We start from the raw sequence: 54,294 nt of genomic DNA on the forward strand, positions 1-54,294 counted from the left end.
CTCAAGATGAGATTTCCCATTGCGTAAGCAAGTAAGATCCCTCAAAGACGATGAGGTAGATAGGTCCGGGGTGGAAGCACGGTGACGTGTGGAGCTGACGGATACTAATCGATCGAGGACTTAACCAGAAAAAAACACTTTCGATGCCGTTATCCAGTTTTGAGGGAACAATCCTCATATTGTGAAGTGACGATAGCGAAGAGGTCACACCCGTTCCCATACCGAACACGGAAGTTAAGCTCTTCAGCGCCGATGGTAGTTGGGGGCTTCCCCCTGCGAGAGTAGGACGTCGCTTCGCAAGAAAGCACCACTGAAAAAGTGGTGCTTTTTTTGCTTAGGATAGCATAAAATTTTGGTTTTTTTTGTAAAATTGTGTTGCTAAAATATTTTAATGTCCTTCCTGGTATATGCAACCGCTCAGCTTAGAGAACTTCCATTTCTCTAAGCTTTTTTTGTTATTAAATCAAATGCTACAAAGACAACTGTTATATGAATTATAAAATTTTTTTGTTATTTGTATTCAATTTTTGATTTTTAGTTTTTAAAATTTAAGCTAAGGAATTGGTAATGTGAATAAATTAACGAAAGCGCAATTCGATGCTTTAAAAAACTATCCCAGATCTTTACAAGATAAGTTTCTATCTATAAATAAACCTTGTATTAAACTGAAATTATTCATTAACCACTTCAAAAATCGGTGGGTTTGGATATTTTCCAAAAAATATGGAATACCCAAAAAATGCGAATGGACCATTAGGGTTGCTTGCACAAATCAGTTTTGCAGAATTTGAGCCTTATGAGGATTTTCGATCTAGTGGTTTGTTGGCTATTTATTATTTATATAGACTTAACAAGTGTTATTTATACGGTGCTAATTTAGAGAATGGTTATAAAATCGGAATAGGGAAAAAATCTTTATTTTTTCCCTTATTCCGTTTTTTTAATTTAATATTGAATTTTGATGAATTAAAATTCAAGGGCTCTTCTCAAATTGTTAATATACGATTGGCTGACAGGCAACTCGACTCCGTTTTTCAGTTGAATAATAAAGTTTGTCGTAATGTCTTTTGTAATATTTTTTATATGATACATATTTAATATATAGGAGCGATGAATTCTTATGAAAAATTCAGGCAGTTTTGTTTCGAGCTCTTTCAGCGTGAAATTTGTTTTAAATTGATCATCATTTGTATAAAACCAAGTCCGCTTTTGAAGGCTTTCGATATAAGTGATTTCTTCAACGGGAACAGGCGTCCACATGTCTTCTTGTTTTCCGGTCAAAAATTTGTAAGGCTCCTTTTTGACTGGTGTATAGGAAGACGGGAAAATAATGATTAATGCCGCATCTTTTTGATCTAAATAAATTGGATAACCCATGACAAAATAAGGTTCCCCAAAGATGGTTGAATCCACAATCACATCTGTTTTGATTCGTGTTTGAATTACACGGGCCGCAACGCTTTCAGGATGAATTTTCCTCTCAATTTTCAGGTTCACATGTTCAAAGCTTGGAGCAAAATAAATATAAGAATCTTCGTACGCCAAGGCAATGGAAGCGTTTTTTGGAATCCAATCTTCTAATATAATTTTGAATTGCTCTAACCCCTTTTTTGAAACAGGAAAACATTTCATCTCCACGTGCATTTCCCCCTTTTTAAAAATTCTGAATCTTGCGCATTCATCCCCCAAAATAATTAGTTCATCCTGAAAATTCTGTATTTCGTCATAAATTTATACATTTTTTCAGCGACTGTTATATATTAGGCTTATAATAAATATACCTGTTATGAAACAGAATGTAAATTACTTTTCTAACAGAGTGTATTGAATTAAAGGGGAAGGTGTGAATGAAATGTTAACGCAACAAGAAAGAAAGGCAAGAGTAGAAGCATTAAAAAAAGATTGGGCTGAAAATCCGCGTTGGAAAGGAATTGAACGCCCATATTCTGCAGAAGATGTAGTGAAATTACAGGGGTCTGTAGTAATTGAGCACACACTAGCAAAACGTGGTGCTGCAAAACTTTGGAAACTGTTGCATGAAGAAGAGTTCATCAATGCATTGGGTGCATTAACTGGTAACCAAGCTGTACAACAAGTAAAAGCCGGTTTGAAAGCTATCTATCTATCAGGCTGGCAAGTAGCAGCCGATGCGAACTTGGCAGGTCAAATGTATCCAGACCAATCATTATATCCGGCAAACTCAGTTCCACATGTTGTAAAACGCATCAATCAAGCATTACAACGTGCTGATCAAATAGAGCATGCAGAAGGCCGCGACGATGATTTTGACTATTTCGCACCAATCGTTGCCGATGCGGAAGCAGGATTTGGTGGACCGCTTAACGTATTCGAATTAGTAAAAGCCATGATCGAAGCAGGAGCTGCAGGTGTTCACTTGGAAGACCAATTGGCTTCTGAGAAAAAATGCGGTCACTTAGGCGGTAAAGTATTGCTTCCAACTCAAAATGCGATTCGTAACCTAATTGCTGCGCGTTTAGCTGCAGACGTGATGGGTGTAGATACAATCTTAATCGCTCGTACTGACGCTGATGCAGCGGACATGGTAACTAGCGATATCGACCCTCGCGACCACGAATTTATTACTGGTGAACGCACTCCTGAAGGATTCTTTAAAACAAGAGCAGGTATTGATCAGGCAATTGCCCGTGGTTTGGCTTATGCACCATATGCTGACCTAATCTGGTGCGAAACATCTAAACCATCATTGGAAGAAGCTCGCAAATTTGCTGAAGGAATCCACTCTAAATTCCCTGGCAAAATGCTAGCTTACAACTGTTCACCATCTTTCAACTGGAAAGCAAATCTTTCAGACAAAGAGATTGCAGAATTCCAGCGTGAAATCGCGAAGATGGGTTATAAATTCCAATTCGTAACATTAGCAGGATTCCATACACTCAACAAATCCATGTTCGAATTGGCTGTTGAATACAAAGATCAAGGTATGGCAGCTTACTCTAAACTGCAACAAGCTGAATTCGACTTGGAGAAAAAAGGTTACACAGCTACAAGACACCAACGTGAAGTTGGTACAGGCTACTTCGATGAAGTATCAATGGTTATTTCTGGCGGTACTTCTTCAACAACTGCGATGGCAGGCTCAACTGAAGCAGAACAGTTCGCGTAATATAAAAGTTTGTCTATGAAAGTGAAATGATAAACAAAATTTGAAAGAAGGGAATCGGGCGATTGCTCCATTCCCTTCTGACCAAAAAATTCCAATTCGAAAATAAAAAGCATGTTATTGCTAAAATAGCAAGAACTTATTAGTTTTTTGCAAATCTAAAGAGCCACTTCACCAATTTGGGAAAATATGCTTACTTCACAAACAATTGTTTAAGCGTTCAATTATCTAGCTATGGAATTTAATGCTGTAAAGTAGACTCTCCAAATCAAATCGAAAAATTAACAGACGTGCAAGTTTTGAATGAATGTTATTCAGAAGTTCCTGAAGGTACCTTTTCCGGGAAGGACTTCGGATGAAAATTTGTCGGGGTAATTCTTCGCTTCATGATTATGTGGTAGGACAGCATAAACTCAGTTTTAATTCAGGCCAGCAACGGAAGACTACTCTAAAAAACAATGAATTCGCCATCCGAAAGGTATTCTAGGAAATGCTCAAACAGTGATGATGGAAATGAATAAAACCAAAAAAGTTTTATAAAACGGTCGTTTCGTAAAAGAGTTGATGAATTCTCATTGAAACTAATCAAAAGATCACAATGAATTCATTAAATCGCTTACGTCTTTACACAAAGGGGATTGTTTAAATAATCTATAGGTTGCCTCCTATATTGATAGTTTTAATGCTAAAGGGGTATGTTAAGGAATATATTAAGCAAATTGGGGATTTAAACCTTACTTGTCTGGGTAAACTCACAAGTAAGGTCTTTTTTTTTAACTAAAATAGTAGAAGGAAAAAAGCGTTTTAACGAGAATTATTCTTCTTAAATATATGAAAAAGGGGAACGAAAAATGCGGAATCAGGATATTCTATTAGTTCCGGGTCCGACTCCGGTAGTGGATGAGATTTATGATGCTTTGTCACAAGAAACAAGAGGGCATACTGATCCACGTTTTGTCGAAGTTTATAGAAATGCATTGCGGCAAACAAGGGAACTATTCCAAACGGATGGAGAAGTATTTGTTGTGGCGGGATCCGGTACGTTGGCAATGGAAATGGCGATAGTTAACACCGTCGGAAAAGATGAGCGTTTATTGGTTTTAAGTCAGGGCTATTTTGGCGACCGATTTGCCAGATTGGCAGAAGCTTACAATTTGCAGGTAGATGTATTGCAGTCAAAATGGGGGGAGCAAATTGATCCCTCATTAGTAGAAAAAGCCCTGAGAGAAAAAACTTATAAAGCTGTCACCATCACCCATGCGGATACATCCACTGGGGTTGTTGCCGATTTAGAAGCCTTGGTCCCGATCATTAAACGTGCAGGTGCACTGGTCATTTTAGACGGCGTTGTCGCGACTGCAGCAATGGATGAAAATATGAGTAAAGCGTATGGACATCCGGATTATAAACTGGATATCGTTCTTACCGGTTCACAAAAAGCCATTGGCATACCGCCGGGCCTTGCCATCGTTGCGTTTAATCAAACGGCGCTGGAGGCCCGAAAACAATTAGGACGTATTCCTGCTTATTATTGTGATATTGAAAATTGGAAGCCGATTATGGAAGACCCGTCAAAATATTTTGCGACTCCTCCAGTCAATTTAATTTATGCCTACAATGAGGCTTTGAAAATTATATTATCCGAAGGAATGGAAAGGAGAGAAAAACGGCATATCGCTTATGGCAAGGGGATGAGAGCAGCAATGCGGTCCTATGGTATGCAGCCATTGGCAAGGGAAGAAGTTGCGGCCCCCACATTAAGCTGCATTTTTTACCCTGAAGGCGTGGAGGATGCGGCTTTTCGAAATGCACTTGCATCCCGCGGAATCATTGTTGCAGGTTCATTAGCGCATCTAGCAGGAAAGGCATTCCGTATCGGCCATATGGGAAATACTACCCCTGAAATGTTGGAAAAAGCTATTCAGGTAATCGGTGAAGTGCTCCAAGAGCTAGGGCATCCTGTAAATATTAAACGGGCAATAGAGGCCTTTAGGCATGAAATGGAACAGGCAGTACTGAAATAGTGGTAATCCGATAGAAGAGAGAGATAAATATCAAATATCAGTTAAATCATCCACAAGTTGGATGATTTTTTATTTTTGCAATTAAAATGTAATGGATCTATGAAAATAGTATACTAACATTAATAGAATATATATTTTAGGTGATTTGGCCGTGGAACAACCGATTGTAATCATTCCAGCCCTAAATCCGTTGCCGACATTCATTGAATATACAAAGAGCTTATTAGAATTGGGCATTCATTCTATCATTATCGTAAATGATGGCAGTGATTCGAAATACCGTTCAATTTTCCGCGAACTATCATCAATGGACCAATGCATTGTGTTAGATCATGTCGAAAATAAAGGGAAAGGAAGAGCTTTAAAAACAGGATTCCGCTACGTTTTAAAACATTTTCCGAAAACCGGTTCCGTATTAACAGTAGGGGCTCATGGGCAGCATACGATTGAGGATGTAAGCCTTGTATTACAAACTTCAAGATTATTTTCCAACGGGATTGTTTTAGGGGTTCGTAATTTCCGTTCAAAAGACTTGTCTTTTAAGGACGCAATTGGCCAACAAGCAGCGTCATTAGTATTTCAACTGCTGTTCCATCGCCGCATTTTGGATGCTCAAACAGGTTTGCGCTCGATTCCAAAAAAGGATTTATCTTGGCTTCTGAATGTCCCAGGTGATTCTTATGACTATGACATTAATATGCTTATAGAAGCCATCAAACGGCAAATACCAATCTATGAAATCCCGATTGGCCAAGCGAAAATAAAAAAGAATTCGATTATTCATTACGATGAAATTATGAACTCCAAAAAAATCATTCACCAAATCCTTCTAAATTTTATGAATTACCACAAAAAAAAATCATGAAACTTTCAACATAAAAAATCGTACATTTTTATTGGATTTGAAGGATGATGTGAGTAATTTTTTTATGAATAAGGAAATAAATGTATTAAATGGTTGTATAGAAGAAGTTGCAAGTGATCATGTGAGTGGTGGTGAAGATAATTTGTTCAAACGCATAACAATCATCGTAATACTCCTGATTTTGTTGAAGCCTGCATATGATTTTTCGAAACCTATTTGGGAAGAAGCGGTTCAAGCAATTAATATAAATAAAGTGATAGAAAAGATTGAAAACATCAATATTGAGGATGTGGACCGAACAGCAACGGAGAAAGTTTTAAATACTGCTTCAACGATATCCGATTTACAAGACACTGTTCAATTGCAGAATCAAGCGCAATCTGCCGAAGAATTGGCGGATGCATTTTATTACCATTTCAGCCAATGGGATACGGATTTTGAAATACAGTATAAGGGGAATACAAACAATATCGAAATCCTCCTTAAACAGGCGGTGGAAGATGCCTCCAATCGCGATCAATATATATTAGGCCACTTGGGCGATCGGAAAATTGATTATGAGTACGATAACAGCCATGCCATTTTCAAAGTAAAACAAGCATATTTAACAAATGCTGAACTGGAACGGTATGTGGATGAACAGGTGGACAGGATCCTGTCCAGAGTGAATGCAAATGCCATGTCCGACTTTGAAAAAGTGAAATTTGTGAATGATTATATTGTAAAAAATACCGTATACAGCACTGACACAAATTTAAGCCCCCATAGCGCGGCGGCCGTTTTAAAAGAACATAAAGGGGTCTGCCAAGGCTATGCGCTTCTTGCTTTAAAAATGCTGAGGGAACTTGGGGTTGAAACATTATATGTAGTGGGCGAGGTGAATACAGGCCCTCACGCTTGGAATTTAGTAAAAGTGGATGGGAATTGGTATCATTTGGATACTACATGGAATGATCCGGTGCCTGACCGGGGGAATATCGTACGATATCAATATTTCCTTGTTGATGATGCGACGATGAAATTGGATCATCATTGGGAGGAAGGGGATTATCCAAAAGCGACAAGCAAAAAATATGATTTTATGGCAAAAATGGATCATGCCTATGAACACGAGGGGCATATTTATTACAGCAATGTCCAGGATTACAACCGATTGTACCGATTGAGTTTATCGACCTGGGAAAATCAGCGGTTAACAAGAAGCAGAGCCCAATATATCGTTGGGGCCGGCGACTGGATCTATTTCAGCAATTATTCAAATGGCGCCTATCTTGCAAGAATCCGGACAAACGGTACGGAAGAATCCATTATTTACCCGGAAAAAGTAAGCAATCTGCAAGTTGAAAATGGTTTTTTAATTTTCGAAACCGATGAAGGATTAAAAAGAATGGCAATTGAAACTTCATAAATTGCAAAAAAGAAAAAGGGGCTTTCCTCTAGCCCCAGTTACTAACGTGCCGACCGACTTGATCGAAATTGAAAAACCATTATTATTGTAATGAAAGGATGGCTCTGTTGGCAATATAGTCAATGGGATTTTGATTGCATAAATGAAAGGAAATACGAGGATATTTTTCCTTTACATAATCTTTGTACAGTTTTAAGATTACTGCATTGCTTTTTAGGACGCCGCCATTCAGGTAAACCGTGAAATCTTCATTAATCTGCCCCACTTTTCGAAGGACGGCATGGGTCATCAAGGCCAGCTCTTTAGCGGCATTGCAAGCAATGTCAATCGCCCGTTCATCACCAAGGGAAATGGCTTTCGGAAGCACTCTGGAAATGTTGGCGATTTGTGCATTTGTGTAATCGGGATGATAGATCCAATCGTTCAATTGTTCAATATTGCTGATTTGCAACATGTCATAAACAAGATCGGTGAGGACGGTAGGTTTTTGAAGGCGGCCGTCTTCAAATCGGAATATCGCATTCAATATTTCCCTCCCGATCCAGTAACCGCTGCCTTCATCTCCAACCCGGTGCCCCCATCCCCCGGAGCGTACAATTTTTCCTTTGCCGTCTGTCGCATAGGCGGCGGAACCGGTGCCAGATATAACAAGGGCACCCGGTTGTTTTCCGGTTAATCCGATTAATGTGGACTGCACATCGTTTTCTACAATGATCCTTCCGATTTGAAACGGGGAATTTTTGCAGCTTCGGTCAACCATCAGTTGGACGATAGAAAGCCCTTTTATTGTGTCGATGCCTGCCATTGCAAATGCGGCAATGTCAATGGCACGGATTCCCGTTTCTTTGTATGCATCTCCCAATAAATCTGTCAAAACCTTTTCGGCTTTCTCCGTGCCGATTGCCTGATAATTGGTGCTTGTTGATGTTTTTTCGAAATATATATTTCCTTTAATATCCCTCAATGACAAAACCGTTTTTGTTGCTCCGCCATCAACCGCTAAAATATATTGAGTCATTTTACCTTCTTCTCCATTCATCCAAGTATTGTTGCAACCGTTTTTCACTTTGAACAATGGCGTCCTTTTTATTTTGAATCCATTTGCAAAGGGTATAGGTTTCTTTTTTAGCTTTTAAGAGTGATTTTTTCATCGTTGCTGGCGCTGGACCGCCAGGCAATTTACGGATATTAACGAAGTGTGCCGGTTTTAAAGATTGATAGAATTCATCTTTGGAAATATTCAATGGTTTATTCAAGAGTTCGATACATTTTTCATTGACAAGCTCCCACGTTAGATCGTCAATGGAATCCTTATGGTTTTTTAACAAGGTGCGTACACATTCAGAGACGATTTTGTGGGATTGACGGAAGGAAATTTTTTCGGTCAGGACGAGCGTGTCGGCAAGTTGTGTGACGTTTGCCAAACTTTTTTCGGCCCGTTCCAATAGTTTTTCTTTATTGACATCCATTGTCACTACCAAACTGCCAAACAATTTATAGATTCCGCGCAATCTATCCATGGCCCTCCAAATATAAGGCTGCATGTCATCCTCTGTATCCACGATATCTCCAAACGGCGTGTTATGAATCATTTGCAGGACTGTGGAAGCATCGCCTACGACAGATGAAAGCAACGAACGGGTATGTTCAATGGAAACCGGATTACGTTTTTGCGGCATTATCGAGCTGATTTGGACATAAGGACTGGCAAGACTAATTGCATTGAATTCTTGTGTGGCCCATTGCAAAAAATCTTGCGCGGTGCGGCCAAGATTCAAAGCGGCCAGTTGCACGACACTTGCCGTTTCCGCAATATAATCGGCACCGGCCACCGCATCCCATGCATTTTCAACGATTCCATCAAAAGCCAGCAATTCCTGCATCCGCTCCCGATTGATATTGAACCCTGTTGTCGTAAGTGCGGCTGCCCCCATGCTGCTCCGATTCACCGTTTGGTAGGCGTGCTGCATGCGTTTGTAATCCCGTGTCAGTTGGTCAATCACAGCTTTTAAATAATGTGCAAAAGTTGTCGGTTGGGCTTGTTGGGTATGGGTATAGCCGATCATGATGGTATTGACGTGCTCCAATGCAAAGGTGATCAGGGAAGTTCTTAAAGTCACCAATTCTTCCATTAAATCAAGCAGTTTTTCCCGGATGGTCATGCGATAAATGGCGATTCCCATATCATTGCGGCTTCTTCCTATATGCAAATTTCCCGCTACATCTCCGGCAATTTCCATCAATTTATATTCGATATGGAAAAATAAATCTTCAAATTGCGGCTGATAATCCTGCTTTTCAAAAAATTCCAAGTCCAGCTGGCTGATTGCAGCGCCGATTTTTTGGGCATCTTCTTTTGAAATCAGTTGTTGTTCTTCAAGCATCTTTAAATGGGCAATATGTATTTGCACCATTGCTTTTAAGAAATGTTTTTTTGCTTCTTCATAGGCAGGCTGCAGCACGATTTTCCGATAACTGTTTGAAGGAAATTGAGTGCCTTCAGCTTCATGGATGCGGCTTTTATATTCTTGGAACATCACGATCATCGCCCCCAGTATCATACTAAAAACAATCTATAAATAAACAATCCTTAAACTTCCGAGCCTTTCGTTTTACGTACAAATTTCAGCTGCTTTTCTGAAAAGATGGTTGGCAGCGCAATTCCCGTTAAAATGAGCACAATGCCGATTACTTGAAGCCAGGAAAAAGGTTCATGGAGTACGATGACAGAAGCAAAAACAGCAACCGGCAGTTCCATTGCGCTTAAGATGGAAGTTAGGCCGCCGCCGACTTTTGGAACAGCTATGGCGAGCAGAAAAATCGGTATAATGGTTCCAAAGAATCCAAGCGCCAATCCAAACTTCCATAGTCCTTCTCTTATTAATATACCGTTCCATACTATTTCTGGTGACAAGAAGATGCTAATCATTATAAGGGCAAAAAAAGATGTAAAAAAGGTTCTTTCAATGGTTGCAATCCCTTCAATGGATTTCGAATTGATTTGCAGAAAAATCGCAAAACTGAAGGCGGAACAAAAGCCAAAAAACCAGCCTTGCCAACGGATGCCCGATAAATCCGCATCAACCAGTCCGCTGGCAAAGATTGTTCCCGCAAAAAGCAGAACCAAGGAAGCCGCTTCAGGGCGGCTTGGCCATCTTTTCCGCAGAAGACAGTCAATCAGCATGCCAATCCATGTAAATTGAAAGAGCAATACGACAGCGAGGGAAGCCGGCAAATAATTTAAAGACTTTCCGTACACAATGCCGGTGGTTCCGGTAAAAATACCGGCAAACAGGAGCGTTATAAAGTCTTTTTTTCTAAACTTGGGGAATCTTCTTTTTTTCATGAAAAGGAGCAGAAAAGAGAGACAGAATCCAATCAAATATTGGCTTGTCACCGCTTCATCGGCAGTGAAGCCGACTTCCATCGCAATTTTAATGATGGTTGACAGGATGCCGTAACTGCCGGCTGCTGTAAGAATCAGTATTGGGTATAGAAAGTTGCTTTTCATGGTGCTACAACCTACTTATTCAAAATTTTTTAATGATAGAATTTCTTCATTGTGCATAGAATTTGCTAAGTTCTTTGAATAAAAGTATAGCAAAATTTTGATGCAAACTGAAAATTTATCGCAGGAAGAAAAATACTGTATGTTACATTAAATGGTAATTGCCGCTGCCCGGCATATGAGGTAATGGGCAGCAGGTTGTTACAATCAGTCTGAATGAATAAAAGATATTAAAAATTATAAAAAGGTTTGTCCCATCCCTTAATTTTTGGACAAACCTTCCTTATTATTTTTGTTATTAAAAAGGGAAACATAAAGTGAGCCATCTTCAAGAACCTGAGCGAAAAAGACATCTTCCACTTTCTTGATTTTTTTCTTTTTAAGCTTATTCAACAGCCATTCTTCGGTTAAATTTAATTCATCAAGATTTTTCTTCACAATCTTTCCGTCAGAAATAACTTCTGTAGGGAAGTAAGTTGGTTGGGAAACGTTTGCGCTCACATCTTTTTTCGTAGCGGGACTATATTGCGATTTTTTCATTATGCTCAGTTCTCCGTTTGTCTCAAATACGGCATATTGGACTTCTTCAAATGAAAAGACGCCTTGTTCCCGCAGAAGCATAGCCAGTTCATCCACATGAAGCCTTGCTTTTTTCAGCCCGTGTTGATTGATTACTCCATCCTGAATTAAAATCGTCGGACGATCATCGACAATCACTCGGATTTTGGTCGATTTGATGGAAATGAAGCTCATAAGAAGGGTGAGGACGGTCCAGCATAAAAGAGCAACGATTCCGTCGAAAAATGGCGTTTTTAGTTGTGTTGTCATTTCACCTGCGATGGATCCGATGGTGATGCCTGTGATGTAATGAAAGAAAGTTAATTGGCTCAATTGTTTTTTCCCGATAATTCTTGCCAGCACTAAAATGACCATGAAGGTAATGACGCTGCGAATAACGATATCCAAAAAGTTTACTTCCCAGAAATTTTCCATGATGCAGAGGCCACTCCTTTCGTCTCTCCCTTTAGCATGAACGAATCATGAACGGCCTATGCAAAAAAATGCAGAAGCGCTAGATGCTTCTGCATGCTTATACTAAATAATGTCTATATTCTTCAGGAATTTTTTCCGGGTTTGCCACAAAGTCCTCTTCAATCTTCAACTCATACATTTTATTGTTGTGCGAGAAACGGAAAATCCCATTGTCGAAGTCCGTGCCGATTTCCTTAAAGAAGATACCCTCGATATAGCGGGATTTAGGGCATGTAAAGACGATTTTATATCTTTCTCCTACGGGGACGATGTATGCACGGACACCTTTTTCATACATGTCGAATTCTTCATCTTCCGATGGAGGGTTAACGGCCACGATGTGAAAATCGACAAAAGGAATTTCTTTTAATAAGACGTTCAGGAGAGAACCTTTTGTAATTTCCTCCCATCGGCTTTGCGCACTTTGCCCAACGATGATTTGGGAAACATTCAATTCCTTTGCGACTTCCGCGATGACTTTTTGAATAGGCCGTTTCTCGTTGTCGCGAATGATAAATTTTTCAACTCCAAGTTCCTTGGCAAGTTCCGTCCATCTTTCAATATAACCTGATTTTTCAGCATCGAAATGGTCCAGAGGTTTTGAATCGACGGTCAGTACATATAATGGACAATTGAGCAAAGTGGCGAGTTTGTGGCCCCTGCGGATAAGCCTCTCTCCGTTCAATCCATAATACACGCAAACCAAAATACTTTCATCCGTTCGTTTTTTTGCATCATTCACCATTTTTTAAAAGCACCTCTTAAATTTTGTATCATAACGGATTTAAGTTTCCGTAATCAAATTCCATGAAATACATAATGCTTTATTATATACTTAAAATTGTAGCTAAGTTTCAACTTTTCTAAGTTTATGCATAACTTTTTCAATCCTGTTATTGACTCTTTATTATGCATCTTCTGTTTGTTTTCGTCAAGTATGTTAATGGTGAAGAGGTGAAGGGAGGAAAGATTTTGTGACATTTGATGTTGCCGTCGTCCTCGTCCCGTTTATTTTTGCTTTGTTGATTTCCATGTTATACAGGTTCATAAGCAAAAAATACATTGGTTGGCTTGTGACGGCTGTTTCACTCGTTTTATTCATTATATTAACAACATATATTCCCCGCATATCAAATGGTGAAATCATTACGTTCACACATGAGTGGATCCCCTCGTTAGGCATCAATTTCACTACCTACCTTGATGGTCTCAGTTTAATGTTCAGCTTACTCATTACCGGAGTGGGAAGTTTAGTTGGTTTGTACTCGATTTTTTATTTATCCAAGAGTGAACAGTTATATCACTTTTATTGCTATCTTTTGCTGTTCATGGGTGCGATGTTAGGGGTCGTTCTTTCTGATAATATATTAGTCTTATACGGTTTTTGGGAGATGACAAGCGTTTCATCTTTCCTGTTAATCGCCTTTTGGCATCATCGGAAAGCTTCCCGGGCAGGGGCCAGGAAATCGATGCTGATTACGGTCGCCGGCGGAATTTCCATGCTTGCTGGTTTTTTAATGCTTTATGAGATGTCAGGTACTTTAAGCATTCGTGAAATCATTGAAAAGGCAGGTTTGATTCGGGAAAGTGCTTTGTTTGTACCGGCACTTGTATTGGTTCTATTAGGGGCTTTCACAAAGTCCGCACAATTTCCGTTTTATATCTGGCTGCCGGATGCGATGGAGGCGCCAACGCCTGTCAGTGCATATCTGCATTCGGCAACAATGGTGAAAGCGGGGATCTATTTAGTGGCAAGGTTTACGCCGGTATTTGGAAATGAAGCAGCCTGGTTCTGGCTGGTAACCGGCGTCGGTTTATTTACATTGTTTTGGGGTTCCTTCAACGCCGTAAAACAAGTGGATTTAAAAGCGATGCTCGCTTTTTCCACTGTAAGCCAGCTGGGGCTCATTATGAGTTTATTGGGAATGGGTTCTGTGGCGATTTATTTGGGCCATTCGTCGGAAACGGTGATTTATACGCAAGCCGCTTTTGCCGCGATTTTTCACTTAATCAATCATTCCACTTTTAAAGGCGCGCTGTTCATGATGGTCGGGATTTTGGACCATGAGTTGGGGACCCGCGACCTCCGAAGACTTGGAGGGCTTATGTATTTCATGCCGTTGACGTTTACAATTGCCCTGATCGGTTGTTTATCGATGGCAGGACTTCCCCCGTTTAACGGATTTTTAAGCAAAGAGATGTTCTTTGCTGCAACGCTGCATATTCAGGATTTGAGCATTTTGTCCCTTGATCATATCGGATTTTTGATTCCTCTTGTTGCATGGATTGCAAGCGTCTTTACATTTGTTTATTGCCTCATCATTGTCGGGAAAACGTTTTTTGGCAAAGTGAAGACGCATCTGTTGGATAAACATCCCCACGAAGCGCCTGTCGGCATGTTGATTTCTCCTTATATTCTTATTATTTTGGTCGTCGGCATTTTCTTTTTCCCAAACCTTTTGGGCCGTTATGTTTTAAACCCTGCAATGGCAAGCATTTTCCCTATGTTTCCATCCGCTGAAGAGCTGGCGCCAACCATTCATGCTTGGCATGGATTTTTTAGCCCGGAACTGTGGATGACGATTTTGGCAGTCGTTGCGGGGATTTTCCTTTACAGTTTGTTAAAGAGCTGGAAAGCGATTTATCGAATTCTTCCATATCATTTATCGCTGAACGCCCTTTTCAATAACGGGATTCTATGGAGTGAATCGCTGTCGGCCCGCTTTACACGAAGATATATGACAGGTAATTTGACAGATTATTTTGTTTATATCTTTGTTGCATTTTTATTGGTTGTCGGGGGCTATTTCCTTTATGGGGATGTATTCTCCTGGAGCCCGGTCAATCCGGAGTCATTGGATGTGTTTGAAGCCATTTTAATGGTCATCATCATGGTTTCCTCCATCGGAATATTGTTTGCGAAATCCCGGATTACGATTGTATTTCTGACCAGTGTATTAGGATATTCCGTCGCCTTTTTCTTTATCGTATTCAGGGCTCCGGATTTGGCGTTGACCCAGCTTGTAGTGGAATCCGTTTCAACCGTGCTCTTTCTGCTTTGTTTTCGCCATTTGCCGGAGATTAAAAGAGGGGTGCAATCAAAATGGAAAGAGGCAAGAAATCTGGTGATATCTCTGGCGATGGGGGCAACGGTGACAATGGCCGGTTTGGCTGCCCTCCATTATGAAAAATTCAAAACGATTTCCGAATACTATAATGATTCCTATCTATTAGCCGGCGGGAAAAATATCGTCAATACCATTTTGGGAGACTTCCGCGCCTTTGATACGATGCTCGAGGTGGTCGTGCTGTTTATTGCCGGATTGGGCGTATACACCCTCATTAAGCTGAAAGCAAAAGGAGGGGGACAAAATGAGAATTAATGATGTCATTTTAAGGACCGTCGTAAAAGTGGTGATTCTGATAATCCTTACTCTCGGCGTCTACTTGTTTTTCTCAGGGCACCATGCGCCGGGGGGAGGATTCATCGGGGGGCTTGTGCTTGCTTCCGGGATCATTCTCTTGTTTGTCACATATGACATCGAAACGATCCAAAGAAAGATGCCATTTGATTTTAAAAAAGTAGCCGCTCTCGGGGTGTTTATTGCTGCAGGGACAGGTCTTGGGGCGATTTATTTTGATCTGCCATTTTTGTCCCATACGGATGGGCATTTCAAGTTTCCTTTTATAGGAGATAAACATTTAACAACGGTGACATTGTTCGAGGCGGGAGTTGCATTAACCGTCATCGGCACTCTCGTTACGATGATTTTAAGCATAAGTGAGGATGAGTAGTGTATGGAACAATTGATGATGGTGTTAATTGGCATACTTGTTTCAGTGGCAACCTATCTAATCCTCTCCCGGAATATGATTCGCGTCATTATAGGAACAGCGGTATTGTCCCATGCGGTCAACTTGCTGATTATGGCGGTAGGAGGGTTAAAAAAGGGGAATGTGCCGTTAATCGGCCATGAAGAAGAACCTTTTACCGACGCTTTGCCGCAAGCCTTGATCTTAACCGCGATTGTGATCAGCTTTGCCACTACAGCTCTTTTGCTTGTATTAGCCTATCGGACATATAAAACAAGCGGGTCGGACGATTTTAAAGAATTGAGAGGAATGCCAGATGAATAACATCATTGTATTGCCGCTGATTATTCCTATTTTTTCGGCAGTTGTTTTAGTATTTTTGAGAAGATTTGCAGCGGTTCAAAGGCTGATCGCTTTTGCGTCAATGCTGGCGGTGAGCATCATTTCCTTCGTTTTGTTGGAGCTTGTACGAAAAGAGGGGATTTTAAAATTAGACTTCGGCGGTTGGAAACCGCCTTATGGAATTTTGTTCGTTGCAGATTCATTTTCGGTGCTTATGGTGCTTGCAGCAAGCATTGTAACATTGTTTTGCTTGCTTTATGCCTTTTCAACAATCGGGGATAGGCATGAATCCATGTTCTTTTATTCTTTTGTTCTATTGATGGTTGCAGGAGTCAATGGCTCCTTCTTGACAGGGGATATTTTTAATCTCTTTGTGTGCTTTGAAGTCATGTTAATGGCATCGTATGTCCTTGTGGCGTTAGGAGGGGAAAAGGTTCAGCTTCGGGAATCTTTAAAATATGTGTTGATCAACGTAGTGGCTTCTTCCGTTTTTCTGATAGCCCTGGCTTATTTATATGGTACTGTGAAAACACTGAATATGGCCCATATTGCAGAGAGGGTTTCCGAAGTTGGGCAGGATCCGATCTTAACATTAGTGTCTCTGGTGCTGCTGATTGTGTTCAGTTTAAAAGCGGGGCTGGTGCTGTTTTTCTGGCTGCCCGGATCTTATGTTGTGCCTCCTGCCGCCGTACAGGCTTTGTTTGCCGCGCTCCTTACAAAGGTTGGTGTATATGCGCTGATCCGCACTTTCACGCTGATGTTTCCGCACCATCCGGAAACAACCCATGCCATCCTCGGATGTTTTGCGGGATTAACGATTGTTTTAGGATGTTTAGGAGCGCTGTCTTCCAGAAATGTTTTGAAGATTGCCGCTTACAACATTGTGATTTCTGTCGGTTTTATTTTAATCGGTTTGGCGGTTAGAACGGAAACCGCCCTTGCAGGATCCGTGTTTTACTTGTTCCATGACATGGTTGCGAAAGCATTGTTGTTCTTGTTGGTAGGCATGATGGTTTATTTGACGGGGGAAAAAAGGATCGATTTTATGAGCGGATTGATCCGGAACTACCCTTTATTCGGATGGCTCTATTTTTTGGCGATGTTGGCCTTGGTCGGAATTCCGCCATTGAGCGGGTTTGTCGGAAAAGTGCTGATTGGAAAAGGGGCAATTGAAGCGGGATCATATGTATTGTTGTTTCTTGGATTTGCATCAAGCCTCGTGGTGCTCTTTTCTTTGCTTAAAATCTTTTTAAGTTCATTCTTTGGGGAAACGATTATTACAAATGAGGACAAAAAGCCCCTTCCGAAGGCTTCAATGGCATCCCTTGTTTCATTGGCGGTGTGCATTGCCGGGATCGGCATGGGAGCGGAACAGCTGCTGGCATATGTGCAAGACGCGGTAAAGACCCTTGCCAATCCGTCGATTTATATCGATGCAATTTTAAGTGATAGCGATAGCGAGGGGGTGTGAAGTTGTTTTTTGCCCAATTTATTTTGAATTTTTTTATCGCGCTTCTATGGCTTCTGTTTAAAGACGAGCCGACTCCGACGCTTGCGACCTTCAATACCGGATTTATTGTCGGAATGGGGATTCTTTATGTAATGCACCGGTTCTTTGGCACGCAATTTTATTTGATCCGGCTGGCGAAAATCATTAAGCTTGTTTTGTTTTTTTTCAGGGAGCTGATTATATCGGGGTTTGTGGTGATGAAACAAGTATTGACCCCCAATTTAAACATAACGCCGGGCATTTTTAAATATAAGACGATTTTGGAAAAAGATTGGGAGGTGACGACTTTATCGCTTTTATTAACATTGACTCCCGGATCAGTCGTAATGGAAGTATCGGAATCGGGCGATGAATTATATATACATGCGATGGATATCGGCCAAAAAGAGGATTTGATCAGGTCGTTGGGCAGATTTGAGACGGTAATATTGGAGGTGTCACGGGATTGATGAAAACCATTTTGCTTATCTCCCTTGCCTTGTTCATGATAGCAATTGCATTGCATTTGGTCCGGGTAATCAAGGGGCCTTCGATGCCTGACCGTGCGATTGCCCTTGATACGATCGGGGTTAATTTAATTTCGTCGATGGCAATTATTTCGCTATTGTTGGAAACGACGGCGTTTTTGGAAGCCATATTGATTCTCGGGATTTTGGCGTTTATCGGGACAATCGCTTTTTCCAAATATATTGAAAGAGGTGTCATTATTGAACGCAAGTCAGATCATTGAGTGGATTTGTGCCATCATTATTTTGTTTGGTTCAATCATCAGTATTATCAGCGCCTTTGGAATGCTCCGTTTCCCTGATGTCTACACCCGGGCTCATGCGGTGGCAAAAAGCGCCACTTTAGCCGTTCTGTCTTGCCTTGTCGGGTCGTTGTTTTATATTTGGATCCATGATGGATATTTCAGCGTCCGATTATTGTTAGGGATTTTATTTGTTTTTACTACCTCTCCGGTATCTACCCATCTTGTGATCCGGGCTGCTTACCGTTCCGGGGTGCCGCTTGCGGAAGGTTCCGGCGAAGATGAGTTGAAGCCCGTTTTGTTCGGCGAGAAAGAACCTGCATCAACCCGTTCGGAACATGCGAAATAATACCTGCTTGCCCTTGATTGTACGGTAATAAAGCCATAAGATAGTGAAGGGATATTTCTGAAAACTACGAATAGAATCGAGCGGAGCGAATTGAAAAAGTTATTCAAACTATTAGCTTGGATTGTTGGGATATGTTTGTTTTTATACGTAAACAATCACTGGATCGTGATTACGGAAAGGACGTATGAAAATAAAAAAATTCCACGACAATTTGACGGGTTTCGGATTACTCAAATATCTGACTTGCATGACGCCTTATTCGGCGAAAACCAGGAAAAGCTGATTGAGAAAGTGCGAAAAACAAACCCGGATGTCATTTTGATCACCGGCGATTTAATAGACAGCAATCGTTATGATTTGGAGCAAAGTTTAATGGCTGTCCGTGGATTTGTGAACATTGCGGATGTATATTATGTCATCGGCAATCATGAAGTAGCGGTGAACCGGGTGGAGGAAATTTATGATGCGCTGGAAGGAATGGGGGTACATATTTTACCGAATGCTGCCGCGATGGTGGAACGTGCCGGAGAAGCAATAGCTATTGCCGGAATTGAAGATCCGCTCAATGGCGTTGATACGCAAACGATGTTAAATAAAGCGTTGTCCGATGTTCCGGAACGGTTATTTACCGTATTGCTCGCTCATCGGCCTGAAAAGTTCGGTATTTACGCAAAAAATGAAATTGACTTGGTATTTTCAGGCCACGCTCATGGCGGCCAAATCCGTCTTCCTTTTGTAGGGGGATTGGTGGCTCCGGGACAGGGATTTTTCCCTGAATATACAGCGGGATTTTATAAAAAAATTGATACGACAATGAATGTCAACAGAGGTTTGGGCAACAGCGGGGCGCCATTTCGGATCTTTAATTTTCCTGAAATTTCGGTTGTGGAGCTGAAGGCTGAATGAATAGATGCCGGTAAGGTGGACGTCTCCGGTTGTGTCGTTTTTTCATGCAACATGGGCATAAATAAAATATATTCGGGAAGAAAGTTAATTAAATTTTTTTCGCATGACGGTTTGATTTAAGGAAAAAGGAGATTGTGCAAATGAATATCGTCAATTTTGAAATGGAAGAATGGATCGATCCGACAGGGATTATTCAAGGAAGACGTTTTGAATTTTTGTTGGACGTGGAAGTGGATGAAGAAGATGAACTATACTCCGAAGCCGGTACGCAAATCCGGATGCTGGTGGGCGATGAAGGGGAAGGTCCGTATATTATCAACTATTTTATTATTGATAAAAAAGACGGGAAGTATATTGAGCTTGCATTAGAAGAGGATGAGGAACAATCGCTTCTGGACTTTTGCAAGGCAAAGTTGGAGCAGGAAGGATGACTGAAGGGCGAGGCTGTCCTCTCCTGTGAAAATAAAAGAAAAAGTTTCAGCAAATGATTTTAAACTATAGTGAAATATCATCCAAAAAACCGAGTTGGATGATATTTTTATTTTTTGGGAAATAACTTAGTCCATTTTTTTTTTTGGGAAATAAAGAGGATTGGTTAATAAACAAGCCAAGGTGCTTTTTCAAGCAAATATTCCATTCCTTTTTGGAAATAATAAGAAGGAGAGGAAAAATGTTTTATTAAAAAAACAATAATAAACTTGTTCCCCATTATGCTTTTCTATCATTTTCAACAAATTAATAATTTCTTCCGTTTGATTAACATATATAGAATAATAGGTTCACAAAATATTCAGATTATTTTAAAATATTAGTATAATAACTGATGTTAAATTTATGGCTAAAGAAAATTTTCTTGAAATTGCGGTAAATGTCTTGTTCAAAAAGGGGATGGGGTTAGTGACAATCTTAAAAGATTTAAAAATTCTGGATTTTTCATTGATGCTTCCGGGAGTCTTTACAACGATGATGTTTGCCGATTTCGGAGCGGATGTCATTCATGTGGAATCCACACGCAGAGTGGATTTAATGCGCATTATGCCGCCTTATGATGAAAATAAGGAATCCTATATTCATCAACATTTGAACCGTTCCAAAAAGTCGATCAAACTGAACTTGAAAACGGAAGAAGCTGTGGAAATCGTCAAAAAGTTGATCCAGGAATACGATATTGTAGTAGAAGGGTTCCGTCCGGGAGTCATGGAACGGTTGGGGTTGGATTATGAATCGCTGAAAAAAGTCAATCCAAGGCTCATCTATTGTTCCATCACGGGATATGGACAAACCGGTCCGTACCGGAACCGCCCCGGGCATGATAACAACTATTTATCCATTGCAGGCATTTTGGATTATTCTCGTCCGAAAGGAAAGAAGCCGGTTTCCATGGGCATTCAGATTGCCGACATCGCCGGAGGGACATTGCATGCGGCAATCGGAATCCTTGCTTGTGCACTGCATCGGGAAAAAACGGGGGAAGGCAAATATATTGATATCTCGATGACTGATGCAGTGTTCACCATGAATGCATTATATGGAACGGCCTATTTGGGCAGCGGCGAATTGCCAAAACCGGAGGAGGAAATATTAAACGGCGGCACGTTTTACGACTACTATGAAACGAAGGATGGACGCTATTTCTCGGTCGGCAGCCTGGAGCCGCATTTCCGCAAACTGTTATGTGAAGCATTGGACATACCTGAATTGATTCAAAGCACTTTCAACGACTCGACATATACGCAAAAGCGTTTTAAAGAGGCGGTCAAAGATGCGTTCTTGACGAAAACCTTTGATGAATGGCTGGAAGTGTTCAATGAAGATTTCGAAGGCTGTGTGGAGCCGGTATTGACTTTTGAAGAAGCCTGCAATCATCCGCAAATCCGGGCAAGAAATATGCTTGTCGAAGTGCCGAAAGAAGATGGTACAACACAAAAACAAATCGGAACGGCGATCAAATTTGAAGGGGTGGAACCAACCTACAGATTCGTCGGGGCCAAAGTCGGCCAACATACGGAGGAAATCCTGAAGTCCCTGGGCTATTCAGATGAAGAGATTGAAACGTTGCAGAAAAAAGGAGTGCTGCAATAATGAACGTCCCAAAAGTAATCGTATTATTACTTTTGGGACGTTTACTTTTGCACAAAACCGGCAGCGAAGTTCCGCAAATCTTCGAAATCGTCCTGCAAAACCAAGTATTTTTTATAGATGCCCATCAATTGTTCAAAAAGTTCAAATTGCTCTGTTGCAAAAAGGGCCTTCAACAGATTGGATACATGTTGAGAGGTCATGCGGGCAACCGGATAAAACGGGCTTTCCATTTGTTGATACTGCCGCAGCCATTTATCGATGGACTGCATGATATGCTGATGGGAATGATCGACGATATAGGCAATATCCCGTTGAATGCCGGCTTCAATTTTCAACAGCAAATCCCGGTCAAAAGCTTTCGCATTCAGGAAATTGTAGATGTTTGTACATGAGGCGATTTCATATTCCTTCATCAATTGCAAAACATCCTGGAACTGTTCCTTTTTCACAAGTGCGTCAATCACAATAAAGAAGATTTGTTCCAAATAGTTTTTATCGTATCGTTTGACTAAAGCTTCAGGTTCCGGCTTTAAATTCGGAAGGATATCCCCGTAATCAATCAATAGTTCGACGGCATGATTGATTAACCTGTCATTCTGGATCAAAAATTTGCCGTGTGTGATGGTTTTGTCCGTATTCTTTTGATTTGCCCCATCCATCGCCAAAATATAGGATAACAGTGTCTGCTCTTTCTCGGTCAGCGCCCACTCCCCTGCCTCCCATGTTTGGAACACTTCCGCAATCAGTTTATCGAGCTTTTTATAATGCCGCTTTCCGCCCATAAAATGAAGGGAAATATTTAACAAGTGAAGTTCTTTGATGAAATGGGAGCGGGGATTTTTATAGTCAATGCTTCTGATGAATGAATTCATGGTTGCAACCAATTGGCTTTTTGTCATATACTTTTGGATAATTTGTTTAAATTGATTCATCAAATCAAGCGGATTTTGAATCGTGTTCAGTGGAGCCTGCATGAAAACCGAAAAAATTTTTTTGGCGTATAGGTAGTGCCAAAAATCCAATTTTTGATTATAGAGGATATGTATAAAATATTTTTTTCCAATTTTATATACATGTATTTCATTCAATTTCGTAATCGATTTTGCATAGTTTGTTTTTTTGCCGAAAACGATTTCGACAAATTGGGGAAAGTCGAAAACGTTTTTCTTTAATGCCTGTTCAAAAACGATCTTTTTCCCTGTTGGAGAAGAGAAGAATGCATCAATGGTTTTTTGGACATTCTGCAAATCAATATTTGATGAACGAAACATTTCTTGGGTAAATAAATCCATTTTCCCCCAATACTGCTTGATTTCCTGGAAAACGGCTTTTGCCGCTTCCGTCTTGTTGAAAAGGATTTGTTGGAGAGGGATGATGCTTCCAAAAATGTTTTCATTCTCTTCAAAGCCGCCGATTTGTTGAATCGCTTGTTCAAAAGGTTTTCCGATTTGTCCTCCCGTTTTTTGGAACAGCAGTTCATCGAATTTGAGCATTCTTCCTTCCCCCCTATATTAAAAATCGGCATTTATAAATTTTTATTCAATAAAATAAAATCCAATTCTAAATTACCCACCGGCCAAAAGAAATGCAAACCCTTCATTTCAGGTTTTTCTTTTTATTTAAAACTCTAGTATAATTCTAATATTAGGTTTTCATCATTAGAAAAAGTATCAGATTAAGCGGGGATGCAACCATGTACTATCTATCGATGATTTTTTTTCAAATCGTTGCGCCGATTCTGGTTCTGCTAGTGATCGGTGCTGTGCTGCAAAAGAAATTCCAGTTCAATTTAAAAGCTTTGTCCCAGCTTGTTACATATTGCTTTATGCCGGCTGCGGTTTTTGTAAATTTATACGAAACTTCGGTTAATATGTCGGTTCTCGCCCAAGTGGCGGCGTTTATCGTTTTATTTATCGGCAGCCAAATGCTGTTCAGCCATTATACGGCGAAATTATTGGGCCTTAACCGTTCGGAATCCGCCGTGTTCAAAAACAGCATCGTCCTGATCAACTCCGGCAACTACGGCATCCCGGTGGCACAAATGGTTTTTGCCCAACAACCGATCGGTGTCGCAATCCAAGTGATTCTCGTTATTTTTCAAAATATGACAACCTACACATATGGCTTGTACAATTTGATTTCCGCGACCAAATCAGGGCTTGAGATTGTAAAAGACTTTTTGAAAATGCCGATTCTCCATGCGCTGATCATCGGGGTGATTTTAAACTTGGCCGATATTGAAATACCCCAGACATTCCGCATTCCGTTGTATCATGTGGCGGACGGGTTTATCGCGGTTGCGTTGATTACGTTGGGTGCGCAGCTTTCACAGCTTGAAATACGCACCATGATCAACAAAACGATTATTACAAGCTGCTTTATGCGTCTTATTGTCGGTCCGGCCATTGCGCTTCTCATCATATATCTTCTCGGCATTGACGGAGTGGTTGCCAAATCCTTATTGATTGCAAGTTCATTTCCCACTTCCCGCAACAGTTCAAGCCTGGCGCTGGAATATGACGTGGAATTCAATACAGCAGCCCAGACGGTTTTATTTTCAACAATCGTAAGTTGCATTACGGTCACCATTGTCATATATTTATCCAACATTCTTTTCGGGTAAATGTTAAATAAAAGTTCAAAAAAACTTCTTCGCTGCTGGAAGTAAAGATTTGTAAACTAATATTATAGCAGACAAAAGGATGTGAGTTGTTGTGCAAGAAAAACAACCTCAAAACCGGTCACTAACCTATTATTTCTTTATATTAATGGCCATCGTTTTATTGAATGCGCTCATTTTGCCCGAAATTCAGGAGAAAAAAGTGGAAGAAGTGGACTACGGGACATTCCTGCAAATGATTGAGGACGGAAAGGTGAAGGAAGTAACGATTGAAGATAATGCCATTACGTTTAAGGACAAAAAGAATGAGGACATCATCTATAAAACCGGCGCCATTGAGGATCCAAAACTCGTCGACCGTTTATATGAGGCAGATGTTCCTTTTACAAAGGTCGTTCCGAATGAATTTTCGCCTTTAATCCGCTTCATTTTAATGTGGATTGTTCCGCTTGTCATTATTTTATTTTTAGGCAGCTTTTTGACCCGGAGTTTCCGGCAGTCCAGATCGGATGTGTTAACGTTCGGCAAAGCGAATGCGAAAATTTATGTGGAATCGGAAACAGGGAAAAGCTTTGATGATGTGGCGGGACAAGATGAAGCGAAGGAAGCGTTGAAGGAAATCGTCGATTTTTTGCATAATCCCGAAAAATACCGCAAAGTGGGAGCCAAACTTCCAAAAGGGGTTTTATTGGTTGGACCGCCGGGAACAGGGAAAACCTTGATTGCCAAGGCGGTGGCCGGAGAAGCGAAAGTGCCGTTCTTTACGATTTCCGGTTCTGAATTCGTTGAAATGTTTGTAGGGATGGGGGCTGCCCGCGTCCGTGATTTGTTCAAGCAGGCCCAGGAAAAGGCGCCTTGTATCGTATTTATCGATGAAATTGATGCCATCGGAAAAAAACGGGGCGTCAATTTAACGCAAGGAAACGATGAGCGGGAACAAACATTGAACCAGCTATTGTATGAAATGGACGGTTTCGATTCCAGCAAAGGGGTAGTAATTCTGGCTGCGACCAACCGTCCGGAAGTTTTGGACCAAGCCCTTCTGCGCCCGGGAAGATTTGACCGGCGCATTCCGCTTGAGCTTCCGGACTTAAAAGGAAGGGAAGCCATTTTAAAAGTCCATTTGAAAAAAGTGGCCGTTGATGAAAATATCGATGTTACTGCCATTGCAAAAGCGACCCCAGGTGCATCGGGGGCCGATTTGGCAAATATCGTTAATGAAGCTGCTTTAAGAGCGGTGAGAATGGGACGCGAGAAAGTGGTTCAAGAGGATTTGGAAGAAGCGGTGGATATCACCATTGCGGGGTATAAACGAAAAAGCAGAATATTATCTCCAAAAGAAAAGAAAATTGTGGCTTACCACGAAATTGGACATGCCATTGTTGCCGCGAAACAAAGCCATTCCTCACCGGTGCAAAAAATCACAATTATCCCGCGCACTTCAGGTGCCCTAGGCTATACAATGCAGGTGGAAGAAGAGGAACGGTATTTATTAACAAAAGAAGAAATATTCAATAAGATTGTGACATTAACGGGTGGAAGAACAGCTGAAGAGATTGTTTTCGACTCCATCACATCCGGCGCTGCCAATGATATCGAACAGGCCACAAAATTGGCAAGAGCGATGGTTACCCGCTTTGGAATGAGCGACAATTTCGGCATGATGGGTCTTGAAACAGTATCCAATGCCTACTTAGGCGGGGAAACGGCCTTAATTTGTTCTGATGAAACCGCGGCAAAAATCGATCAGGAAGTGCAAAACATCATCGAAAGCGCCCATAAAAAGGCGCGCCAAATCCTCACTGAAAATATCAACAAACTGCATGAATTGGCGGAATACTTGCTGGAAAAAGAAACGATCAGCGGCGAAGAATTCATGCGCATTTTGGAAAATGAACCGGCAGAAAAGGAGTAAGTTTAACAATAATGAAAAAGCTGTCTTAAAAGCAGCGGGCTTTTAAGACAGCTTTCTTTATTAAGCCATATTGCTTCTGGCGACGCTCATCATCAGTTTGATGCGGTTGACCTGATTGACTTTGCTGATGCTTGCATCATAATCGATCGCCACAAAGTTGGCGTTTGGATACGATTTTTTTATCGCGTTGAACATGCCTTTTCCAACAATATGGTTTGGCAAGCATCCAAAAGGCTGGACGCAAACAACATTTTGTACACCGGCATCCATCAATTCGGCAATTTCCCCGGAAAGCAGCCAGCCTTTCCCCATTTGGTTGCCGAGGCTCAAAAATTTCGAAGCTTTTTCGGCGATTTCGGATATTTCGAGCGACGCCGAAAAACGGCCGCTTTCCTGCAATGCTTTCCGCACAGGTTTCCGGTAATATTCAATAAACTCTATGGAAATATTCCCTGCAATCGAATCCCATTTTGAGAAGCCGAAGTGTTCCGATTTGTAGTTCCGGTTGTACAGGCCGTATAAGAAGAAGTCGATGAAATCCGGTACAACAGCTTCTCCGCCTTCTTCTTCGATGAGTTTCACCACTTGGTTGTTGGCATATGGATGGAACTTGACTAAAATTTCACCGACCACGCCGACTTTCGGTTTTTTCTCGTCCGTTACACCGATATTATTGAAGTCATCAATGATTTCCTGAATTAGCTTCTTATATTCTTTCATTGTGAAGTTGGAAAGGATATATTTCGATTTTTCCAACCATTTTCGATAGACAGCTTCAGCCGCTCCTTTGACTGTTTCATAAGGACGGACAGCAAGCTTCAGACGAAGCAGCAAATCTCCGAGATTCGCGGCGATGACAAGCTTTTTGGCAAGCGGAAAATTGATGCGGAATCCGGTATGTTTTTTGCCGCTGATGGATTTGGCACTGAGCGAAAGCACCGGCACTTGTCCCATGCCGGCGTTTTTCAGCGCTTTTTGCAGCAGGGCAAAGTAATTGGTTGCGCGGCAGCCACCGCCCGTCTGGGGCATGATGACAGCTGTGCGATTTAAGTCGTAATCGCCTTTTTTCAGATTGTCAATTAATTGGCCGATTGTGACAATGGCCGGGTAACAGGCATCGTTATTGACGTACCGCAACCCCTCTTCTATATCTTTTTCTTCCACTTCCTCCAAAACCTTCAAACGGTATCCGTGTAAATTAAAGGCTTCTTCAAACAATTTAAAGTGGGTTGGCACCATTTGGGGAGCCAATATTGTATATATTTTTTTGGCTTTCTTATCATAGACGGCTTCTTGCTGTTCCCTCCATTCTTTCTTCGCAGCCCCCGTGATATGGTTGTTTTTTCGTTCTTCAATCGCCGCCTTCATTGATCGGAGGCGAATGCGGGCTGCCCCTAAATTCGAAATCTCATCGACTTTAATCCAAGTATAAAGCTGGTTGCCATTTTCCAATATTTCTTGAACGGCATCGGTTGTAATAGCATCAAGCCCGCATCCAAAAGAAGTGATGTGCAAAAGTTCAAGGTTAGGATGTTCCTTTACCACTTCTGCCGCCTCATAAAGACGAGAATGGAAAGTCCATTGATTCACGACTTCATCCCGGGATTTCGAGGGAGCCAAATGGCTGATTGCATCTTCCGTTAAAACGGCCATATCCAGGCGGATAATTTCGTCAGGCAAATCGTGGTTGATGGCGGGATCGATATGATATGGATGTCCTGCCAACACAATGCCGATCTTGCCTTCCTCTTTCAATTGTTTCAGCACCTCTTCTCCCCGGCGCCGCAGCCATTCATTGAATTTAATATCTTCATTGCGCGCTTTTTGCAGTGCGTATTTGATTTCGACTTTTGAAATATTAGGGAAGACTGAACACAATTCTTTGAACAGGGCATCTTCATGTTGGATTGACAAAAATGGGTTCAGGAACGTCACGCCATGTTCCTTGAGAATTTCTTCCATATTGACGCGAATCACTTCCGGGTATGATGCCACAACAGGACAGTTATAATGGTTTTGCTGAGATTCCCGTTCCAATTCTTCATAGACGATGGAAGGATAGAAAATGGTTTTGACGCCTTTTTCAATCAAGCTGATGATATGCCCGTGGCTCAGTTTTGCCGGGTAGCAGACCGATTCGGACGGGATGGTTTCCATCCCTTTTTCAAAAAGTTTTTGGCTTGATTTGCTGGAAAGAACGACTTCAAATCCGAGTTCCGTAAAGAATGTGTGCCAAAAAGGATAGTTTTCAAACAAATTTAAGACGCGCGGAATGCCAATTTTGCCCCGGTAAGCCTTTTCCCCGGAAAGGGATGGGCGGTTAAAGAGCATATCGTATTTTTCCTTTGCCAAGTTCGGCAAAGAGTTTTGCGGTTTCAGCTTGCCTGCGCCCCGTTCACAACGGTTTCCCGTAATGAATGTCCGCTTATCAGGGAAGCGGTTGATGGTGATCGGACAACGGTTTTCGCAAAGGCCGCATCGGCTGTGGGTAATCTTTACTTGGAAGTCGTATAATTTAGTTTTTGGCAGCAACGTTGTCGTGTCTTCTCCGTTCCAATTTCTTTTCGCCGCAAGGGCGCATCCGTACGCTCCCATGAGCCCCGCAAGATCTGGTCGGACGACTTCTTTTCCCGTCATTTTTTCAAAGGCCCGCAAAACGGAATCATTTAAGAAAGTGCCTCCTTGAACAACAATTTTATCTCCCAATTCTTCGACGGATTTCAGTTTGATTACTTTGTATAAGGCGTTTGTAACAATGGAGTAGGCAAGTCCGGCCGAAATATTTTCGATGGATGCCCCTTCTTTTTGGACCTGTTTCACCCGGGAATTCATAAAAACGGTGCAGCGGGAGCCCAAATCGACCGGCGCCTTTGCGGTAAGGGCAAGTTTCGAGAATTCCTGGACGCTTTTGCCCAACGTTTCGGCGAAGCTTTCCAGGAAGGAGCCGCATCCGGCAGAACAAGCTTCATTTAAATGGATGCTGTCAATCACGCCGTTTTTGATTTTGATGCATTTCATGTCCTGGCCGCCGATATCGATGATAAAGTCCACATCAGGCTGAAATTTTTTCGCTGCCTGATAGTGGGCGACGGTTTCTATTAAACCATCATCTACTTGATAGGCGGATTGGATGAGCTTCTCCCCATAGCCTGTGACTGCCGATCGTCGGATTTTCACATCTTTAGGGAGCTGTTCATATAATTTGGATAATCCTTCCCGAACGGTTTCAATGGGGTTTCCTTTATTTTTTTCATAAAAGGTGTATAACACTTCATCCCCTTCGCCGATCAGTACCATTTTGGTTGTCGTTGAACCGGCATCGATGCCCAAAAAAGCGTTTCCTTGATAATCTTTTAATGGGGCTTTAGGTACCTTTGCTTTATCGTGCCGTTGTTTAAATGCAAGAAAGTCTTCTTCCGTTTCAAAGAGGACGCCATTTTTATTGACATTTGAAACGCTTACAACCGGCTCTGAATGGCTAAGAATACGAATGATTTCATTTATGTTAATGAAATTCTCTTGCTGGCATTCCAAAGCCGCACCCAATGCTACATAATAATGACCATTTTCATTATGTAAAACTTGTTCATCTGTCAAGCGGAGGGTTTCGATAAACCGTTTTCGGAGTTCTGTCAAAAATGTCAATGGACCTCCGAGGAAAGCAACATTGCCGCGAATCGGACGGCCATTGGCAAGTCCTGCAATCGTTTGGTTGACGACCGCTTGAAAGACACTGGCCGCAATGTCTTCTTTGCGTGCCCCCTCGTTCAATAACGGCTGCACATCCGTTTTTGCAAAAACACCGCAGCGGGAAGCGATTGGATAAATTTTCTCGGCACCCTTTGCCAATTCATTCAATCCGGCGGCGTCCGTATCCAAAAGGGCGGCAATTTGGTCAATAAACGTGCCGGTTCCTCCTGCACAAGCGGTATTCATCCGCTGTTCAAGGCCGTTCGTCAAATAAATGATTTTGGCATCTTCACCGCCGAGTTCGATAATCACATCAATATTCGGTTGAGTGGCTTTTACCGCTTCTGTACAAGCGACTACCTCCTGAATAAACGGGATGCCGGTTTTTTCGGAGATCCCTAATCCCGAGGAACCGCTGGCGCTCATTTTGCAATTTGCATTCGGAAATTTTTGCGCCACCGTTTGAAGCAATGCCAATGTCGTATTTTTTATATCGGAAAAGTGTCTCTGATAGACTTTATACAAAATTTCCTTTTTCTCGTTCAAGACTACGAGTTTTGCTGTGGTAGATCCAACATCCAATCCTATATGGAGTGCCATGAACATCATCCCTTTAACCAATAGTTTATAATACCGGATATCAAGAGAAATATTGTTGAAGCAAAATATCAATTTGCGTTTCGATGTTTGAAAAGGGGGATCCCGTTACATATTCATAGAGCGGTTCTATAAGTGTCGGCAGCAGAGCGGCCCCGATTAAATGGGACACCATAATGGTCAGTTTCTTTGGATCTTCTTCGCCGGAAGCTTCCCGGATTGCATTTTTAAATTTTTTCATGCCAATGGCGTTGAGAAATTCGAAATATTCTATCTGGCTTTTATAAAAAACCGAATTTTCTTGCATTACCAAATGGATGATGAAAGGGTACTTCCGAAAGATGCGCAAATATTGGAGCAAAAATCCTCTTATTTGTTCTTTCGGTGTCAAAGAAGGATCATCGAAAATGGTAAAAGTGTCTTTTAGAGATGTGATTAATGAATGAATGGCTTCATTGATCAAATTTTCCTTTGAGCCAAAATAGTAGTTGATCAAAGCGACATTGACACCGGTTAATAAAACAAAAACCTGCTTTACTTTTCAAGGTAAAGCAGGTTTTGGAATCAATGATTGGCAGATGATGTTGTAAGCGATTTTAACAGGTTCGTGGAACAGTACAGTTTTTGATTATTTTTTATATGGATTGGACAAATCCATGCCGTCAAGGGATAATCCAAGGGCTTTTGCAACCCCTTCGCCGTAAGCAGGATCTGCCAAATAGCAGTGTAAAATGTGGCGGCGTTTGATGAATTCTTCCACTCCTTCCATCGCGCGGGCCGTGTTTTCAAATAGCCGTTGCTGTTCGTCTGCGCTCATTAAGCGGAACAATTTACCAGGCTGTTCAAAATAATTGTCGTCATCTTCGCGGAAGTCGTAAATATCGGCATCGCCTTCAAGTTTGAGAGGCGGCTCTTTCAATTCAGGATGATGCTGCCATTCCCCATAGCTGTTAGGTTCATAATTCAATGTGCTTCCCAGGTTGCCGTCGAAGCGCATTGCCCCATCGCGGTGGAATGTGCGGAATGGACATTTTGGTGCGTTGATTGGCAACAAGTAATGGTTCACACCTAAACGATAGCGTTGAGCATCGGCATAGGCAAAGATGCGTGCTTGCAGCATGCGGTCTGGAGAATAACCAATGCCAGGCACGATGTTGGATGGCGAGAATGCAGCCTGTTCTACTTCGGCAAAGTAGTTTTCAGGGTTTTTATTCAATTCGATTTCACCGACTTCAATAAGCGGGAAGTCTTTTTTATACCATACTTTTGTTAAATCAAACGGGTTATATGGCATTTCTTTTGCCTGTTCTTCTGTCATCACTTGGATATACATTTTCCATTTTGGATAGTCACCGTTTTCAATGGCGTTATAAAGGTCGCGTTGGTGTGAATCCGGGTCTTTGCCTCTTAATTCGGCCGCCGCTTCGTCAGTCAAGTTTTTAATGCCCTGTTGTGTGATGAAGTGGAATTTCACCCAAACGCGTTCATTATCTTCGTTGATCAAGCTGTACGTATGTGAACCGAAACCGTGCATATGGCGGTAGCTTGCCGGGATGCCGCGGTCAGACATTGTAATAGTGACTTGGTGCAATGATTCAGGAAGCAATGTCCAGAAATCCCAGTTGCTGTTTGGGTTGTGCATATTTGTGCGCGGATCCCGTTTTACCACGTGGTTCAAATCAATAAAATGCAATGGATCGCGGAAGAAGAATACCGGCGTGTTATTGCCGACCAAGTCCCAGTTTCCTTCTTCTGTATAGAATTTAATGGCGAAACCGCGGATATCACGTACGGCATCAGCATATCCGCGCTCACCTGCCACTGTGGAGAAGCGGATGAAGAGCGGAGTTTTCTTTCCAACTTGTGAGAACATTTTTGCTTTCGTGTATTTTGTAATATCATTTGTCACTGTAAACACACCGTGGGCTCCGGAACCTTTGGCATGCATGCGCCGTTCCGGAATCACTTCGCGGTTGAAGTTAGCAAGTTTTTCAATTAGCCATACGTCTTGCAATAAAACCGGACCTCTTTTGCCGGCCGTCATGGAATCATGGTTGCTGATGACTGGAGCACCGTTCGCTTTTGTAAATAAATGTCGATTATTCTTATGGTTTGACATATTGGTTCCTCCTCCTGGCTCATTTCTTTGATTATTACTATACCAAACTTAAATAAAAATTTCTACTAAATTAGAATAATTATTTTTAAGAATTTTTTACAAGTTAAATTCATATTGTTAAATTTTAATATCTTTTGATTAATTATAATAAATTAAAGTTTTGTTTGGTTGTTTCGCATAGTATTTAACTTTTAAAACATGGATTTAATTGAAAATGTAATATTGTAATTGAAAATAAAAAAAGGGTGCCCATCCTTTAGATGAGCACCCTTCATTATCATTTGGAGTCGAGGATGATTTCAATTAAATCATCGCGGTCGATTAAGTAGACATCGTTCGACTCCGCAAGTTTTTGCGCTTGTTTGGTAAAATAACTGTTTGTAACAACCCATGCTTCCGTCGCATTGTACATTTTTAACGCTCCAATGACTTCCTGTACGGCTTTTACCCCGACAGCGCCGGAATATCTTTTTGCCTGTACGGCAATCGTATTTTCCCTGTCCTGCAATATAAGATCGGCGCCATAATCGCCGGAAGTTTTCGTATAGGTGACTTTAAATCCGCGTTTTTTAAAAAGCCTTCCTAAAAACGCCTCAAATTCTTCGCCTGTCATTTCATCGATTTGTTTAATGCCGGCTTTCCGAAGACGGAAATATCCTCTTGTTTTCCACCATATTTTAACGAGGATCCAGAAGAGCAAAAAGCTCCCCATTGAAATGAACACGCCCTTCAAATTTTCCGTATAGTACCAGCCGATGCAGCCGGCGAAGATGAGGGACAACTGAAATAGAAACCGGGTAAATGTCTTCTTCTTTCTTTTTTTCTGTTTTTTTTTGGCCAACAGTCCTAACCCCTTGCTATATTACTCTCTCTATATAGTAACACAAAAAGGGTACATATGTTTGTGTTTTGTTTAAATGTATCGATTCTTCGAACTGATGAAAGAAAAAATAAATAAAATAAGGGATGCAGCGATAAACAAGATATTTGGCAGGGCCCAGCTGCCTGTCGCTTCCTGGATGAAACCGAATAATACGGGGCCGATTGCGGCAATGAGATAACCGAAAGACTGCGCGAACCCGGAAATTTCAGATGCCTCGTAAGCGGTTCTTGTGCGCAAAGTGAAAAACATTAATACAAGGCCAAAGGAAGCCCCGGCGGCAAGGCCCAAGAGAATCATCCATATGAGTGTTCCGCCGGTCCATTGAAATAAAAGGCCGCCGAAACCAATAAGGTAACACAATGTAAAGAAATAGACTATCGGGCGCTGGGATGACAATTTTTCCGCAAGCAGCGGAATGAAAAATGTCATCGGCATTTGCGATAACTGGAAAACGGAAGCCATCCATCCGGCCTGGTCCGAACGCAACCCTTGCGACACCAGAATCTCCGGAATCCAGGCGGTGGAACAATAAAACAACAAAGACTGGGTTCCCATTGCCATTGCAATCGCCCAGGCGAGAGGGGACTTCCACACTTTCACGGCTTTTTGTCCATTTCCGGATTGGTTTTGCGAAACCTTTTCACTGCGCAGAATCGGAATCCATGCCACCATTGTAACGATGACTAAAATTACGGTGCATCCAAGGGCGCCTTGCCAGCCGGAGAGTTCGGCAACAGGCTGGCTGAACGCGAGGGATGCCGCTGCAGAAATGTTCATGGATACAGTATAAATCCCTGTCAACAGGCCGACCCGAGACGGATATTTCGCCTTGAAAAAGCTGGGAAATAATACATTTCCAAAGGAAATGGCAACACCGATTAAAATAGTGCCGATAATTAATAAGGAAATATTGCCTGCGGATCTGATAAATATGCCGATTGTCAAGAGAACCAGCGAGTAAAACAGTGTATGTTCCATGCCAAGCCGACGCGCTATCTTTGGTGCAAAGGGAGAAACGATGGCAAAGGCCAAAAGGGGAATGGTCGTCAAAAAACCTGCCAAAGTATTGGAAATGCCCAAATCATCGCGGATATAAGAAATGATGGTGCCTACACCGGTAATTGGAGTCCTGACAGTCGTTGCAAAAAAAATAATAGCCAAAAAGAATAGAAAGGTCGAAAAAGTCAAAGGGAATTCCCGAGCCATCTTCATCAAGAACCTCCGGCAATTCAAAATAAAAAAATAATGTTATATTAATAAAGTGCCATTCGAAATGGATACAAGTATAATAATACCTCTTAGGTGTAAATTTTGGTAGAAATTTGCTTTTCAAAAACAGGGTACTTTGTCGAAAAGGTAGTTGGTCAAAGGGAGTTTTATTTTTATGAGAAAACAGATCGAGCAACAGAAACAACTAAGACGCGGCTTAAAAAGGCGGCATATTACCATGATCAGTTTAGGGGGAACGATCGGAACGGGATTGTTCCTGGCAAGCGGCGCATCCGTTGCCCAGGCGGGGCCTGGCGGGGCATTGCTTGCCTATGTGCTGATCGGAATGATGGTGTTCTTTCTGATGACGAGTTTAGGAGAAATGGCGGCCTATATGCCTTCTTCCGGTTCATTCAGCACATATGCATCCAATTTCGTAGATCCGGCTTTCGGATTTGCGATGGGATGGAATTATTGGTACAACTGGGCCATCACCATTGCCGCGGAAATTTCGGCGGTCAATTTAATCATGAAATATTGGTTTCCGGATAGCTCCTCCGCTTTTTGGACCGTTCTTTTTATTGCGGTGGTTCTCACTTTTAATATCTTATCGGTTAATGCGTATGGCGAAAGTGAATATTGGTTTGCCATGGTGAAAGTGGCTACCGTCGTCATCTTCATTATCATCTCTTATTTAATGATTTTTGGAATCATTGGCAAGGACCGGATTGGATTTACCAACTTCTTTATCGGGGAAGCACCGTTTAATGGGGGCTTTCTTGCGGCGTTGGGTATCTTTTTGGCAGCAGGATTTTCCTTCCAGGGAACGGAATTGTTAGGGGTTGCAGCAGGGGAAACGGCAGATCCCGGAAAAAATATACCGAAAGCCGTGCGTTCCGTATTTTGGCGCATATTGTTGTTTTACATATTGGCCATCCTTGCAATCGGTTTGCTCATTCCTTATACAGATTCGCGGCTTTTGTCGGAAGATGTGGCGGTATCTCCGTTTACATTGGTGTTTGAACGGTCGGGAATCACGTTTGCCGCTTCTTTGATGAATGCCATCATTTTAACGGCAATGCTTTCCGCAGGGAATTCGGGATTATATGCTTCTTCCCGCATGTTGTGGCAATTGGCTGTGGAAGGGAAAGCGCCAAAAGTTTTTGCAAAAGTCAACAGCAGAGGGGTGCCGATTTATGCTTTGCTCGCCACCCTTGCCGTCGGTTGTTTGGCCTTTCTGTCTTCCTTTTTTGGAGACGGGGTTGTTTATATTTGGCTGCTGAATGCCTCCGGATTGTCCGGTTTTATTGCTTGGGCGGGAATCGCCATCAGCCATTACCGGTTCCGCAAAGCTTATATAAAACAGGGGAGAGATTTGAAAGACTTGCCTTATATATCACCCGTTTATCCGTTCGGTTCCTTGTTTGCGCTGATATTGTGCCTTGTTGTCATTATCGGCCAAAATTATCAGGCGTTTATCGGCGCAATTGATTGGCATGGAATTGCAGTTTCCTACATCGGATTGCCGCTGTTTATCCTCCTATGGTTGGGGTATAAGATAAAACATAAAACGAAACTCATCCCTCTCGAGGAATGCAATTTGGATGCAGGTAAGGAAAAATGATTTTGATTATAACAAACAGGCGTCCCGGCTGATATAATGTGAAAAGACGGCGTTTTGCAGGATTTATTTTCAATGGGACGAAAGATTTGTAAAGGATGAATCACAATGACAGTTTCAGTGGGTTTTTTCAAAAAAATTAGCGATTGGATTAGGGATGGGTACTCCCAGGAAATCATGTACCGTCCGTTCCAGGTGAATGGAAATCCTTATAAATCGAGGGTATTTTTAGTCGGTTTTTATCCGGAAACATTTGCCCATTTTCATTTGGACGATGCGAAAATATACGCGGATTCGCTGGTGGATCAGGAACTGTTTGAACAGTTGAACGGTGTTGAAATCGATGCAGCTTCGAGGGAATATAAAGGAAGTTTGAATTTTTCCCAATGGATGAAGGAGAAATTCGGTGAAAACGTTGTGTTAACGTATGTAAATGCTTTTATGGCAAAAGATGATAAACAATTTAAACAAATGAAAAAAGAAAACCATGTACTTTATCAAACAGGGAAAAGGTTGTTTGAAGAAGTGCTTCATGAATTTGGGCCGGAAATCATCATCATCCAAGGCTCCAAGGCTTTTGATGAATTTCGGGAAATTTATCAGGACCGATTGGTTCACAAAGCCGATGCCTTTCATACCGGAACGGTGCAGGAACTTGAAAAGCTGGGTATTATTGCGGAGTATCCTCTCCGAAATGGAGAAACATGTAAAGTCCTTGCCTGTCGCAATATGTCATACTTTGGAAAAGAAGGGGCTACATTTGGAAAAGTGAAAGAGACTCTTTCCGGACTGTTAAATAGTTTAGAATAAACTGAAAATACGAACAATTCTATTGGAAAATGATTGAATTTGCAGTGATTTCCGAATAATACAGACGTTTTTTATATAAATGTCTTGCATTCGACAAATGGCGTGTTTATAATTATAAACATTCAAAATAATAAATATCACTCATATAATTGCGGGAATATGGCCTGCGAGTTTCTACCGACTTACCGTAAATAAGTCGACTATGAGGGGATTATATAGATTTGTCGGATGCGTTTGCAGCAAGTCTAGGTGCTTTCGATTTGCTCGAAAGGCTTGTTCCTCATAGGAAAGGTCTTTCGGGTTTTTTTATTATAAGGAATAACGAAAGGGAGATTCTTTCATGGATCTGTTAAAAGAAAAAATCGTAAAAGAAGGGAAAGTCCTATCCGATACAGTGCTCAAAGTCGATTCATTTTTGAATCATCAAATCGATCCGCTTTTGATGAAAGAGATAGGAGAAGAATTTGCCAACCGGTTTAAGGATGAAGTGATTACAAAGGTGCTAACGATCGAATCTTCCGGAATCGCTCCTGCAACGATGTTGGGACTGGCGATTGGGGCGAAGGTCGTATTTGCCCGCAAAAAAAAATCTTTGACACTTTCAGGAGATTTATATACTTCAAAAGTCTATTCCTTTACAAAACAGGAAATGAACGAAATTTCTGTTTCCAAAGATTTCTTGTCACCGGACGATAATGTGGTCATTATCGACGATTTTCTGGCGAACGGCGAAGCGGTCAAGGGATTGTTGGATATTGCGGAACAAGCGGGATGCAAAGTGGTCGGAGTCGGCACTGTGATTGAAAAAGGATTCCAGAATGGCGGAAAAATGCTGCGCGAAAAAGGGGTCCGCGTAGAGTCTTTGGCCATTATCAAGTCTTTGAAAAACAATACCATTGAGTTTGCCTAATTTAGGAGGATATCAAAATGACGAACGGAAAAGCGATCACCCTTGGTTTGCAGCATTTATTGGCGATGTATGCTGGGGCTATTTTAGTGCCGTTGACGATTGGAAAAGAGTTGGGATTTAGTGATGAACAAGTTACTTATCTGGTAGCAATCGATATTTTGATGTGCGGTGTTGCCACATTGATCCAGGCGATGAGAGGAAAATTCTTCGGGATTGGATTGCCTGTGGTGCTAGGCTGTACTTTTACCGCGGTATTCCCTATTATTGCCATTGGCAAAAATAATGGAATCGATGCCATCTATGGAGCCATTATAGCTTCCGGACTCATTGTAATCTTAATATCTGGAATATTTGGAAAACTGGTAAAATTTTTTCCACCTGTTGTAACCGGTTCGGTTGTCACAATCATTGCCATTTCGTTAGTTCCGGTGGCAATGAACAATATGGGAGGAGGGCAAGGAGCTCCGGATTTCGCATCTGCCTCCAACATTGCTTTAGCATTAATAACACTGCTGATCATTTTAGTGATTTATCGATTTGCATCCGGCTTTATCCGTTCAATTTCCATTTTATTAGGATTAATATTGGGGACAATTGTTGGTATTTTTATGGGGAAAGTTGATTTTTCCCCTGTGGCCGAAGCAGGTTGGTTCCATATGGTGAAACCTTTTTATTTTGGGACGCCGGCTTTCGATCCGGCTTCCATCATTACGATGACCCTTGTAGCAATGGTTTCGCTGGTGGAATCAAGCGGGGTATATTTTGCTTTGGGAGATATTGAGAAAAAGAAGATCACTTCCGGTGATTTGGCCCGCGGTTACCGTTCGGAAGGGTTGGCTTCCGTCATCGGAGGAATTTTTAATGCATTCCCATATACAACGTTTTCCCAAAACGTCGGGCTCATTAAAATGACAGGAGTTAAAGAACGGAAAGTCATCTTTATTACGGGCGGCATGCTTGTCGCTTTAGGCTTCTTTCCAAAAATTGCGGCACTTACGACAATCATCCCGACAGCTGTATTAGGGGGCGCGATGCTCGCTATGTTTGGGATGGTGTTGACGCAAGGAATCACCATGCTTGCTCCTGAGATTTTGAAATCACCGGAAAATACAATGATTGTCGCCATTTCAGTGGCTCTTGGAGCCGGTGTGGCATTTGTTCCGGATATTTTCAAAGTGTTGCCGGACAGCCTTTCCATTCTAACGTCCAATGGGATTGTGTGCGGGTCTGTGTCAGCGATTGTGTTAAATGTTCTCTTTAATATGATTGGTCCGAAGAAAGAAAAATCCTTGCAAGCAGGCGCGATCAAAGAATAAACATGTCCAGCGCGAAAAAACCGGTCGGGAAAACCCGGCCGGTTTTTGTATATAAAGGGGTATGTTAAGGGATGAAAATGCAACGTTAAGCAAATCAGAGATTTGGATAAATCATTTTTTTCGGGTCGACATACTCGTCGAATTGTTCTTCTGTCAGTAGGCCAAGGGAAAGGGCGGCTTCTTTTAAAGTTATACCTTCCGCATGAGCTTTTTTAGCGATTTTTGCCGCATTTTCATAACCGATATATGGATTCAACGCAGTCACAAGCATCAATGAGTTTTCCAAGTTGCGTTTAAGCACTTCATGATTTGGCTCGATGCCCACTGCGCATTTGTCATTGAAGGATTTCATGGCATCCGCGAGCAGACGGGCGGATTGAAGGAAGTTATAGATGATCACCGGTTTAAATACGTTGAGTTCAAAGTTTCCTTGGCTGGCAGCAAAGGCGATTGTTGCATCATTTCCTATCACTTGTGTAACGACCATTGTCAATGCTTCGGATTGTGTAGGATTTACTTTGCCCGGCATGATGGAGCTTCCCGGTTCGTTTGCAGGGATGGTAATTTCACCGATGCCGCTGCGAGGGCCGCTTGCAAGCCATCTGACGTCGTTAGCGATTTTCATTAAGTCTGCAGCAAGCGCTTTCAATGCACCGTGGGCTGCAACGATTTCATCATGGCTTGTTAATGCATGGAATTTATTCGGTGAAGAAATGAATTTTTTCCCCGTAATGTTGCTGATTTCTTCAGCGACCATTTCGCCGAATTTCGGATGGGCGTTAATGCCGGTGCCGACAGCTGTACCTCCAATGGCCAGGCTTTTCAGATACTCTGTATTTTGTTTGATCATTTCTTCGGACCGCTCAAGCATATAGTACCAGCCGCTGATTTCTTGTCCCAACGTTAAAGGCGTTGCATCTTGCAAGTGCGTGCGGCCGATTTTAATAATGTCCTGGAAAGCTTCGGATTTTTCTTTTAATGTATTTTTCAACAATTGCAGACGGGGCAATAAGTAATCTTCCACGATTTGAACAGCGGCAATGTGCAGCGCAGTCGGGAATGTGTCGTTGGAGCTTTGGCTCATGTTCACATCATCATTTGGATGCACTTTTTCCGTGGATCCTTGCTCTTCCAATAATTGATTGGCACGGTGCGCGATGACTTCATTCACATTCATATTGGATTGGGTACCGCTGCCTGTTTGCCATACGACAAGAGGAAATTGGTCATCCCATTTGCCGTCGAGAATTTCTTCAGCAGCTTTAATGATTGCATCCGCTTTCTCGGGCGATAAATTATTCAACTTTTTATTGGCGATTGCTGCAGATTTTTTTAAAATAGCAAAAGCGCGGATCACTTCCATCGGCATTTTTTCAGTGCCGATTTGGAAATTTTCCTTACTGCGTTGTGTTTGAGCTCCCCATATTTTATCCGCTGGTACACGCACTTCTCCCAATGTGTCTCTTTCAATGCGATACTCCATTTGCCACAACTCCTTTTTCATCTTTTATTAGTATTGTAACTCAAAAATAGCATTTATAATAAAAATTTGGCTGCAACTGGCAGGTTGCAGCCCTAAAAATGAATGTCTATACAATATAGGGGGATATAGACATGTGTATAAAAACTGATTTTGAAAAAATGTATACGAGAATTTTTTGGGGTTCAGCCCGGAATTTTCTATTTACGATAATGATAATCATTATCAATTAAAATGTCAACAGGGAATTTTCAATTTTTAATCTTACCATTCACCCCTTTGCATTTCTTCCGCAATCATTTGCAAATCGTAAGAAGTGATGATGAACATTTCATATTCGTTTTTCTCCATATATTTCTCCGCAAGCCGTTTTAAATATTTGGGAGATCCTTCAAGATCTTCGTCATAAATGAGCAGCAGGGCATCGGTATTTTGAATGATAAATTTATCCTTTTCAATATATTGCCATGGGGCTTCATAAGGCTTTTTAGTGACGCTTGTCACGAAATCCGCGTTGCTGAGGATATATGCGAATTTTTCCTGCTTTTCTGGTTTCCAATTTTTCTCCATATCTAAGAAAGGTGTAATGACGGCAAATTTCAAATGGGGGAATTCCTTTTTGAGATCCATGACCACTTCGGCAGTCCATGTTTCCACCCCGGGCTGCCCGCTGATAATCACCCATTCCAGGCCTTGATCAATGAGATTTCTTAATTCGTTTTCGATGGACTTTTTCAAAATTTGTATGCCCGGATGTTTTTCATTGAAAATTCCCAGTTCATGAGGTTTATATCCTGAAACGTACAGCCTCCGAATCATTTTGCATCCCTCGCTTGTAATACCATACTATAACGAAAGGAAGGGGAGATTCAAAGGAATAATCTATTTTTAAAAGAAAAACAGGGCGATTTTTCGCCCTGTTTTCATGATTTGTCAGAAACATCACTGAAAGATTTCTTTTATCCGCTCCAGTGCCCAATCAATTTGTTCTTTCGTAATGGTTAATGGGGGAGCCAAACGGATCACATATTCATGGGTTTCTTTGCACAACAGCCCTTTTTCCATCAATCGCTCGCAGTACTTTCGGGCCGGTTCTTTCAATTCAATACCAATGAATAGCCCTCTCCCGCGCACTTCTTTAATGGCCGGGGATTTGATTTTCAATAATTGTTCTTTGAAATATTCGCCCAGTTCCAATGAACGTTCCACCAATTTTTCTTCCTCGATGACTTCCAGGGCGGCAATGGATACGGCACATGCCAGCGGGTTTCCGCCGAAAGTGGAACCGTGGGAACCGGGGTTTAGAACGCCTAAAATATTGCTGTCTGCCACCACGGCCGAAATCGGAATGACCCCTCCACCGAGCGCCTTTCCAAGCACATAAACATCCGGCACGACATCTTCCCACTCACAGGCAAACATTTTGCCAGTGCGCCCAAGACCTGTTTGAATTTCATCCGCGATAAACAACACATTTTGTTCTTTGCAAATTTGGGAAGCTTCTTTTAAAAATCCATCAGGGGGCACAACGATGCCGGCTTCACCCTGGATGGGTTCAACAATAAATGCGGCTGTGTTTGGCGTGATGGCTTTTTTTAGGGCTTCAATATCACCATATGGAATGATTTTGATTCCCGGAATTAACGGTCCGAATCCGCGCTGGTATTCCTTCTCGGATGATAGGGAAACCGGAACCATTGTCCGTCCGTGGAAATTGCCGGTGCATCCGATGATTTCGGCTTTGTTTTCTTCGACGCCTTTCACATCATATGCCCAGCGCCGGGCCACTTTGATGGCGGATTCGACAGCTTCGGCACCTGTATTCATCGGCAATACCATGTTTTTTCCTGTTATTCGGCAAATCTTTTCATACCAGGGGCCAAGCTGGTCGTTGTAGAAAGCACGGGATGTCAAAGTTACGCGATCTGCCTGATCTTTTAAGGCTTGTATGATCTTTGGATGGCGGTGGCCCTGATTGAGGGCGGAATAGGAAGAAAGCATATCCATATATTCATTTCCCTCAGGGTCCTTTACCCATACCCCTTCCGCTTCGCTGATGACGACAGGAAGAGGCTTATAGTTTCGGGCACCATATTGCTCAGTGATTTCAATAATCTCTTTTGACAATTTTCCCATATGAATCCCCCTTAAAAGTGTACTGAAGCGAAACAACCCATCCCTTTGGTTGACAACATTGCTTCTACTTCCATTATATATAATGACCTTTGCATTTAATCGGAGGGACAGATAAAAGGTTATCCTGACGAAAAAACAACGTCCGGATAACCCGTCTCATCAATGCGGTTGCCGCTGATTTTTCCAAAACATTGCGATGGCAATGCTGACAATTAGGATGATGGCGGCAAAATAGAAAGGAAAATTGAAATTGATGTCAAACAATATTCCTCCGATAATTGGTCCAAATACATTGCCTATGCTTGTGAACATGGAGTTCATGCCGCCGACGAATCCTTGTTCGTCACCCGCGATTTTTGAAAGGTATGAAGTGATGCCGGGGCGGACCAAATCAAAGCCGACGAACACAATCCAGCACGTGAACATGATGGCCCAATAAGATTCGACAATGGTCATCATGAAAACGAGCAAAGCGGAAAAGATCAAACTCCAGCGGACGACCATAATTTCGCCAAAACGTTTCGTGATTGCATCAAACAGGAGAATTTGCGCCAAGGCTCCCACAATGCCTCCGCCTGTGACGATAATGGCGATATCCCGTGGTGTAAATCCAAATTTATGATCGACAAACAAACTAAATAATGATTCAAAGGAAGCCAAGCTGAAAGTTGACAGGAAAATAATGATAAAAGAAATAAAATACATCGGCAAGAATATACGTTTCCAGCCAACTTTTTTGCCGTTCTTCGTTTTCGGCTGTTCCTGGCGCTCAGGCTCTTTTAATAGAAAAATGGAAGCGATGGCTGCAATCGCTCCTAAAGCACTTGCCGCAAAAAAAGGAACGCGGATGCCGAATTCTGCCAAAAATCCACCTATCCCAGGCCCTACAATGAAGCCGAAATTAATCGCCCCCGACATTAACCCCAGGGCTTTTGGGCGTTCGCTTTCAGAAGTGATATCGGCGATATATGCGGTAATCGCCGGCATAATGAATGCGCCGCTGAAACCTCCCAAAATGCGGGAAAGAAAAAGAAGCTCAATGGTTTTGCCGATTCCAAATAAGAATTCCGAAAAACTGAACAAAACCAGTCCAATGATAATCATCATTTTGCGTCCGTATTGATCGGTCCATTTTCCGGTAATAGGGGAGGCGATCAATTGGGCCAACGCAAAGGCGGCCACCATATTTCCCACAGCCGAGCCGTTAATAGATAGTTCGTTCATTAATGAAGGCAGCACCGGAATGACGATGCCGATGCCAGAGAAGGTAATGAAAATATTGCAAAGAAGCAATGCTAAAGCAATTTTTTGCGATTTGGATTGCATAAAAATCTCCTTTTAAAGTTCTAATCACCAGTTGAAGACAAAGAACAACGAGTTCGGGAAAAGCCTAATCCTATTTAAACCTTTGGGAAAGGTTGAGTCAAGAAATTATCCATGATGAAAAAACACATAAAATAGAATAATCTGCAGAAATTGGTTCCAACAAAAAAAGGATGGCAGTCTGCCATCCTGATCAGATAATGGGAATGTGGAAGAAAAGCGTCCGTACGGATTACTCGTCGTCAAAAGGGTTATAGTACTGGATTCGGAGAGACTTTTTCAAGGAAAAAGGAGGAAACAACGTCAGATTTCAGAGCAACCACCAACACGCCCGCCGGAAAAGTGCAGCAAAGATGCAGCCTGCGTCCATACCATTTCCCGCTGTGATTGGAATCTGCTCAGTCCAACGCCCAACTTGATTGATTCCATGTCTATGAATCAAATACGGGTTCTTTTGTTAAAAACGATTTGAACACTACTTTTTCATGAATCAATTCATGCAAGGGAGTGAAATATTCAAAGAGGGAGTGATTACAGAAAGCCGTATTTGTTCATGTTCACAATGCAGGAAAATGGGCATCCTTGCTGCATGACGTTCTGCAGTCGGAAACCGTATTCATCCAAGATGATGGATTAAATTTGCAGGGAGCTGTGAAAAGCAAGCGTTTCCCGTTTAAGCCTATTAAATGCATCACCTCCTTTTGTTAATATCATATTCATTTAATAGATTATGCGGATGGACAATTAGCCATTGTCTTAGCAAAGATTATGATTTTTTCGAGATTTTTTTGAGAAGAAATCTATAGCAAAAAAAGGTTCCGAGAAAAAAAACACCATTTTCGATTAAGAAAAATGGTGGTTTAATTTTTTGTCACTTCTTTTTTCTTTTTTGTTACTTCTTTAAATTCTCCGGTAACAATAAGCCGGTATTTGTTTGAATAAATCGGATGGCATGTAATGAGTGTGACTAACGCCTTGTCTTTTACAGGCAAGATTACTTCCACTTGCGTTGGTTTAATAATTTGAGTCTGGATGACGGTAAAAGTATATTTCTTAGTAGGCGTTTCAATATAAAATTCGTCTCCTTTTTCCATTTCATCGAGACGGTTAAAAAATTTACCGAATGTTGCAGTCCGATGCCCGGCAATGGCGAAATTGCTGTTTTTGTCTCCCAATTTGGACACAGGGCTGCTGTTGGTCATGTGGGTAACGGCACTTTTCATATTTTCATCGCTGGCGCCTTCTACAATAGGGGTTGTCAAGTCGATTTTCGGTATGTAGAGTTGCCCAATCATTTCCCCATCTTTGAAGGTCCTATTTTCCAAATCTTCTTCCGAAGCGGCAAAGTCAAGCGATTCGAATTCTTTCATCAGTTTTTGTTGTTCGTAATAGATTTTTATTTTTGTATATGCCACAAAAAGAAGAAGCGCAAGACCAGCCAACAAAAAGAGATTGCCGATTTTTCTTTTCATATTCTTCTCATTCCCTTAATTGATGATAAAAAAAGAGAGGGCGGGGCACCCTCTAAAAATTAGAAAGCTTCATTGAAGCGTCTTCTTAAAGCTACCCCTGTTAAGATGAATAATACAGAAAGGATGAATAATACTGTTGAATCAACAGCTGAACCTGTTACAGGTAATTTACCGTTGTTAGAACCGCCGTTGCCAGAAGGTTTTGTACCTGGTTTGTTATTGTCGCCATTTGAAATTGATCCGCCGTTGTTGTTATCGTTTCCACCGTTGTTGTTGTCGTTTCCGCCGTTGTTGTCATCGTTTCCGCCGTTGTTGTCATCGTTTCCGCCGTTGTTGTCATCGTTTCCGCCGTTGTTGTCATCGTTTCCGCCATTGTTGTCGTCGTTTCCACCGTTGTTGTCATCGTTTCCGCCGTTATTGTCGTCTCCACCGTTGTTGTCGTCGTTTCCACCGTTATTGTCGTCTCCACCGTTATTGTCGTCGTTTCCGCCGTTATTGTCGTCGTTTCCGCCGTTATTGTTGTCGCCTAGTTGTTGTAAATCTTCGTATTCAGCAACACCTAGGTGAAGATCTCCAAGAAGTGGAACGCCGTTAGTGTCAACAATAAGTAGTCCGCCGTGTTTCCAGAAATATTCATCTGTTTTTACAGTTTCTTCTTCAATAGCGCCAACGTGAGCTTTACCAAGAAGCGGGCTATCGATGTTTACATTGGCAACGCCATTATATGTGTATTCATAATCATCGTTTTTAATATATTTACTTTGAAGAACGCCAGCATCAACATCGCCGATAATTGAACCGTCAATGTCAGCAAGTACTACACCGGAGTTTTTGTAAACTTCATCTTCTGTAGTTTTTGTAGTTGTTTCCAATACACCAACATGTGTATCTCCAAGTACTGCTGAACCTTTGATATCGGCGCTAACAACGCCAGATCTTGAATATGAACCATCTTGGCTAGTTTCAGAACCAAGTACTTTTACATCTACTTCACCCAACAATGTATTTAAAAGACCGCCGCCTAAGCTTAAGTTTACAAGTGAATTGCTGTCATTTACGTTTGTGATTTGAGCAGGGTCTTTTGTCACTGTAGGTGGTAGTTTACCTTCTGTGCTATCTTCTTGAGTAGCAGTTGCTGCTAAATCTGTAGCAGTTGCTTGCACATCCCCAGTTTCTTCAGCTTGTACGTTTTCAGAGAAAACAACGAAGCTTAATGTTACCACTAAGGCAAACAAGATAGCTCTTAGCGATTTAACAACTTTCGAATTCTCCATTTATTCAATCTCTCCTTCTTTTATTATTTTTTAGTTTGCTGAAAAGAAGGAGATTTGAATTGGAGGTTTGTCTAGAGGCGGTTTCAGCCATTGATCCGCTAGGGACATTTCAATCGCTTTCAGCTTCGCTTTTTCAGCAGAAGCCCTCAAAAGATCTTGTGAGATATATCCAACAACTTGAGATTGACCATCAGATACATTTGAAGCAGAAGCGGAGGAACTATTGGAATTGGATTGACTGTTTGTTGGTGCAATATCCTTTTGTGTTGGAAGATATTTAACATTCTCTCTTACTTGTTTTTGTACTTCTTTAGATCTTTCCACTGCTTGAAGCAAGGAGTTTGCACCATTCACAATCATTTTCTTTCCGTTATCAAGCAACTCATTCAAAAGTTTTCCAACTGTGTTGTCGTTTTTCTCTATTTTTGCAACATCAGTTGAAGAACCGTCTTTTGATTTGCTTGGGTTCATTTCATCAGGATTATTTGTTCCTTCATCGAAATTGCTTTCAGGATTATCTCCTGTTGTAGGATTGTTTCCTTTAGAGTCGTCGTTGGATCCGTTATTTCCTGGGTTAGGATTATTGGATCCTTTGTCAGAAGAATCGTTGTTCCCATTGTTGGATTGTCCGTCGTTGCCACCGTTACCGTTCTGACCGGCAGGCGGTTGGTTTTTCGTTTTTGTTGTTCCTAAAGCGAGTTGGTTGTTTCTGTCTTTTGAGTGAATGAGATAGGTTTCGGTTTTTGTGAGATTAGGTGATTGTTCTTTGACAACTTCCCCGATGCCGAGATGGATATTTTTGCCGTCATCGAACGGAACGTCAACTAGAACAATCCCACTCTGAGTTTTCGTAGTGTCTCCATTTGTTTCTGTTTTTGTTTGGAGAACACCAACGTCCGCTTTGCCTAAAAGATCGCTATCTACTTTTACTTTGGCAAGAGCGAGCGTTTCGATCGATCCTTCTTCATTCACTTCACTCGTACCAGAAACAACTCCTACATCAAGATTACCCAGCAGTGCAGAATCCTGGATTCCTAAGCTTAATAAATCTGTTTGAGTTAGGACAGAGTTTTCAAGCTGAGTAGTGACGCTTGATACAAGGCCTACACGAAGATCGCCCGTAATTGGTTTTAATAATAGTGAATCTTCAAGACCAATACCGAGCAGATTTCCAGCTGTCTGTTGTCCTTGTTGCTTTTTGGAAATCAAATCGATGGTTGCGTTTCCTAGCAAATTTGTTTTTAAGCCGACACTCAATACACTGGCTTTATTTTCTTCTGGTGACGTCTGGCCAGAAAGAAGTCCAAGCTCCAATAAGTCGGCAACACCCAAGGAAAGCACACCCGTTTTACCGCTTTCATTTTTCGTTGTTAAGTGTAGTACCGCATCCTCGGCAAGCAAATTGATGGTAATTCCGAGAAGGTTGATGCTTAACAACGGTTTTCTTTTTTCTTTGACAACAGACTCCGCTTCGTTTTGGCCGGCTGCTGCAGCTGCAAGAACATCAGCTTCGATGTTTGCTTTCTCTTGACTTTCGGCGCTTAAGTATTCTTTTTCTACGGCAACGGCATCAGCAGATACTTTATCGTTTAAGTTACCTACTGCTATATTGGCGGCATTATCAATATGTTCTTCAGCTTGAGCGCCTAAGTCATCTGAAAGTTCAACATCAGAAACCGGTGTGTCTTGAGCAGATTCCAATACTGACTGGGAGTCGGCTGGTAAACTTTCAGCGAACTCGTCAGCAAAGGAATTAACAGCAAGTCCTCCGTCCACTTCATTGACTACAGTAACTTCCAATGTATCTGATTCCGCACTCGCCTCGTCGGAAATCTCATGTTCTTTCGCGAAAGCCATTGAAGGTGAACCTAACAAGAGAACAACGGCTGCTATTATTCCCGATACTCTCTTCATCCCTTTCTCACCTCCTTTCATAAAACAAGTATTACCATAAAATTTCATAATTTCAATACAAAATTTACAAATTCATAAATTTGAAAAAATTACAATAGTACAGTTTTAATTGAAAAATTAAATAAAATTCTCTTTTATTTAGTAAAAATATCATATCATATAAAAAAATAATAACAACAATTATAAAATAATATTATTTTTTTAACGATTATTTGATGTTCAAAAAATATGATAGGAATAAAGAATTTTTTTGGGGGAAGGGGAATTATGATAAATGTAATATGAAATGCTTGTTTGCTACAAGAAATTTGAACCAATCACCACATTTTTATGAAAAGGGAGCATATAGTAGATGAAAATACAAAAAATCATTGTGCGCCAATTGAAGATGCCGATGAAACATCCATTTACAACAAGTTTCGGTACGATCAATGATAAAACATTTTTATTATTGGAAGCCCATACAAATGACGGGTTGGTCGGGTATGGAGAGTGTGTCGCATTTGAAGCACCGTGGTATACGGAAGAAACGGTGAAAACGTGCTGGCATATGCTGGAAGATTTTTTGATTCCCGTCATTTTGCAGCGGGATATCGTACATCCTGATGAGGTGGGCAAGCTGTTTAAAGGCATCCGGAAAAACAAAATGGCAAAAGCATCGATTGAAGGGGCCGTTTGGGATCTATACGCGCAGGCCACCGGTCAATCTTTGGCGCAAGCCCTTGGAGGGAAGAAAGAAAAAATAGATGTAGGAATCAGCCTGGGAATCCAGCCAACGATCGAAAAGCAGATTGAAGTGGTAGGAAAATATATCGATGAAGGATATAAAAGAATCAAAGTCAAAATTAAGCCGGGCTGGGATGTCGAGGTCATCCAAAAACTGCGCGAAGCTTTTCCGGATGTGCCGATGATGGCAGACGCCAATTCGGCATACACATTAAAAGATATCAACCTTTTAAAGCAATTGGATGAGTTCGGTTTAATGATGATCGAACAACCTTTGACCTACGACGATATCGTAGATCATGCCATTTTGCAAAAACAATTGAAAACCCCGATTTGTTTGGATGAAAGCATTTTATCGGTGGAAGATGCACGGAAGGCGATCGAATTGGGAAGCTGCGGGGTGATCAATATTAAAATTGGACGTGTCGGGGGATTGTCAGAGGCGGTCAAAATTCATGATTACTGCAGGTCGAAAGGCATTCCGGTCTGGTGCGGAGGGATGCTTGAGGCGGGAATAGGGCGCGCCCATAATATCGCGCTGACCTCCCTGTCCAATTTTGTTTTGCCGGGAGATACCGCAGGCTCAAGCCATTATTTTGAAGAAGACATCATCGAGCCGGAAGTGGTTGTCTCAGACGGAACCATTCAAGTGCCTCAAACCGTCGGCATAGGGTATAAGCCAAAAAGAAAGGCGATTGAAAAATTTACGGTATCTTTGAAGGAGTATAATTATATATGAAGTTTTTCATGTTTGTATAGTGGAAATGGGGGAAAAGGTGAAGAACAGTTTTAAGATCGGAGGAGCCTTTGTCGGACTGATGATTGGGGGAGGCTTTGCATCCGGACAAGAGATATTGCAATTCTTTCTCTCCCATGGTTGGCAAGGGCTGTTCGGAGTGGCTGTTGCAACCGTGCTGTTGGCATTTCTGGGCAAGAATATTGCCGCGTTGGGATATTCTTTGAAAACAACCTCCCATAAAGAAGTGGTGCTTTTTATTGCGGGGCCGACAACCGGTTCCATCATAGACTGCCTTATTACCGTGTTTGCTTTTTGTTTTAGCGTTGCGATGTTTGCGGGGGCTGCAAGCGCTTTTGAAGTCCTGTTTGGCATCAACGGCTTCATTGGCGGCATTTTTATGGTCGGATTAACCGTTCTGACTCTCATGCTCAATGTGGAAAGAATCATTTCAATCCTTGCGCTCGCTCTTCCTTATTTAATTGTCATCATATTGGTAATGGTCATCGCATCCATTGCTGCAATGGAAGGGAGTTTTGCGGAACAAGCCCGGATCGCAAGCCAAACCTCAAAAAGCCATTGGCTGATTGCGTCCCTAATATATGTTTCGTACAATTTGGCGGCAGGGCTGCCCATGATTGCGGTCATGGGAAGTGCAGCCAAAAGCAAAAGGGAAGCGGGAATGGGAGGAATGATCGGGGGTCTTCTGCTCGGGACCCTCATATTACTGGTCTATTTGGCTTTATTGGCAAATGCGGATGCAATAATCGGGAAGCCCATGCCCACTTTGGCCATTGCGATGGAAATACATCCAATGATCGGCGCGATGATGGCCATTACTCTAATGGTGATGATTTATAGTACCGCAGTGGGGGTGCTATATTCCTTTGTCGTACGGTTTGTTTCACCCAAGTCCAAACTATATAAACCTTTTGTGATTTTTTCCGCATCGATTGCATTTTTGGCAAGTTTCATCGGATTTACAACCATTGTTGGCACGGTTTACTCCATCATGGGATATTTAGGATTCATCATCATCTTTATTGTTTTGAAAACATGGCTGAAAAGAAAAACGGATGCTGTCTGAGATTATGAACCAATTTTAAGATTTCCGCATAACAATGAAGTAATGGCATTCTCTCATGGGAGGAACAACATGTTTCCATATTGGCAACACAATCAGCGGGCAAGCGAGCCGGTACAATGGATTCCGCCGGTTTCTCGGTCCAAGGGGCCCTTTGTTGTGGCTTCCCAATATAGCGATGTAACCGGTGACGGAGTGGTTGACGGAATCTTTCTTATTGCAACAAAACTGGAGGATAGCCCCTATTTCAACAATATGAGCCTTGTCGTACAAAATGGTTTTAACCAGGAAATCTCTGTTTATCATTTGAAAGAAGCGGCCGGATACAATCCTGCCATTTGGACGGGAGACTTTACAGGGGACTATGTTGATGATATTCTTGTGACCGTGCAATCTGGGGGCAGCGGAGCGGCTGTCTATGCTTATGTATTTTCATTTATCAGCGGCAAGTTGGGAAAAATCTTTGACGCAATCCAATTTCACGAAAAACGCCAATATGAGGTAAAGTATGCAGACAATTATGAAGCGGTGGTAACGGGAAGAAATCCCAATCTTCGATATGTGATCAATCTCCTATATAAAGGTAAAGAATATTTGGATGAAATTTATGACGGAAATGGAAGATTGAAAGAGGCGATTGAAGGATGGGTCGATCCCATCAGTGGAATTTATCCTGTTGATTTAAGGGGCAATGGGAAGTATTCACTGCTGACGATGGAAAAAATCGCGGGAAGATACCATGCGGATGGATTGGGATTTGTAGAAAATGTATTAAATTGGAATGGTCGGGAGTTTGAAACGGTGATGCAGCATGTTGCGATTAATGGCGCGAGTTTCTAATATGATTTTTCTGTCGGTATGGAATATAGTCAACCATCCCATAAGCTGCTTCCGGATGAAGCGGCTTTTTTTTATGGGGCCAGGGTCAAAATATATTTTAACTTTCCAATGGAAGGGAATTGATCAATTCTGGATAGACTCAAAATTTTAGTTGTTTCAAATTTCTTTCACATTCTGATGTTAAAATAAAATTATCTTTTGTCAGGGGTGGAGTGGATGGAGCAACTAAAGGAGTACGAAAGTTTATTCCCGTTTATTGAAGAACTGATTGTAAACGAATTCAACATAAATTATGCGAAAAAGTCATTGCCGAAAGGGGTTGCAATATTTCATGAAGGGGACAGCTGCGAAGGAGTCCCTTTTGTGGTTAAAGGATGCATTCGTGTATCAAAAATCGGAAAAAACGGCAAAGAAATGAGCGTTTACCGCGTCAATGCAGGGGAGACTTGCATTCTGTCTGTCATGAGCATCCTCACCAATGAGCCTTATCCATTAACAGCCATTGTGGAAGAGGATGCGGAAGCGTTCATCATTCCATATGAAGAGTTTAAGAAATTGATGGGAGCGAGTTCGGATTTTCAGGATTATATCTATAAAACCATCATGTATCGATTTCAGGAAGTCATTAAAGTGATGGATGAAGTGATTTTTCATAGTACCGATGAACGGATTATCAAATTCCTTTTAAAATACACAGAAAATGATGGTGACATGATTGAAGCAACCCATGACAAAATTGCAATGGAAATTGGCACGGCAAGGGAAGTGGTCAGCCGCCTGTTAAAAGAAATGGAGCGGAAAGGCTGGGTTCATTTGTCGAGGGGAAAGGTATTTGTCATTAAAAGAACTGAGTTGGTCAAAAAACTGGAGAAATTGGTTTGAGGAATATTGAAAATTTTTTGAATAGGTGATTTTATCACAGAGCAAAGCCCCCTTTTTTTTTACAATAAAACAAATGCAATAAGGGGGCTATTCTATGAGTGCGAATGTAGGAACGGTCGATCGTATCATCCGCATCATCCTAGGCCTGGCCATTTTATCGCTGCTCTTTGTTTTGGAGGGGAATCTCAAATATATCGGATTAATAGGATTGATTCCTCTCATAACAGGCCTTGCGAAGTTTTGTCCTTTATATTCCTTGTTTAAAATCAATACTTGTCAAAAGAAATAAAAAGCGGCTAACGGAAGCCGCTTTTTTAATACTCAAATATCCGGGATGGAATGAAGAGCTTCTTCGGCGCTTGAGAAGGACGGCCGAATCAAAAGCAACCGTTCAATAAAGTTTTTCACTTCATCCGGCAATTGCAATTCCTCCTGCCAGCATTTTTGCCTGCTTTCTGTGGGCGTATAGGCGGAATAAAGCAAAAAGAGGAAAAAATGGCCCAGGAAATACAAATCGCTGCAATGATTGGCGGCTCTTTTTGGATTTTTTACTTTCATGATATCTTCTTTTGGATTGATGTACGTGGCTAATCCAAAATCGATGATGGAGAGTTTCCCTTGGTGGACCAAAACGTTCGGGATTCTTAAATCGCGATGAACGATCCCTTTTTGATGGATTTGTATGACCATTTGCAACAACACTTTCATAATGTGGATGGATTCGGGCAAAGAATAGACATTGCCTTCTTCAAATATGGCCTGCTCAAAAGTGCGCCCTTCCATGTAATCCATGACAAAGAAAGGAATGTTTTCAAGTTCATCAGCCATGATGACAGATGGTACAAAGGATAAATTTAATTCTTTCAGGATCTGGATTTCTTTGGCTCTTACGTATATTTGGTGAATGCCTTCCTATCATCCCTGTTGGAGATTTTTATTGTTTTATTAAAATAATAATTAAAGTCTATAGAGAACCCTTTTTTCTAACAAGTCTAATCCAGCACGGCC

45 protein-coding genes, 2 rRNA genes, 1 pseudogene and 1 riboswitch are annotated in these 54,294 nt (G+C 41.7%); of the genes and pseudogenes, 28 read left to right on the top strand and 20 right to left on the bottom strand.

Going from position 1 to position 54,294, the window contains the following annotated elements; all coding sequences use genetic code 11:
- From FKZ59_RS11535 to FKZ59_RS15135, 3 genes and pseudogenes are all read left to right on the top strand, one after another.
- A 23S ribosomal RNA gene (locus tag FKZ59_RS11535) occupies nt 1–128 on the top strand; the annotation flags it as partial.
- 54 nt (nt 129–182) lie between these two features.
- Nucleotides 183–298 (top strand): 5S ribosomal RNA (gene rrf, locus FKZ59_RS11540).
- Between the two features lie 395 nt (nt 299–693).
- Nucleotides 694–879, top strand: a pseudogene (locus FKZ59_RS15135) (DUF1963 domain-containing protein); the annotation flags it as partial.
- An 87-nt stretch (nt 880–966) separates the two neighbouring features.
- Here the strand turns inward: FKZ59_RS15135 and FKZ59_RS11550 are convergent.
- On the bottom strand, nt 967–1,632 hold the full coding sequence (locus FKZ59_RS11550) for a LytR/AlgR family response regulator transcription factor (protein WP_141602954.1): 666 nt from the start codon (nt 1,630–1,632) through the stop codon (nt 967–969).
- 220 nt (nt 1,633–1,852) lie between these two features.
- Here FKZ59_RS11550 and aceA point away from each other — a divergent pair, with 220 nt between their 5' ends.
- The 4 genes from aceA (at nt 1,853) to FKZ59_RS11570 (ending at nt 7,439) form a co-directional block, all read left to right on the top strand.
- The gene (gene aceA, locus FKZ59_RS11555) at nt 1,853–3,145 is read left to right on the top strand and encodes an isocitrate lyase (protein ID WP_141602913.1); all 1,293 of its coding nucleotides are present in this window, start codon (nt 1,853–1,855) and stop codon (nt 3,143–3,145) included.
- 848 nt (nt 3,146–3,993) lie between these two features.
- A complete protein-coding gene (locus tag FKZ59_RS11560) occupies nt 3,994–5,166 on the top strand; it encodes a pyridoxal-phosphate-dependent aminotransferase family protein (protein WP_141602914.1) in 1,173 nt (390 codons plus the stop codon).
- 151 nt (nt 5,167–5,317) lie between these two features.
- The gene (locus FKZ59_RS11565) at nt 5,318–6,031 is read left to right on the top strand and encodes a glycosyltransferase family 2 protein (RefSeq protein WP_141602915.1); all 714 of its coding nucleotides are present in this window, start codon (nt 5,318–5,320) and stop codon (nt 6,029–6,031) included.
- 64 nt (nt 6,032–6,095) lie between these two features.
- Complete coding sequence (locus tag FKZ59_RS11570; protein ID WP_246045884.1) at nt 6,096–7,439, top strand: transglutaminase domain-containing protein; 1,344 nt, start codon at nt 6,096–6,098, stop codon at nt 7,437–7,439.
- Between the two features lie 82 nt (nt 7,440–7,521).
- Here the strand turns inward: FKZ59_RS11570 and FKZ59_RS11575 are convergent, their stop codons facing one another.
- From FKZ59_RS11575 to FKZ59_RS11595, 5 genes are all read right to left on the bottom strand, one after another.
- Nucleotides 7,522–8,457, bottom strand: a complete 936-nt coding sequence (locus FKZ59_RS11575) for an N-acetylglucosamine kinase (RefSeq protein WP_181733283.1) — start codon at nt 8,455–8,457, stop codon at nt 7,522–7,524.
- 1 nt (nt 8,458) lies between these two features.
- Nucleotides 8,459–9,976: an argininosuccinate lyase gene (argH, locus tag FKZ59_RS11580; protein WP_181733285.1), complete on the bottom strand. Its 1,518-nt coding sequence runs from the start codon at nt 9,974–9,976 to the stop codon at nt 8,459–8,461.
- A 53-nt stretch (nt 9,977–10,029) separates the two neighbouring features.
- Nucleotides 10,030–10,950 carry an EamA family transporter gene (locus FKZ59_RS11585; RefSeq protein WP_141602918.1) on the bottom strand — a complete coding sequence of 307 codons (921 nt, stop codon included), beginning with the start codon at nt 10,948–10,950 and terminating at the stop codon, nt 10,030–10,032.
- A 258-nt stretch (nt 10,951–11,208) separates the two neighbouring features.
- Entirely contained in the window at nt 11,209–11,940 is a 732-nt protein-coding gene (locus tag FKZ59_RS11590) for a DUF421 domain-containing protein (RefSeq protein ID WP_181733284.1), read from the bottom strand.
- A gap of 97 nt (nt 11,941–12,037) precedes the next feature.
- A complete protein-coding gene (locus tag FKZ59_RS11595) occupies nt 12,038–12,721 on the bottom strand; it encodes a histidine kinase (RefSeq protein WP_408057503.1) in 684 nt (227 codons plus the stop codon).
- 232 nt (nt 12,722–12,953) lie between these two features.
- On the opposite strand from FKZ59_RS11595, the gene FKZ59_RS11600 reads away from it, so the two are divergent.
- The 10 genes from FKZ59_RS11600 (at nt 12,954) to FKZ59_RS11645 (ending at nt 21,729) form a co-directional block, all read left to right on the top strand.
- On the top strand, nt 12,954–15,362 hold the full coding sequence (locus FKZ59_RS11600; protein ID WP_141602920.1) for a Na+/H+ antiporter subunit A: 2,409 nt from the start codon (nt 12,954–12,956) through the stop codon (nt 15,360–15,362).
- A complete protein-coding gene (locus FKZ59_RS11605; protein ID WP_141602921.1) occupies nt 15,352–15,774 on the top strand; it encodes a Na(+)/H(+) antiporter subunit B in 423 nt (140 codons plus the stop codon). Before FKZ59_RS11600 ends, FKZ59_RS11605 begins: the two co-directional genes overlap by 11 nt.
- 3 nt (nt 15,775–15,777) lie before the next feature.
- A complete protein-coding gene (locus tag FKZ59_RS11610; protein WP_141602922.1) occupies nt 15,778–16,116 on the top strand; it encodes a Na(+)/H(+) antiporter subunit C in 339 nt (112 codons plus the stop codon).
- On the top strand, nt 16,109–17,605 hold the full coding sequence (locus tag FKZ59_RS11615; protein ID WP_141602923.1) for a Na+/H+ antiporter subunit D: 1,497 nt from the start codon (nt 16,109–16,111) through the stop codon (nt 17,603–17,605). Before FKZ59_RS11610 ends, FKZ59_RS11615 begins: the two co-directional genes overlap by 8 nt.
- A 2-nt stretch (nt 17,606–17,607) precedes the next feature.
- Nucleotides 17,608–18,093: a Na+/H+ antiporter subunit E gene (locus FKZ59_RS11620; protein WP_141602924.1), complete on the top strand. Its 486-nt coding sequence runs from the start codon at nt 17,608–17,610 to the stop codon at nt 18,091–18,093.
- The gene (locus FKZ59_RS11625) at nt 18,090–18,374 is read left to right on the top strand and encodes a Na(+)/H(+) antiporter subunit F1 (protein ID WP_141602925.1); all 285 of its coding nucleotides are present in this window, start codon (nt 18,090–18,092) and stop codon (nt 18,372–18,374) included. The genes FKZ59_RS11620 and FKZ59_RS11625 overlap by 4 nt, the downstream gene beginning before the upstream one ends.
- A complete protein-coding gene (locus tag FKZ59_RS11630; protein WP_141602926.1) occupies nt 18,352–18,741 on the top strand; it encodes a Na+/H+ antiporter subunit G in 390 nt (129 codons plus the stop codon). Before FKZ59_RS11625 ends, FKZ59_RS11630 begins: the two co-directional genes overlap by 23 nt.
- A 90-nt stretch (nt 18,742–18,831) precedes the next feature.
- A complete protein-coding gene (locus tag FKZ59_RS11635) occupies nt 18,832–19,647 on the top strand; it encodes a metallophosphoesterase (RefSeq protein ID WP_141602927.1) in 816 nt (271 codons plus the stop codon).
- A gap of 140 nt (nt 19,648–19,787) precedes the next feature.
- Nucleotides 19,788–20,078: a DUF6509 family protein gene (locus FKZ59_RS11640; protein ID WP_141602928.1), complete on the top strand. Its 291-nt coding sequence runs from the start codon at nt 19,788–19,790 to the stop codon at nt 20,076–20,078.
- Nucleotides 20,079–20,544: 466 nt separating this feature from the next.
- Complete coding sequence (locus FKZ59_RS11645) at nt 20,545–21,729, top strand: CaiB/BaiF CoA transferase family protein (RefSeq protein ID WP_141602929.1); 1,185 nt, start codon at nt 20,545–20,547, stop codon at nt 21,727–21,729.
- A 41-nt stretch (nt 21,730–21,770) separates the two neighbouring features.
- Here the strand turns inward: FKZ59_RS11645 and FKZ59_RS11650 are convergent, their stop codons facing one another.
- The gene (locus tag FKZ59_RS11650) at nt 21,771–23,222 is read right to left on the bottom strand and encodes a 2-hydroxyacyl-CoA dehydratase family protein (RefSeq protein ID WP_141602930.1); all 1,452 of its coding nucleotides are present in this window, start codon (nt 23,220–23,222) and stop codon (nt 21,771–21,773) included.
- 200 nt (nt 23,223–23,422) lie between these two features.
- On the opposite strand from FKZ59_RS11650, the gene FKZ59_RS11655 reads away from it, so the two are divergent.
- Both FKZ59_RS11655 and ftsH read left to right on the top strand, forming a co-directional pair.
- Nucleotides 23,423–24,352, top strand: coding sequence for an AEC family transporter (locus tag FKZ59_RS11655; protein ID WP_141602931.1), 930 nt, complete (start codon nt 23,423–23,425; stop codon nt 24,350–24,352).
- Nucleotides 24,353–24,443: 91 nt separating this feature from the next.
- Complete coding sequence (gene ftsH / locus FKZ59_RS11660) at nt 24,444–26,264, top strand: ATP-dependent zinc metalloprotease FtsH (RefSeq protein ID WP_141602932.1); 1,821 nt, start codon at nt 24,444–24,446, stop codon at nt 26,262–26,264.
- Between the two features lie 60 nt (nt 26,265–26,324).
- On the opposite strand, the gene FKZ59_RS11665 is transcribed toward ftsH, so the two are convergent.
- The 5 genes from FKZ59_RS11665 to FKZ59_RS11685 all read right to left on the bottom strand — a co-directional run bounded on the left by FKZ59_RS11665 (nt 26,325) and on the right by FKZ59_RS11685 (nt 34,765).
- Nucleotides 26,325–30,554 (bottom strand): acyl-CoA dehydratase activase-related protein, encoded by a 4,230-nt coding sequence (locus FKZ59_RS11665; protein ID WP_141602933.1) that lies wholly within the window; start codon nt 30,552–30,554, stop codon nt 26,325–26,327.
- 40 nt (nt 30,555–30,594) lie between these two features.
- Complete coding sequence (locus FKZ59_RS11670) at nt 30,595–31,047, bottom strand: TetR/AcrR family transcriptional regulator (protein WP_141602934.1); 453 nt, start codon at nt 31,045–31,047, stop codon at nt 30,595–30,597.
- 132 nt (nt 31,048–31,179) lie between these two features.
- The gene (locus FKZ59_RS11675) at nt 31,180–32,670 is read right to left on the bottom strand and encodes a catalase (RefSeq protein ID WP_141602935.1); all 1,491 of its coding nucleotides are present in this window, start codon (nt 32,668–32,670) and stop codon (nt 31,180–31,182) included.
- Between the two features lie 277 nt (nt 32,671–32,947).
- Entirely contained in the window at nt 32,948–33,511 is a 564-nt protein-coding gene (locus FKZ59_RS11680; RefSeq protein WP_141602936.1) for a restriction endonuclease, read from the bottom strand.
- Between the two features lie 72 nt (nt 33,512–33,583).
- Nucleotides 33,584–34,765: a CynX/NimT family MFS transporter gene (locus tag FKZ59_RS11685; protein WP_141602937.1), complete on the bottom strand. Its 1,182-nt coding sequence runs from the start codon at nt 34,763–34,765 to the stop codon at nt 33,584–33,586.
- Nucleotides 34,766–34,937: 172 nt separating this feature from the next.
- Between FKZ59_RS11685 and FKZ59_RS11690 the strand changes: the two genes are divergently transcribed.
- From FKZ59_RS11690 to FKZ59_RS11705, 4 genes are all read left to right on the top strand, one after another.
- Complete coding sequence (locus FKZ59_RS11690; protein WP_141602938.1) at nt 34,938–36,386, top strand: amino acid permease; 1,449 nt, start codon at nt 34,938–34,940, stop codon at nt 36,384–36,386.
- 105 nt (nt 36,387–36,491) lie between these two features.
- A complete protein-coding gene (locus FKZ59_RS11695) occupies nt 36,492–37,193 on the top strand; it encodes a hypothetical protein (RefSeq protein ID WP_141602939.1) in 702 nt (233 codons plus the stop codon).
- Nucleotides 37,194–37,314: 121 nt separating this feature from the next.
- A riboswitch (purine riboswitch) is annotated at nt 37,315–37,416 on the top strand.
- Between the two features lie 117 nt (nt 37,417–37,533).
- On the top strand, nt 37,534–38,103 hold the full coding sequence (locus tag FKZ59_RS11700) for a xanthine phosphoribosyltransferase (protein WP_141602940.1): 570 nt from the start codon (nt 37,534–37,536) through the stop codon (nt 38,101–38,103).
- Between the two features lie 17 nt (nt 38,104–38,120).
- Complete coding sequence (locus FKZ59_RS11705) at nt 38,121–39,419, top strand: nucleobase:cation symporter-2 family protein (RefSeq protein WP_141602941.1); 1,299 nt, start codon at nt 38,121–38,123, stop codon at nt 39,417–39,419.
- A 94-nt stretch (nt 39,420–39,513) separates the two neighbouring features.
- On the opposite strand, the gene fumC is transcribed toward FKZ59_RS11705, so the two are convergent.
- The 7 genes from fumC to FKZ59_RS11740 all read right to left on the bottom strand — a co-directional run bounded on the left by fumC (nt 39,514) and on the right by FKZ59_RS11740 (nt 49,018).
- The gene (gene fumC, locus FKZ59_RS11710; protein WP_141602942.1) at nt 39,514–40,902 is read right to left on the bottom strand and encodes a class II fumarate hydratase; all 1,389 of its coding nucleotides are present in this window, start codon (nt 40,900–40,902) and stop codon (nt 39,514–39,516) included.
- Nucleotides 40,903–41,163: 261 nt separating this feature from the next.
- Nucleotides 41,164–41,718, bottom strand: a complete 555-nt coding sequence (locus tag FKZ59_RS11715; RefSeq protein WP_141602943.1) for a DUF1273 domain-containing protein — start codon at nt 41,716–41,718, stop codon at nt 41,164–41,166.
- Nucleotides 41,719–41,841: 123 nt separating this feature from the next.
- Nucleotides 41,842–43,035 carry an ornithine--oxo-acid transaminase gene (locus tag FKZ59_RS11720; protein ID WP_141602944.1) on the bottom strand — a complete coding sequence of 398 codons (1,194 nt, stop codon included), beginning with the start codon at nt 43,033–43,035 and terminating at the stop codon, nt 41,842–41,844.
- Nucleotides 43,036–43,194: 159 nt separating this feature from the next.
- Entirely contained in the window at nt 43,195–44,361 is a 1,167-nt protein-coding gene (locus tag FKZ59_RS11725) for an MFS transporter (RefSeq protein WP_141602945.1), read from the bottom strand.
- Between the two features lie 857 nt (nt 44,362–45,218).
- Complete coding sequence (locus FKZ59_RS11730; protein ID WP_141602946.1) at nt 45,219–45,830, bottom strand: class D sortase; 612 nt, start codon at nt 45,828–45,830, stop codon at nt 45,219–45,221.
- Between the two features lie 59 nt (nt 45,831–45,889).
- Complete coding sequence (locus FKZ59_RS11735; RefSeq protein ID WP_141602947.1) at nt 45,890–47,104, bottom strand: hypothetical protein; 1,215 nt, start codon at nt 47,102–47,104, stop codon at nt 45,890–45,892.
- Between the two features lie 30 nt (nt 47,105–47,134).
- Nucleotides 47,135–49,018, bottom strand: a complete 1,884-nt coding sequence (locus tag FKZ59_RS11740) for a hypothetical protein (RefSeq protein WP_141602948.1) — start codon at nt 49,016–49,018, stop codon at nt 47,135–47,137.
- A 352-nt stretch (nt 49,019–49,370) separates the two neighbouring features.
- On the opposite strand from FKZ59_RS11740, the gene menC reads away from it, so the two are divergent.
- The 5 genes from menC to FKZ59_RS11765 all read left to right on the top strand — a co-directional run bounded on the left by menC (nt 49,371) and on the right by FKZ59_RS11765 (nt 53,575).
- Nucleotides 49,371–50,483 carry an o-succinylbenzoate synthase gene (gene menC, locus FKZ59_RS11745; protein ID WP_141602949.1) on the top strand — a complete coding sequence of 371 codons (1,113 nt, stop codon included), beginning with the start codon at nt 49,371–49,373 and terminating at the stop codon, nt 50,481–50,483.
- Between the two features lie 37 nt (nt 50,484–50,520).
- Complete coding sequence (locus FKZ59_RS11750; RefSeq protein ID WP_141602950.1) at nt 50,521–51,567, top strand: YkvI family membrane protein; 1,047 nt, start codon at nt 50,521–50,523, stop codon at nt 51,565–51,567.
- A 69-nt stretch (nt 51,568–51,636) separates the two neighbouring features.
- Nucleotides 51,637–52,404 carry a VCBS repeat-containing protein gene (locus FKZ59_RS11755; protein WP_141602951.1) on the top strand — a complete coding sequence of 256 codons (768 nt, stop codon included), beginning with the start codon at nt 51,637–51,639 and terminating at the stop codon, nt 52,402–52,404.
- 216 nt (nt 52,405–52,620) lie between these two features.
- Nucleotides 52,621–53,286, top strand: coding sequence for a Crp/Fnr family transcriptional regulator (locus FKZ59_RS11760; protein WP_141602952.1), 666 nt, complete (start codon nt 52,621–52,623; stop codon nt 53,284–53,286).
- Nucleotides 53,287–53,380: 94 nt separating this feature from the next.
- Complete coding sequence (locus FKZ59_RS11765; RefSeq protein ID WP_141602953.1) at nt 53,381–53,575, top strand: YgaP family membrane protein; 195 nt, start codon at nt 53,381–53,383, stop codon at nt 53,573–53,575.
- A gap of 32 nt (nt 53,576–53,607) precedes the next feature.
- Here FKZ59_RS11765 and FKZ59_RS11770 read toward each other — a convergent pair whose 3' ends face one another.
- Entirely contained in the window at nt 53,608–54,192 is a 585-nt protein-coding gene (locus FKZ59_RS11770) for a protein kinase domain-containing protein (protein ID WP_342777678.1), read from the bottom strand.
- Nucleotides 54,193–54,294 lie beyond the last annotated feature (102 nt).

This window comes from Ureibacillus terrenus (genome assembly GCF_006569205.1).
GTDB lineage: Bacteria > Bacillota > Bacilli > Bacillales_A > Planococcaceae > Ureibacillus > Ureibacillus terrenus.

Coding starts and splice junctions, on each gene's coding strand:
- FKZ59_RS11550 (WP_141602954.1), bottom strand. CDS start 1,632: ATGAAATGTTTTCCTGTTTCAAAAAAGGGGTTAGAGCAATTCAAAATT.
- aceA (WP_141602913.1), top strand. CDS start 1,853: ATGTTAACGCAACAAGAAAGAAAGGCAAGAGTAGAAGCATTAAAAAAA.
- FKZ59_RS11560 (WP_141602914.1), top strand. CDS start 3,994: ATGCGGAATCAGGATATTCTATTAGTTCCGGGTCCGACTCCGGTAGTG.
- FKZ59_RS11570 (WP_246045884.1), top strand. CDS start 6,096: ATGAATAAGGAAATAAATGTATTAAATGGTTGTATAGAAGAAGTTGCA.
- FKZ59_RS11575 (WP_181733283.1), bottom strand. CDS start 8,457: ATGACTCAATATATTTTAGCGGTTGATGGCGGAGCAACAAAAACGGTT.
- argH (WP_181733285.1), bottom strand. CDS start 9,976: ATGTTCCAAGAATATAAAAGCCGCATCCATGAAGCTGAAGGCACTCAA.
- FKZ59_RS11585 (WP_141602918.1), bottom strand. CDS start 10,950: ATGAAAAGCAACTTTCTATACCCAATACTGATTCTTACAGCAGCCGGC.
- FKZ59_RS11590 (WP_181733284.1), bottom strand. CDS start 11,940: ATGGAAAATTTCTGGGAAGTAAACTTTTTGGATATCGTTATTCGCAGC.
- FKZ59_RS11605 (WP_141602921.1), top strand. CDS start 15,352: ATGAGAATTAATGATGTCATTTTAAGGACCGTCGTAAAAGTGGTGATT.
- FKZ59_RS11610 (WP_141602922.1), top strand. CDS start 15,778: ATGGAACAATTGATGATGGTGTTAATTGGCATACTTGTTTCAGTGGCA.
- FKZ59_RS11615 (WP_141602923.1), top strand. CDS start 16,109: ATGAATAACATCATTGTATTGCCGCTGATTATTCCTATTTTTTCGGCA.
- FKZ59_RS11640 (WP_141602928.1), top strand. CDS start 19,788: ATGAATATCGTCAATTTTGAAATGGAAGAATGGATCGATCCGACAGGG.
- FKZ59_RS11650 (WP_141602930.1), bottom strand. CDS start 23,222: ATGCTCAAATTCGATGAACTGCTGTTCCAAAAAACGGGAGGACAAATC.
- FKZ59_RS11655 (WP_141602931.1), top strand. CDS start 23,423: ATGTACTATCTATCGATGATTTTTTTTCAAATCGTTGCGCCGATTCTG.
- FKZ59_RS11665 (WP_141602933.1), bottom strand. CDS start 30,554: ATGGCACTCCATATAGGATTGGATGTTGGATCTACCACAGCAAAACTC.
- FKZ59_RS11675 (WP_141602935.1), bottom strand. CDS start 32,670: ATGTCAAACCATAAGAATAATCGACATTTATTTACAAAAGCGAACGGT.
- FKZ59_RS11685 (WP_141602937.1), bottom strand. CDS start 34,765: ATGAAGATGGCTCGGGAATTCCCTTTGACTTTTTCGACCTTTCTATTC.
- FKZ59_RS11690 (WP_141602938.1), top strand. CDS start 34,938: ATGAGAAAACAGATCGAGCAACAGAAACAACTAAGACGCGGCTTAAAA.
- FKZ59_RS11695 (WP_141602939.1), top strand. CDS start 36,492: ATGACAGTTTCAGTGGGTTTTTTCAAAAAAATTAGCGATTGGATTAGG.
- FKZ59_RS11700 (WP_141602940.1), top strand. CDS start 37,534: ATGGATCTGTTAAAAGAAAAAATCGTAAAAGAAGGGAAAGTCCTATCC.
- FKZ59_RS11705 (WP_141602941.1), top strand. CDS start 38,121: ATGACGAACGGAAAAGCGATCACCCTTGGTTTGCAGCATTTATTGGCG.
- fumC (WP_141602942.1), bottom strand. CDS start 40,902: ATGGAGTATCGCATTGAAAGAGACACATTGGGAGAAGTGCGTGTACCA.
- FKZ59_RS11715 (WP_141602943.1), bottom strand. CDS start 41,718: ATGATTCGGAGGCTGTACGTTTCAGGATATAAACCTCATGAACTGGGA.
- FKZ59_RS11720 (WP_141602944.1), bottom strand. CDS start 43,035: ATGGGAAAATTGTCAAAAGAGATTATTGAAATCACTGAGCAATATGGT.
- FKZ59_RS11725 (WP_141602945.1), bottom strand. CDS start 44,361: ATGCAATCCAAATCGCAAAAAATTGCTTTAGCATTGCTTCTTTGCAAT.
- FKZ59_RS11730 (WP_141602946.1), bottom strand. CDS start 45,830: ATGAAAAGAAAAATCGGCAATCTCTTTTTGTTGGCTGGTCTTGCGCTT.
- FKZ59_RS11735 (WP_141602947.1), bottom strand. CDS start 47,104: ATGGAGAATTCGAAAGTTGTTAAATCGCTAAGAGCTATCTTGTTTGCC.
- FKZ59_RS11740 (WP_141602948.1), bottom strand. CDS start 49,018: ATGAAGAGAGTATCGGGAATAATAGCAGCCGTTGTTCTCTTGTTAGGT.
- menC (WP_141602949.1), top strand. CDS start 49,371: ATGAAAATACAAAAAATCATTGTGCGCCAATTGAAGATGCCGATGAAA.
- FKZ59_RS11755 (WP_141602951.1), top strand. CDS start 51,637: ATGTTTCCATATTGGCAACACAATCAGCGGGCAAGCGAGCCGGTACAA.
- FKZ59_RS11760 (WP_141602952.1), top strand. CDS start 52,621: ATGGAGCAACTAAAGGAGTACGAAAGTTTATTCCCGTTTATTGAAGAA.
- FKZ59_RS11765 (WP_141602953.1), top strand. CDS start 53,381: ATGAGTGCGAATGTAGGAACGGTCGATCGTATCATCCGCATCATCCTA.